The 50874-nt window shown below is 65.7% G+C and carries 53 protein-coding genes (1 of these 53 cut by a window edge); 19 read left to right on the top strand and 34 right to left on the bottom strand.

The window, feature by feature from the left end:
* The 3 genes from K225_RS0108810 to K225_RS0108800 form a co-directional block, all read left to right on the top strand.
* Nucleotides 1-431, top strand: a 431-nt coding sequence (locus tag K225_RS0108810; RefSeq protein ID WP_026436053.1) for an electron transfer flavoprotein subunit alpha/FixB family protein, incomplete at its 5' end; no start/stop codon positions are given.
* A 72-nt stretch (nt 432-503) separates the two neighbouring features.
* On the top strand, nt 504-2294 hold the full coding sequence (locus K225_RS0108805) for an acyl-CoA dehydrogenase (RefSeq protein ID WP_026436052.1): 1791 nt from the start codon (nt 504-506) through the stop codon (nt 2292-2294).
* A gap of 124 nt (nt 2295-2418) precedes the next feature.
* On the top strand, nt 2419-3372 hold the full coding sequence (locus tag K225_RS0108800) for a nitronate monooxygenase family protein (protein WP_026436051.1): 954 nt from the start codon (nt 2419-2421) through the stop codon (nt 3370-3372).
* A gap of 687 nt (nt 3373-4059) precedes the next feature.
* On the opposite strand, the gene K225_RS0108795 is transcribed toward K225_RS0108800, so the two are convergent.
* Genes K225_RS0108795 through K225_RS0108785 form a run of 3 tightly spaced genes read right to left on the bottom strand, consistent with a single transcriptional unit; the run spans nt 4060 to nt 7028 of the window.
* Nucleotides 4060-5070: a cytochrome d ubiquinol oxidase subunit II gene (locus tag K225_RS0108795; RefSeq protein ID WP_026436050.1), complete on the bottom strand. Its 1011-nt coding sequence runs from the start codon at nt 5068-5070 to the stop codon at nt 4060-4062.
* 9 nt (nt 5071-5079) lie between these two features.
* Complete coding sequence (locus K225_RS0108790) at nt 5080-6444, bottom strand: cytochrome ubiquinol oxidase subunit I (RefSeq protein ID WP_051248814.1); 1365 nt, start codon at nt 6442-6444, stop codon at nt 5080-5082.
* Nucleotides 6445-6446: 2 nt separating this feature from the next.
* Nucleotides 6447-7028, bottom strand: a complete 582-nt coding sequence (locus K225_RS0108785; protein ID WP_026436048.1) for a GbsR/MarR family transcriptional regulator — start codon at nt 7026-7028, stop codon at nt 6447-6449.
* A gap of 199 nt (nt 7029-7227) precedes the next feature.
* Between K225_RS0108785 and K225_RS0108780 the strand changes: the two genes are divergently transcribed.
* Nucleotides 7228-8349 carry an acyltransferase gene (locus tag K225_RS0108780; RefSeq protein WP_026436047.1) on the top strand — a complete coding sequence of 374 codons (1122 nt, stop codon included), beginning with the start codon at nt 7228-7230 and terminating at the stop codon, nt 8347-8349.
* Between the two features lie 21 nt (nt 8350-8370).
* Here the strand turns inward: K225_RS0108780 and rnk are convergent, their stop codons facing one another.
* Complete coding sequence (rnk, locus tag K225_RS0108775) at nt 8371-8784, bottom strand: nucleoside diphosphate kinase regulator (RefSeq protein WP_026436046.1); 414 nt, start codon at nt 8782-8784, stop codon at nt 8371-8373.
* Between the two features lie 193 nt (nt 8785-8977).
* On the opposite strand from rnk, the gene K225_RS0108770 reads away from it, so the two are divergent.
* A complete protein-coding gene (locus tag K225_RS0108770; RefSeq protein ID WP_034712185.1) occupies nt 8978-10066 on the top strand; it encodes a PA0069 family radical SAM protein in 1089 nt (362 codons plus the stop codon).
* A gap of 46 nt (nt 10067-10112) precedes the next feature.
* Here K225_RS0108770 and K225_RS0108765 read toward each other — a convergent pair whose 3' ends face one another.
* Nucleotides 10113-11192 (bottom strand): sodium-dependent bicarbonate transport family permease, encoded by a 1080-nt coding sequence (locus K225_RS0108765; RefSeq protein ID WP_026436044.1) that lies wholly within the window; start codon nt 11190-11192, stop codon nt 10113-10115.
* A gap of 86 nt (nt 11193-11278) precedes the next feature.
* On the opposite strand from K225_RS0108765, the gene K225_RS0108760 reads away from it, so the two are divergent.
* Complete coding sequence (locus tag K225_RS0108760; protein WP_026436043.1) at nt 11279-12178, top strand: LysR family transcriptional regulator; 900 nt, start codon at nt 11279-11281, stop codon at nt 12176-12178.
* Nucleotides 12179-12192: 14 nt separating this feature from the next.
* Here the strand turns inward: K225_RS0108760 and K225_RS0108755 are convergent, their stop codons facing one another.
* From K225_RS0108755 to K225_RS0108710, 10 genes are all read right to left on the bottom strand, one after another.
* Nucleotides 12193-13899 (bottom strand): phosphoethanolamine transferase, encoded by a 1707-nt coding sequence (locus K225_RS0108755; RefSeq protein WP_026436042.1) that lies wholly within the window; start codon nt 13897-13899, stop codon nt 12193-12195.
* A gap of 59 nt (nt 13900-13958) precedes the next feature.
* Nucleotides 13959-14819 (bottom strand): S-formylglutathione hydrolase, encoded by an 861-nt coding sequence (gene fghA / locus K225_RS0108750; RefSeq protein WP_026436041.1) that lies wholly within the window; start codon nt 14817-14819, stop codon nt 13959-13961.
* A gap of 58 nt (nt 14820-14877) precedes the next feature.
* On the bottom strand, nt 14878-15984 hold the full coding sequence (locus K225_RS0108745) for an S-(hydroxymethyl)glutathione dehydrogenase/class III alcohol dehydrogenase (RefSeq protein WP_026436040.1): 1107 nt from the start codon (nt 15982-15984) through the stop codon (nt 14878-14880).
* Between the two features lie 126 nt (nt 15985-16110).
* A complete protein-coding gene (gene gltA / locus K225_RS0108740) occupies nt 16111-17421 on the bottom strand; it encodes a citrate synthase (protein WP_026436039.1) in 1311 nt (436 codons plus the stop codon).
* 61 nt (nt 17422-17482) lie between these two features.
* A complete protein-coding gene (locus tag K225_RS0108735; RefSeq protein WP_051248812.1) occupies nt 17483-17797 on the bottom strand; it encodes a succinate dehydrogenase assembly factor 2 in 315 nt (104 codons plus the stop codon).
* Nucleotides 17798-17812: 15 nt separating this feature from the next.
* Nucleotides 17813-18517, bottom strand: coding sequence for a succinate dehydrogenase iron-sulfur subunit (locus K225_RS0108730; RefSeq protein WP_026436037.1), 705 nt, complete (start codon nt 18515-18517; stop codon nt 17813-17815).
* A gap of 20 nt (nt 18518-18537) precedes the next feature.
* Nucleotides 18538-20346: a succinate dehydrogenase flavoprotein subunit gene (sdhA, locus tag K225_RS0108725; protein WP_026436036.1), complete on the bottom strand. Its 1809-nt coding sequence runs from the start codon at nt 20344-20346 to the stop codon at nt 18538-18540.
* Between the two features lie 25 nt (nt 20347-20371).
* Entirely contained in the window at nt 20372-20737 is a 366-nt protein-coding gene (gene sdhD, locus K225_RS0108720; protein ID WP_026436035.1) for a succinate dehydrogenase, hydrophobic membrane anchor protein, read from the bottom strand.
* 59 nt (nt 20738-20796) lie between these two features.
* A complete protein-coding gene (sdhC, locus tag K225_RS0108715) occupies nt 20797-21231 on the bottom strand; it encodes a succinate dehydrogenase, cytochrome b556 subunit (RefSeq protein WP_026436034.1) in 435 nt (144 codons plus the stop codon).
* Nucleotides 21232-21366: 135 nt separating this feature from the next.
* Nucleotides 21367-22155, bottom strand: a complete 789-nt coding sequence (locus K225_RS0108710; RefSeq protein ID WP_026436033.1) for a GntR family transcriptional regulator — start codon at nt 22153-22155, stop codon at nt 21367-21369.
* Nucleotides 22156-22369: 214 nt separating this feature from the next.
* Here K225_RS0108710 and K225_RS0108705 point away from each other — a divergent pair, with 214 nt between their 5' ends.
* From K225_RS0108705 to acnB, 4 genes are all read left to right on the top strand, one after another.
* Entirely contained in the window at nt 22370-23356 is a 987-nt protein-coding gene (locus tag K225_RS0108705; RefSeq protein WP_026436032.1) for a malate dehydrogenase, read from the top strand.
* A gap of 4 nt (nt 23357-23360) precedes the next feature.
* A complete protein-coding gene (locus K225_RS0108700; RefSeq protein WP_051248810.1) occupies nt 23361-24401 on the top strand; it encodes a CoA ester lyase in 1041 nt (346 codons plus the stop codon).
* A gap of 22 nt (nt 24402-24423) precedes the next feature.
* The gene (locus K225_RS0108695) at nt 24424-24990 is read left to right on the top strand and encodes a hypothetical protein (protein ID WP_026436030.1); all 567 of its coding nucleotides are present in this window, start codon (nt 24424-24426) and stop codon (nt 24988-24990) included.
* Nucleotides 24991-25060: 70 nt separating this feature from the next.
* Entirely contained in the window at nt 25061-27646 is a 2586-nt protein-coding gene (gene acnB / locus K225_RS0108690; protein WP_026436029.1) for a bifunctional aconitate hydratase 2/2-methylisocitrate dehydratase, read from the top strand.
* A 201-nt stretch (nt 27647-27847) separates the two neighbouring features.
* Here acnB and K225_RS0108685 read toward each other — a convergent pair whose 3' ends face one another.
* Nucleotides 27848-28732, bottom strand: a complete 885-nt coding sequence (locus tag K225_RS0108685; protein WP_026436028.1) for a LysR family transcriptional regulator — start codon at nt 28730-28732, stop codon at nt 27848-27850.
* Nucleotides 28733-28838: 106 nt separating this feature from the next.
* On the opposite strand from K225_RS0108685, the gene K225_RS0108680 reads away from it, so the two are divergent.
* From K225_RS0108680 to K225_RS0108665, 4 genes are all read left to right on the top strand, one after another.
* Nucleotides 28839-30545, top strand: a complete 1707-nt coding sequence (locus K225_RS0108680) for an acyl-CoA dehydrogenase family protein (protein ID WP_051248809.1) — start codon at nt 28839-28841, stop codon at nt 30543-30545.
* Nucleotides 30546-30644: 99 nt separating this feature from the next.
* Nucleotides 30645-31637 (top strand): tripartite tricarboxylate transporter substrate binding protein, encoded by a 993-nt coding sequence (locus K225_RS0108675; RefSeq protein ID WP_026436026.1) that lies wholly within the window; start codon nt 30645-30647, stop codon nt 31635-31637.
* A 40-nt stretch (nt 31638-31677) separates the two neighbouring features.
* Complete coding sequence (locus K225_RS0108670) at nt 31678-32673, top strand: tripartite tricarboxylate transporter substrate binding protein (RefSeq protein ID WP_026436025.1); 996 nt, start codon at nt 31678-31680, stop codon at nt 32671-32673.
* Between the two features lie 32 nt (nt 32674-32705).
* The gene (locus tag K225_RS0108665) at nt 32706-33863 is read left to right on the top strand and encodes a CaiB/BaiF CoA-transferase family protein (RefSeq protein WP_026436024.1); all 1158 of its coding nucleotides are present in this window, start codon (nt 32706-32708) and stop codon (nt 33861-33863) included.
* A 9-nt stretch (nt 33864-33872) separates the two neighbouring features.
* Here the strand turns inward: K225_RS0108665 and yegQ are convergent, their stop codons facing one another.
* The 13 genes from yegQ to K225_RS0108600 form a co-directional block, all read right to left on the bottom strand.
* A complete protein-coding gene (gene yegQ / locus K225_RS0108660) occupies nt 33873-35267 on the bottom strand; it encodes a tRNA 5-hydroxyuridine modification protein YegQ (protein ID WP_026436023.1) in 1395 nt (464 codons plus the stop codon).
* 121 nt (nt 35268-35388) lie between these two features.
* A complete protein-coding gene (locus K225_RS0108655; protein WP_026436022.1) occupies nt 35389-36333 on the bottom strand; it encodes a cell envelope integrity protein TolA in 945 nt (314 codons plus the stop codon).
* A gap of 28 nt (nt 36334-36361) precedes the next feature.
* The gene (locus K225_RS0108650; protein WP_026436021.1) at nt 36362-36787 is read right to left on the bottom strand and encodes a biopolymer transporter ExbD; all 426 of its coding nucleotides are present in this window, start codon (nt 36785-36787) and stop codon (nt 36362-36364) included.
* Nucleotides 36788-36963: 176 nt separating this feature from the next.
* Nucleotides 36964-37665 carry a protein TolQ gene (gene tolQ / locus K225_RS0108645; protein ID WP_026436020.1) on the bottom strand — a complete coding sequence of 234 codons (702 nt, stop codon included), beginning with the start codon at nt 37663-37665 and terminating at the stop codon, nt 36964-36966.
* Nucleotides 37662-38078 carry a tol-pal system-associated acyl-CoA thioesterase gene (ybgC, locus tag K225_RS0108640; RefSeq protein ID WP_026436019.1) on the bottom strand — a complete coding sequence of 139 codons (417 nt, stop codon included), beginning with the start codon at nt 38076-38078 and terminating at the stop codon, nt 37662-37664. The genes tolQ and ybgC overlap by 4 nt, the downstream gene beginning before the upstream one ends.
* 96 nt (nt 38079-38174) lie before the next feature.
* Nucleotides 38175-39359: a pyridoxal phosphate-dependent aminotransferase gene (locus tag K225_RS0108635; protein ID WP_026436018.1), complete on the bottom strand. Its 1185-nt coding sequence runs from the start codon at nt 39357-39359 to the stop codon at nt 38175-38177.
* Nucleotides 39360-39432: 73 nt separating this feature from the next.
* Nucleotides 39433-39996: a transcription antitermination factor NusB gene (gene nusB, locus K225_RS0108630; RefSeq protein ID WP_026436017.1), complete on the bottom strand. Its 564-nt coding sequence runs from the start codon at nt 39994-39996 to the stop codon at nt 39433-39435.
* Complete coding sequence (gene ribH / locus K225_RS0108625; RefSeq protein WP_026436016.1) at nt 39993-40457, bottom strand: 6,7-dimethyl-8-ribityllumazine synthase; 465 nt, start codon at nt 40455-40457, stop codon at nt 39993-39995. Before ribH ends, nusB begins: the two co-directional genes overlap by 4 nt.
* Before the next feature lie 3 nt (nt 40458-40460).
* Nucleotides 40461-41582, bottom strand: coding sequence for a bifunctional 3,4-dihydroxy-2-butanone-4-phosphate synthase/GTP cyclohydrolase II (gene ribBA / locus K225_RS0108620; protein ID WP_026436015.1), 1122 nt, complete (start codon nt 41580-41582; stop codon nt 40461-40463).
* Nucleotides 41583-41755: 173 nt separating this feature from the next.
* The gene (locus K225_RS0108615; protein ID WP_026436014.1) at nt 41756-42064 is read right to left on the bottom strand and encodes a 2Fe-2S iron-sulfur cluster binding domain-containing protein; all 309 of its coding nucleotides are present in this window, start codon (nt 42062-42064) and stop codon (nt 41756-41758) included.
* A 14-nt stretch (nt 42065-42078) separates the two neighbouring features.
* Nucleotides 42079-42708, bottom strand: a complete 630-nt coding sequence (locus K225_RS0108610; protein WP_026436013.1) for a DUF938 domain-containing protein — start codon at nt 42706-42708, stop codon at nt 42079-42081.
* Nucleotides 42709-43060: 352 nt separating this feature from the next.
* Nucleotides 43061-43342, bottom strand: coding sequence for a DUF427 domain-containing protein (locus tag K225_RS0108605; RefSeq protein WP_026436012.1), 282 nt, complete (start codon nt 43340-43342; stop codon nt 43061-43063).
* A gap of 96 nt (nt 43343-43438) precedes the next feature.
* On the bottom strand, nt 43439-44323 hold the full coding sequence (locus K225_RS0108600) for an NUDIX hydrolase (protein ID WP_026436011.1): 885 nt from the start codon (nt 44321-44323) through the stop codon (nt 43439-43441).
* A gap of 110 nt (nt 44324-44433) precedes the next feature.
* Here K225_RS0108600 and K225_RS0108595 point away from each other — a divergent pair, with 110 nt between their 5' ends.
* From K225_RS0108595 to K225_RS22560, 4 genes are all read left to right on the top strand, one after another.
* Nucleotides 44434-45342: an SDR family NAD(P)-dependent oxidoreductase gene (locus K225_RS0108595; protein ID WP_026436010.1), complete on the top strand. Its 909-nt coding sequence runs from the start codon at nt 44434-44436 to the stop codon at nt 45340-45342.
* A 70-nt stretch (nt 45343-45412) separates the two neighbouring features.
* A complete protein-coding gene (gene gshA, locus K225_RS0108590; RefSeq protein WP_026436009.1) occupies nt 45413-46936 on the top strand; it encodes a glutamate--cysteine ligase in 1524 nt (507 codons plus the stop codon).
* 274 nt (nt 46937-47210) lie between these two features.
* Entirely contained in the window at nt 47211-47792 is a 582-nt protein-coding gene (locus tag K225_RS22150; protein ID WP_026436007.1) for a hypothetical protein, read from the top strand.
* The gene (locus K225_RS22560) at nt 47728-47862 is read left to right on the top strand and encodes a PEP-CTERM sorting domain-containing protein (RefSeq protein ID WP_238323210.1); all 135 of its coding nucleotides are present in this window, start codon (nt 47728-47730) and stop codon (nt 47860-47862) included. The genes K225_RS22150 and K225_RS22560 overlap by 65 nt, the downstream gene beginning before the upstream one ends.
* A 54-nt stretch (nt 47863-47916) precedes the next feature.
* Here the strand turns inward: K225_RS22560 and K225_RS0108575 are convergent, their stop codons facing one another.
* A complete protein-coding gene (locus K225_RS0108575) occupies nt 47917-48093 on the bottom strand; it encodes an oxidoreductase-like domain-containing protein (RefSeq protein ID WP_051248822.1) in 177 nt (58 codons plus the stop codon).
* Nucleotides 48094-48152: 59 nt separating this feature from the next.
* Nucleotides 48153-48407, bottom strand: coding sequence for a hypothetical protein (locus tag K225_RS0108570; RefSeq protein ID WP_026436005.1), 255 nt, complete (start codon nt 48405-48407; stop codon nt 48153-48155).
* A gap of 84 nt (nt 48408-48491) precedes the next feature.
* On the opposite strand from K225_RS0108570, the gene ylqF reads away from it, so the two are divergent.
* Nucleotides 48492-49442 (top strand): ribosome biogenesis GTPase YlqF, encoded by a 951-nt coding sequence (gene ylqF, locus K225_RS0108565; protein ID WP_026436004.1) that lies wholly within the window; start codon nt 48492-48494, stop codon nt 49440-49442.
* 23 nt (nt 49443-49465) lie between these two features.
* Here ylqF and K225_RS22445 read toward each other — a convergent pair whose 3' ends face one another.
* The 3 genes from K225_RS22445 to K225_RS0108550 all read right to left on the bottom strand — a co-directional run.
* Nucleotides 49466-49609 carry a hypothetical protein gene (locus K225_RS22445; protein WP_202900036.1) on the bottom strand — a complete coding sequence of 48 codons (144 nt, stop codon included), beginning with the start codon at nt 49607-49609 and terminating at the stop codon, nt 49466-49468.
* A gap of 140 nt (nt 49610-49749) precedes the next feature.
* The gene (locus K225_RS0108555) at nt 49750-50289 is read right to left on the bottom strand and encodes a DUF924 family protein (protein ID WP_026436003.1); all 540 of its coding nucleotides are present in this window, start codon (nt 50287-50289) and stop codon (nt 49750-49752) included.
* A 112-nt stretch (nt 50290-50401) separates the two neighbouring features.
* On the bottom strand, nt 50402-50874 hold the 3' portion of the coding sequence (locus K225_RS0108550; RefSeq protein ID WP_026436002.1) for a pseudouridine synthase. It continues 328 nt past the right edge of the window; 473 of the gene's 801 nt are visible here — the last part of the coding sequence; the start codon falls outside the window, past its right edge — the gene reads right to left on this strand; its stop codon occupies nt 50402-50404.

Here is a 50874-nt window from a genome sequence, read left to right as displayed (position 1 = left end):
CAGCCACCAACGATGCCGGCAAGAGCAAGTTCATGGGCAGCGAAATCGCCAAGAGCGACCGGCCCGAACTGACCGCCGCCAAGATCATCGTCTCCGGAGGCCGGGCGCTGGGCAGCAAGGAAAAGTTCGACGAAGTCATGACCCCGCTGGCCGACAAGCTGGGCGCGGCGCTGGGTGCCAGCCGCGCGGCGGTGGACGCGGGCTACGCGCCCAACGACTGGCAAGTGGGCCAGACGGGCAAGATCGTGGCGCCGCAGCTGTACGTGGCAGCAGGCATCTCGGGGGCGATCCAGCACCTGGCGGGCATGAAGGACTCCAAGGTGATCGTGGCGATCAACAAGGACCCGGAGGCGCCGATCTTCAGCGTGGCCGACTATGGGCTGGAGGCGGATTTGTTCCAGGCCGTGCCGGAAATGGTCAAGGCGCTGTAAAGCCTGTCCGCCCGCAAAAAGGCATCGCTTGCGATGCCTTTTTTTTGACATTGCATCCCCTCGGAGAACCCCATGAGCTACACCGCCCCCGTCAAGGACATGCTGTTCAACATGCAGCACCTGGCCCATATTGAACAGATCGCGCAGATCCCCGGTTTCGAGGACGCCGGCCTGGACACCGCCGCCGCCGTGCTGGAAGAATGTGCCAAGTTCACCGAGGGCGTGCTGGCCCCGCTCAACTTCGAGGGCGACAAGAATCCGTCGTCCTGGAAGGACGGCGTGGTCACCGCCACGCCCGGCTTCACGGACGCGTTTCGCCAGTTCACCGAAGGCGGCTGGCAGGGCCTGCAGCACCCGCAAGACTTCGGTGGCCAGGGCCTGCCCAAGACCATTGGCGCGGCCTGCACGGAAATGCTCAACAGCGCCAACATGAGCTTCGCGCTGTGCCCGCTGCTGACCGATGGCGCCATCGAGGCGCTGCTGACCGCCGGCAGCGACGAGCTCAAGGCCATCTACCTCGAAAAACTCATCTCGGGCCAGTGGACCGGCACCATGAACCTGACCGAGCCGCAGGCCGGCTCGGATCTGGCGCTGGTGCGTACCAAGGCCGAGCCGCAGCCCGACGGCACGTACAAGATTTTTGGCACCAAGATCTTCATCACCTGGGGCGAGCACGACATGGCCGAGAACATCGTCCACCTCGTGCTGGCCCGCGTGGCCGGTGCGCCCGAGGGCGTCAAGGGCATCAGCCTGTTCGTCGTGCCCAAGTACCTGGTGAACCGGGACGGCAGCCTGGGCGTACGCAACGATGCACATTGCGTGAGCATCGAGCACAAGCTGGGCATCAAGGCCAGTCCCACGGCCGTGCTGCAGTTTGGCGACCATGGGGGAGCCGTGGGTTATCTTGTCGGTGAAGAAAACCGCGGCCTCGAATACATGTTCATCATGATGAACGCCGCGCGCTATGGCGTGGGCATGCAGGGCATCGCGGTGGCCGAGCGCGCCTACCAGAAGGCCGTGCAATATGCCCGCGACCGCGTGCAGAGCCGCCCCGTGGACGGCAGCATCAACGCCAGCGCAGCCATCATCCACCACCCGGACGTGCGCCGCATGCTCATGACCATGCGCGCCACCATTGAAGGCTGCCGTGCCATGGCCACCGTGGCCGCTGCCGCCTACGATGCCGCCCACCACCACCCCGATGCCGAGGTGCGCAAAGAGAACGCCACGTTCTACGAATTCATGGTGCCGCTGGTCAAGGGCTACAGCACCGAGATGAGCCCGGAAGTCGCCAGCCTGGGCGTGCAGGTGCACGGTGGCATGGGCTTCATCGAGGAAACGGGCGCGGCGCAGTACTACCGCGACGCCAAGATCCTGACGATCTACGAAGGCACCACCGCCATCCAGGCCAACGACCTGGTGGGCCGCAAGACCGCGCGCGACGGCGGCCAGGCGGCCAGGGCGATTGCCGCGCAGATCGAAAAAACCGAAGCCGAACTGCTGGCCAGCGGCACGCACGCTGCCAAGACCGTGGCGCGCCGGCTCGCGGCGGCACGCCAGGCCTTTGTGGACGTGGTGGCTTTCGTCGCCGGGGGCGCCAAGGCCAGCCCCAATGCGGTGTTTGCCGGCAGCGTGCCCTACCTCCTGCTGGCAGGTAGCCTGGTGGCGGGCTGGCAACTGGCGCGCAGCCTGCTGGTGGCCGAGGACCTGTTGCCCAAGGGACAGGACGAAGCCTTCCTGCGCGCAAAAATCACCACTGCGCAGTTCTATGCCGAGCACATCCTGGTCAAGGCGCCGGGCCTGCGCGACAGCATTGTCGAAGGCGCCGCCAGCGTGACCGGTCTGGCGCTGGACGCCTTCTGAGACTGCCGGCCCGGTGAAAGCTCCCTGCGGTGCAGGGGCTGTCTGCTAAAAATGATAGCTGCTAGCGCTTGAGGAATAAGCGCTAAAGGCATGTTTCATTCATATTTTTCGGAAAGTTGTTGCCATGTCGAAACTGCCCCCCGTGTTGCAGAACCTGTCACTGCCCGTGATCGCATCGCCGCTGTTCATCATCAGCAACCCCAAGCTGGTGATAGAGCAGTGCAAGGCCGGCGTGGTGGGTGCCATGCCTGCGCTCAATGCCCGGCCCGCCGAGCTGCTGGACGAGTGGCTGGCCGAGATCACCGAAGCCCTGGCCGCCTACAACCAGGCCCACCCCGACAAGCCTGCGGCGCCCTTTGCCATCAACCAGATCGTGCACAAGAGCAACGACCGGCTGGAGCATGACATGCAGGTCTGCGCCAAGTACAAGGTGCCGATCATCATCACCAGCCTGGGTGCCCGCGAAGACGTGAACCAGGCCGTGCATGCCTGGGGCGGCATCGTGCTGCACGACATCATCAACAACAAGTTCGCGCACAAGGCGATTGAAAAGGGCGCCGACGGCCTGATCGCCGTCGCGGCCGGTGCGGGCGGCCATGCGGGGGTGAAGAGCCCGTTTGCACTGATCCAGGAGATCCGCCAGTGGTTCGACGGCCCTGTGGCGCTCAGTGGTTCCATCGCCAGCGGCGGCGCGGTGCTGGCGGCGCAGGCCATGGGTGCAGACTTTGGCTACATCGGCTCGGCCTTCATTGCCACGCACGAGGCGCGGGCCTCGGATGCCTACAAGCAGGCCATCGTGGAAGGCAGTTCGGACGACATCGTCTACAGCAACCTGTTCACCGGTGTGCACGGCAACTACCTGGCGCCGTCGATCCGCGCGGCGGGCATGGACCCGGACAACCTGCCCGAGTCCGACCCGAGCAAGATGAACTTTGGTGGTGACGCGAAGAAGGCGTGGAAGGATATCTGGGGTTGCGGGCAGGGCATCGGGGCGATCAATGCGGTGACCAGCACGGCGCAGCTGGTGGCCAAACTGCGTGATGAGTATGAGGCGGCGCGGGCGCGGTTGAAGTTGTAATTTTTGCTGTTATTTGGCTCTGGTGCCTATGGGTATTGCGCTGGTAGCTATTGTTTTTGTATTTTTTGGTGTGTTTTTTTGAGGGCGGGGGCCGGGTCTCGGCCCGGCGGCCGACTCACTTTCTTTTGCTTCGCCAAAATAAAGTAAGCAAAGAAAAGGCGACCCACAGTCTGCGACCCCTGCGGGGCAGACCTGCGTCTGGGCGGTTGCGGGGTGCGCCGTGGAACTCGCTTTGCGCTGCGCGCGCCGCTCGGACAGCCACGGCGAGTCAGTTGACGAGGCATGCGCGCACTGGCGCGCATGCTCACCCCGCAACCGCCCCGCCGCAGGCGCAGCCAGATGGGGTTGAAGCCAAATACGGGCCATCGCTGCGCTCGGCCTCCTCTCGCGGGCGCAAGCACCGCAGGTTGCCCGCAGCGCAGCGAAGGGACGCAGCCTGTAGGGTCGCCTTTCTTTTGGGTACGTTTGGTGCTGGAGTAGGTTGCGAAGCAACTTGCGAGAGCACCGTGCGCAAAGCGCACCTTTGGCGAGGCAAAGACAACCCGCAAAGCGGGTTGATTTAAAAGTACCTCGCCCGCCGGGGCGAGACCCGGCCTCCGCCCTCAACCAAGGCACAGTAAAAGCTATTAAAGCAATAGCTACCAGCGCAAGAAAAATAAGCGCAAAAAACCAATCCAACCCCAAAACTCACAACCCGTAAGTCAACTCCCGCGCCTTCCCCCAGAACACCCGGTACATGAAGATGGTGTACAGGATGATCGCCGGCAGCGTGATCGCCACCCCCACCCCGATCACCGCCAGTGATTCGGTGGCGCTGGCCGCCTCCCACACCGTCAGCCGGTCGATCACGATGTAGGGGTAGATGCTGTACGCCAGCCCGAAGAAGGCCAGCACGAAGATCAGCACCGTGGCCGCGAACACGATCCAGCCATAACCAGCCGCCACCACGCGCGGTGCGGCCAGCACATGGCGGATGGCGAAGAACGCCGCCACGCAGGCCAGCGGAATCGGCAGCAGGGCGAACAGCTCGGGCAGCACGAACCATTTGTCGAACACCGTGCGGCTGACCAGCGGCGTGGCCAGCGAGATTCCCATGAGCGCAAAGCCCATGGGCCACAGGGCGCCCTGGCCCCAGCGGGCGGCCTTGCGCTGCAGTTCGCCATCGGTCTTCATGATGAGCCAGCCCACGCCCAGCATGGCGTAGGCGGCGGGCAGGGTGAGCGCGATGCCGGTGGCAAACAGCATTCCCCACAGGTCACGCTGAAAGCCCGTGATGTAGGCGCCCAGCATCCAGCCCTGGGACAGCGTGGTGACCAGCGAGCCGGCGGCAAACACGCGGTTCCAGGTGGTCTTGTGGGCGTCGCGGGCCTTGACGCGAAAGTCGAACGCCACGCCACGCAGCACCAGGCCCAGCAGCATCACCGCCACGGGCAGGTACAGGGCCGACAGCACCATGCCGTGCGCCATCGGAAAGCAGATCAGCAGCACGCCAATGCCCAGCACCAGCCAGGTCTCGTTGGCGTCCCAGAAGGGGCCGATGCTGGACACCATCACGTCTTTTTCGGCATCGGTGGCGAAGGGCAGCAACATGCCCACGCCCAGGTCGTAGCCGTCCAGGATCACATAGGCCAGCAGTGCCAGGCCCATGATGGCCATGAAGATCAGGGGCAGGGCCGTGGCCCAGGGCAACGTTTCCATGGGGGTTCCTTAACTGGCTTGAGCGGGTGCCGGGGGTGCCACGGTGGACACGGGCAGGGTCGAGTGCTCGGCCATGTACTTGATCACGCCGACATAGGCCGTGAGCAGCAGCACATAGACCGTGAGGTAGGCCGCCAGCGTGCCGGCCACCATGGCGGGGGCGTGCGGTGCCACGGCGTCTGCCGTCCTGAACAGGCCATAGACCAGGTAGGGCTGGCGACCGATTTCGGTCACGTACCAGCCGGCCAGCGTGGCCATCCAGCCCGAGAACGCCATGCCCACCAGCGTGTACAGCAAGGGGCGGGGCAGGGTGGCCAGGTCGTGCGCGCGGCGCCGGTACAGCACCCAGGCGGCCACCCAGGCTACGGCCAGCATCAGCAGGCCCAGGCCCACCATCACGCGAAAGCCCCAGAACACGGGTGCCACCGGCGGGTGGGCGCCCGGAAATTCGTTCAGGCCCTTGAGTTCGGCATCGGCGTCGTGCGCCAGGATCAGGCTGGCCCCCTTGGGGATCTGCAGGGCGTAGTCGGTGCGGCCTTCCTTTTCGTTGGGCCAGCCGAACAGCGTGAGCGGAGCGCCCTTCTCGGTGTGCCAGATGCCTTCGATGGCGGCGATCTTGGCGGGCTGGTGCTGCAGCGTGTTCAGGCCATGCAGGTCGCCCATGAAGATCTGCAGCGGAATCACGAGGGCCACGGCCGTGATGGCGGTGCGCAGTGCCTTGCGCGTGCCCTCCGTGGCCGTGCCCTTGAGGAGCTGCCATGCGCTCACCCCGGCGATCAGAAAGCCCGCCGTGAGGGCCGAGGCCAGCAGCTTGTGGCCCAGTCGGTAGGGGAACGAGGGGTTGAACACGATGGCCAGCCAGTCCACCGCATGGAATTGGCCGTCGATGATTTCGTAGCCGGCGGGAGTCTGCATCCACGAGTTCAGGCTCAGGATCCAGAAGGCCGACAGCGTGGTGCCCAGGGCCACCATCAGCGTGGCCACCAGGTGCACACGGTTGGATACCCGGCCACGGCCGAACAGCATGATGCCCAGGAAGGTGGCTTCGAGAAAGAAGGCGGAGAGCACCTCATAGCCCAGCAGCGGCCCGGCGATGTTGCCCGCGTGTTCCATGAAGCCCGGCCAGTTGGTGCCGAACTGAAAACTCATGGTGATGCCCGAGACCACGCCCATGGCAAAGGTCAGCGCGAACACCTTGGTCCAGAAATAGTAGGCCTGCTCCCAGCCCGCCGCAGCCGGTGTGCCGCGCGTGGCGTCGTGGCGCAGGCGAAAGAACACCAGAAACCAGCACAGCGCGATCGTGATGGTGGGAAACAGGATGTGGAAACTGATGTTGGCGGCAAATTGCAGCCGCGACAGCACAAAGGCGTCCATGCTCAAACTCCCTTGTCCTTGGTGGCACTACCCTTGCCGGTGAGCCGGTCCTTGAATTCGAGCACGCGGGTGACGGCCGTGCCCATGCCCATCAGCTGCATCGCCGTTTCGGGGGCGAGGCGCTGCACGTCGTCAAACCAGGTCATGAGCCGGTCGATCAGCTCGTGCATGTCGCGCATGCGCTCCTGGGCATGGCGCTCTTCCTCCGAGGTGGGCGCTTCGAGCAGCGCCATGCGCAGCATCGACAACGTGGGCTCGATCTCGCGGCGGCGGCGTTCTTCGGCCAGCACGCGGAAGATCTCCCACACATCCCTGGGCGCCTCGAAATACTCGCGCCGGTCGCCGGGCTGGTGGCTGAGCTTGACCAGGCGCCACGACTGCAGCTCCTTGAGGCCCATGCTGACGTTGGAGCGCGAGAACTCCAGGGTTTCGGCAATCTCGTCCGCATTCAGCGGGCGAGGCGACAGGAAGATGAGCGCATACATCTGGCCCACGGTGCGGTTGATGCCCCAGCGGCTGCCCATTTCGCCGAAATGGGCCACGAACTGGCGATTCAAAGGGGGTAAATGGTTGACATAGGTCATGGACGCGCATTGTGCCCGTGATTTATCGAATTTTCAGTAATTACTGAAAATTCGATAGGTTCAAAGGGTGATGCCAAAAGACGATGGGCTGGGCCCCCGCCGGGTGCGCTCCAGCACGCGCTTGCCAGACGGTGGACAATAGAAGGCTTTTGAACCCGCGCGCCGTGGCCGGTGCCCTGCCGCTGCTTCGTTTTTCTGCATGACCTCTGCTCACTCCCGCACGCCGCTGATCGACATGGTCAAGGGCCTTGCCTGCGTTGCCATCGTGTGGCATCACCTCGCTTTTTATGGCCCCATGTCGGACATCGCGCAGCCGCTGGCGCCGGATTTGATGGCCTGGCTGTACGAGTACGGGCGCATGGCAGTCCAGGTGTTTCTGGTGCTGGGCGGTTACCTGGCCGCCAGCAGCCTGGCGCCCCGGGGGCTGGCACGGTTTGACAGCGCCAGCCAGCAGATCGCCCGGCGCTTCGTGCGCCTGGTAGTGCCCTACGCCGTGGCGCTGGTGCTGGCCGTGGTGGTGGCGGCGCTGGTGCGCAGCTGGGCCGATCACCCCTCGGTGCCCGGCGCACCCGAACTGGCCCAGCTGGTGGCCAATGCGCTGCTGCTGCAGGACATCGTGGGCGAAGAGGCGCTGTCGGCGGGCGTATGGTACGTTGCCATCGACTTCCAGCTTTTCGTGTGTTCCGTGCTGCTGTTCGCGCTGGTTCGGGCGGTGTGCACCGAAGGCCGTGCCCGCCACGCCGCCTGGGCGGGGCGTGCGCTGCTGGTGGCCGGCACGGCAGCCTCGTTGCTGGCGTTCAATCGCCAGCCGCAAATCGACATGTGGGCCTTGTATTTCCTGGGCGCCTACGGGCTGGGCATGATGGCCTACTGGGCTGTGCAGGCACCGCGCGCTGGCGGGTGGATGGCGGGCATTGCCGTGCTGGGCGCCGCCGCCTTGGCGCTGGATTTCCGGGAGCGCATTGCCGTGGCGCTGGTGACGGCGCTGGCGCTGGCATGGGCGCTGCGGTCACCCCACTGGCGGCAGTGGCCGGGGCTCGCACCAGTGGTGCGGCTCGGGCAGCGGTCGTACTCGGTGTTTCTGGTGCACTTTCCGGTGTGCTTGCTGGTCAATGCGGTGGTCAGCCACCTATGGCCGGAATCGCCCGCCTGGAATGCGCTGGGCATGCTGGCGGCCTTCGCCTTGTCGCTGATGGCGGGGTGGCAGCTGTATGAGCGGGTGGAGCGCCATGTGCCGTCCTGGAGCACGGCGCTGCGCTGGCAGGCCGGGCTGGTGGGTACCGGCATGCTGGTGGCGGTGACCACCAGCCATTGGGCCTGATGGCGTGATTGCGCGCGCCGTTCAGCGGTGCAGTTCGCCCGCGCTCTCGGGCTGGTAGACGATGCTTTTCACCCGCACGGTCATGGCCTTGCCGCCAGGGCCGGGCCAGACCAGTTCATCGCCCACCGACAGGCCCAGCAAGGCACTGCCCACGGGGGCAAAGATCGAGATGCGGTCGGCGCTGCCGTCCATGTCGCGCGGGTACACCAGCGTCAGGCAGAACTCCTTGCCGGTTTCCTGTATCGTGAACTGCACGGTGGAGTTCATGGTCACCACATTCGGCGGGATTTCTTCGGGCGCCACCACATCGGCGCGGTCCAGCTCTGCCTGCAGGTCGGCCTTGCCCGGGAAGGCGCTGGTCGGAATCGCCGCCAGCAATGCTTCAATGCGGTCCAGGTCCAGGGATGACAGGATGATCTGGGGTTTGCGCGCCATGCCGTACCTCGAAAGCTCGTTGGAAAGGCCGGGACTGTAGTGGATTGCGAATCTCGCACTGCGCCGCATGGTCAACACGGGCGGAGATTTTTGCGCGCATCGATTTGAATAACTGTATATTTGTACAGTTATGTCGCGTGAAACCCTCCCCGATGATCTGCCCGGCGGCTCGCCGCCCGAAGCGCGCATTTCCATGCACGCCATTCGCGGCCGGGGTGCCGCCACGTTCATGCCCCACCGGTTCATGCGCGATACCCGGACGGCAGTCGATGATGGCTGGGATTTGCCGCCGGAGGATGCGGACCAGGCCGCGCCGCCACCCACCCGCGTGCACCTGGAAACCGCACGCAGCGCCCTGTGCGCCAACGATTCTCCTGACATCTTTTTTGACCACTCGGTCAACCCCTACCGGGGCTGCGAGCATGGCTGCGTCTACTGCTATGCCCGGCCCACGCACAGTTATCTGAACCTGTCGCCAGGGCTCGATTTCGAGACGCAGATCATTGCCAAGCACAACATTGCCGCGGTGTTGCGCTCCGAGCTTTCACGCCCTGGCCATGTGCCGCGCCTGCTCAATATCGGCTCGGCCACCGATTGCTACCAACCGGTGGAGCGCGAGCTGCGGCTCACGCGCGGCGTGATCGAGGTGCTGCGCGATGCGCGGCATCCGTTTTCGCTCCTCACCAAGAGCAGCGGGGTAGAACGCGACCTCGACCTGCTGGTGCCGCTGGCGGCGCAGCGCCTGGCGGCGGTGTATGTGACCATCACCACGCTGGATGCGCAGCTGGCCCGGCGCATGGAGCCGCGCGCGGCCGCGCCCTACCGGCGCCTGCGCACCATCCAAGCCCTGGCCGAGGCCGGCGTGCCCGTGGGGGTGAGCGTGGCGCCGCAGATTCCCTTCATCACCGAAGACATGGAACAGGTGCTGGAGGCTGCGCGCGATGCGGGTGCGCGCAGCGCCTTCTATACCGTGCTGCGCCTGCCCTGGGAGCTCGATGCGCTGTTTCGCGAATGGCTGGCGCTGCATTACCCCCAGCGCGCCGCCCGCGTGATGGCCCGCGTGCAAGATCTGCACAACCTCGACAACGCCCAGCGCGGCGCAGGCAAAACCTACGACAGCGACTACACCACCCGCATGAAGGGCAGCGGCCTGTGGGCCGACCTGCTGCGCCAGCGCTTCACCGGCGCCTGCCGCAGGCTGGGGCTGAACCGCGAGCGCGTGGAACTGGACCTGGGCCAGTTCCGCCCGGGGCTGGCGCGGGGGCAGGGCAGCCTGTTCTGAGCCGGCTGCAGCGCTGTGGCGCCGAGAGGGGGAAGGCCGGTGCGAACTATCCTTGCCACAGCCGCTGCACCACCTGCGTGTACAGCGGGATGCCCAGCACGATATTGAGCGGAAACGTCACCCCCAGCGACAGGCTCACATACAGCGAGGGATCTGCCTCGGGGATGGCAAAGCGCACCACCGCGGGCACGGCGATGTACGACGCGCTGGCCGCCAGCACCATCAGCAGCACCGCATCACCCGCGGGCACCTGCACCAGCCACGCCAGCGCCACGGCAACACTGGCATGCACCAGCGGCCCCAGCACCGCATAGGCCAGCAGCCAGGGCGACTGCCGGCGCACGGCGGGCAGGTTGCGCGCGGTGGAGAGCCCCATGTCCAGCAAGAACAGGCACAGCATGCCCTTGAACAGGTCGCCCGAGAAGGGCTGCATGGCGGCCTTGCCGGCATCGCCCGTCACCAGGCCAATCACCATGGCGCCCAGCAGCAGCAATTGCGTGCCATCGGTAAACGATTCGTGCAGGATCTTGCCTATCGCCAGGCGCGGCCCGGTTGGGGCCGTTGCTGTGCCACCGCGGCCCATGGCCCCCGCGCCCAGGGTTGCTCCGCCCACCGATGCCATCGCCACCATGGGCTGCACGCGGGTGATGGGGACTGCGGCAGTTGCCGGCGCCGCCTGCCGCTGCCGCAGCGCATTGGCCAGCATCACTGCCAGGATGATGGCGGGTGATTCCATCAGCGCCATGGCGGCCGCCATGTAGCCGCCGTAGGGCACCGATTGCGACTCCAGGTACTGCGTGGCCGTCACAAACGTCACCGCGCTCACCGATCCATAGGTGGCCGCCACGGCCGCTGCGTTGAAACCCGACAGCACGCGCCGCAGCAGCACATAGCCCGCCAGCGGCACCACCACGGCCAGCAGCACCGCCAGCCCCAGGCTGCTGGCCACGCTGGGCGTAAAGCCCGATGCCGCCAGCGCAAAGCCGCCCTTCAGGCCCAGCGCCATCAGCAGGTAGATCGACAAGAATTTCGAGATGGCCGCAGGCATCTCCAGGTTGGAGCGGACCAGGCCCGCAAACACCCCCAGGGCAAAAAATAGGACCGCAGGGTCCAGCAAGCTTTGCATCGTTCAACTCCTTTGGCCGGAATGCTATGCAGTCCGGAGTGCAAAGTAAAATCGATTCGAATGCAGTAATCCATAGATAAAAATCGATGAATATCACGTTTCGCCAGTTGCGGCTCTTTCTGGCGCTGGCCGAAACCGGCAGTGTCAGCGCCGCCGCCAGGCGCATGCATGTCACCCAGCCCACGGCATCGATGCAGCTGCGCGAGGTGACGCAGGCCGTGGGCATGCCGCTGTACGAAGTGGTCTCGCGCCGGGTTCACCTTACCGAAGCCGGGCAGGCCTTGGCCCGCACGGCGCGGGCCATTGCCGGCGAGTGGGATGCGTTCGAGCAGCGCGTGGCGGGCGCCAAGGGGCTGACCAGCGGGCGCCTGAAGGTGGCCGTGGTGAGCACCGCCAAATACTTCATTCCCCGCCTGCTGGGCAGTTTCTGCAAGCTGCACCCGCAGATCGACATTTCGCTTGAAATCCTCAACCGCGACCACGTCATCACGCGCCTGCGCAGCAACCTGGACGATCTCTACGTCATGTCCATGCCGCCGGCCGACCTGCCGCTGGAGGACCAGATCCTGATGCCCAACCCGCTGGTGGTCATTGCCGCTGCAAGCCACCCGCTGGCGCGCAGAAAGCGCGTCACACTGGCACAGCTGCAGGGAGAGCGTTTCATCCTGCGCGAAAAAGGCTCGGGCACCCGCATGGCCACCGATGCGCACCTGCGCCAGCGGGGCTTTGCCCCGGCCGCCGTGCTGGAGCTGGGCAGCAACGAGGCCATCAAGGAGTCCGTCGAGGGGCAACTGGGCGTTTCCATCCTCTCCCGCCATGCGCTCGGTGCACACCACGAGGGTCTGGCGGTTCTCCCGGTGCAGGGCTTTCCCATCCGGTCGCAGTGGCACCTGGTCTGGCCCAGGGGCAAGCAGCTGTCACCGATTGCCCAGGTGTTTCAGGGGCACTTGCTGAGCGAGGCGATAGGGTGGCAGGGGGCGCGGTGAGGCCGCGCGCGTTGTCAGCCCCCCGGGCGGCAGCCTGCAAACATGTCCAGCGCGGGGTTGTAGGCGCTGGTCTTCACGTCCATCAGGCCCAGCACCGAATGGAAGTAGTGGTCGTGGCTGATGCGCCGTTCGGCCAGGTCCTTTTGCAGGCAGCCCGTGGTCAGATGGGTGCGCGACTGCATGGCGGGCGAGAGCCAGGTGATCCAGGGCACATGCTTTTGCACATCGGGTGCGATGGCGTAGGGCAGGCCATGCAGGTAGAGGTTGTTCTCGCCCAGCGATTCTCCATGGTCTGCTACGTACATCATCGCTGTTTGCGCTTGCTGGGATTGGGTTGAAAGCCAATGGAGCACGGAATCGAGGAACTGGTCGGTCTGCACGATGCTGTTGTCGTAGGCATTCACCACCTGCTCCTGCGTGCATTCCTGCAGGGCGGTGGCGGTGCATTCGGGCTGGAACTTCTTCAGGGCCTGGGCCGAGCGCTTGTAGTAGGCCGGGCCGTGGCTGCCCATCTGGTGCATCACCAGCACGGTGCCGCGGTTGCGCTGCTCGGCGGGCAGCTCGGCCAGGCGCTTGTCCAGGTCCTTGAGCATGATGGGGTCGAGGCACTCGCCGTCAGGGCACAGGGCCGGGTCTGGCAGGGCCGTGGTGTGCACCTGGCCGACGCGCTCGCACACGCCCTTGCAGCCGGCCTGGTTGTCCAGCCACAGCACGGCCAGACCCGCGTGGTGCAGCACATCGATCAGGCTTTCGTAATTGGCCTTGCGTGACTCGAAGCCGCTGCGCCCCAGGTGTGAAAACATGCAGGGCACCGAGGCCGCCGTACTGGTGCCGCACGACCATGCATTGCGCGCCGTGGCCAGGTCGGTGCGGGCCGACAGCAGTGGCGTGGTGGGGCGGTTGTAGCCGTTGAGCCCGAAGTTCACGCTGCGGCCGGTTTCTCCCAGCACCAGCACCAGCAGGGGCGGTTTTTGCTGGCCTGCATAGCTGGCGCCCAGCTGGGCGTCACGACCCAGCGGCATCAGCGTGCTGGTGTCCAGGCGCAGCGGCTTGGTGGCGATATCGCCCAGTGCATACACGCTGTTGAGCGGGTTGATCAGGTAGCGCAGCCTGGTGTGGTTGCGCATGGTGGAGGCGAAGTCCTGGAACACCAGCAACAGGCAGACCATGATGACCACGATGGCCCCCACCAGCAGCGCGCCGTTGTGTGCCAGGTGGCGAAAGGCATGCATGCGGCGCACCGGCCGGCGGTAGAGCCACAGCAGGGGCGGTGCCGTGAGGGCCAGCACGGTCGCCAGCATGCGCCAGTTGAGCAGGTCGCCGGCCTCTTTCACATCGGTCTGCATCACATTGACCAGCATGCTCGCATCGATGGCAATGCCGTAGGCCAGCATGAAATAGGCGCCGAAGGCGGCCATGAGCAGCATCACGGTGATGGCAGGCTTGAGCGTCCAGCGCCAGGCCAGCAGGCTGAGCAATGCAGCGTTGCCCGCCGCAACAATCACGGCAAAAGCCAGCGCAAAGCCCCAGCCGCGCAGCGTGCCCTGGCCCGGCAGTGCCGCCACTTCGCGCCACAGTGGCACATTGCAGGCGGTGGCCAGCCAGGCGCTGGCCAGCACCACGACCCAGGCGGGGTGGATCTCGCGGGATGCGCGGGGGGGATGGGCAACGGCGTGACGGCCGAAGGCGAAGCGCTGCATGCGCTGCAATAACAATGGCATGGCCCATTGTTGGCAGCGCGGCTTAAGTGAAAATTAATGCGCCACGAGTGCCGGCGTTTTCAGGCCAGCGCGGTGGCGTGGTGCCGCAGGTGGTCGGCCAGGAAGGTCTGGACGAAATAGTAGCCATGGTCGTAGCCCGCATGCCGGCGCAGCGTGAGCGGCTGGCCGACTTGTGCGCAGGCCTCCTCGAACATGTGCGGATGCAGCTGCGTGGCCAGAAACTGGTCGGCCAGGCCCTGGTCGATCAGGATGCCCTGGGGATAGGGCGGGCGGGTTTGCCGGCCCATCAGCACGCTCGCGTCGTGGGCGCCCCAGGTGCTTTCATCCTGGCCCAGATACCCGGTGAAGGCGTTGTGCCCCCAGGGGCACTGGGTGGGTGCGCAAATCGGCGCAAAGGCCGAGACGCTGCGGAACACGCCGGGGTGCCGCAAGGCGAGCGTGAGGGCGCCGTGGCCGCCCATCGAATGCCCGAACAGGCCCAGGCGCAGGTCGTCGAGGCCAAACTGCGCCGCCACATCGGGCAGCAATTCCTTGACGATGTAGCTTTCCATGCACCAGTGGCCGGCCCAGGGCATCTCGGTGGCGTCCAGGTAGAAGCCGGCGCCCACGCCGAACTCCCAGTGGTTGCTTTCTCCCAGGATGCCCGCACCGCGCGGGCTGGTGTCGGGGGTGAGGATGGCCAGCCCCAGTTCGGCCGCCAGGCGCTGTGCGCCGGCCTTGATCGCAAAGGTTTCCTCGTTGCAGGTCAGGCCGGCCAGGTAGGTCAGCAGGGGTACTTTTTGCCCGGCCAGCGCCTGCGGGGGCAGGTACAGGCCAAAGCGCATCGGCAAGCCGATTTCGGAGGAGTTGTGCTTGTAATAGCGCTGCACGCCGCCAAAGCAGGCGTGTTCGCTGGTCAGTTCAAGGGCAGTGAAGGTCATGGATATCAAATTTGGTAGCTGCAAGCGCCTGTCAATAAAGCGCTGGCGGCTGATTCCATCAATAAATGACCACGCCGCGGATGGATTCGCCGCGCTTCATCAGGTCGAACCCCTTGTTGATGTCTTCCAGTGGCATGGTGTGGGTGATCAGGTCGTCGATGTTGATCTTGCCCTCCATGTACCAGTCCACGATCCTGGGCACATCGGTGCGGCCGCGTGCGCCGCCGAAGGCCGAGCCTTCCCATTTGCGGCCGGTGACCAGCTGGAAGGGGCGGGTGCTGATCTCGGCACCGGCCTCGGCCACGCCGATGATGATGCTGCGGCCCCAGCCCTTGTGCGTGCATTCGAGCGCCTGGCGCATCACGGTGGTGTTGCCAATGCATTCGAAGCTGTAGTCGGCGCCGCCGTCGGTGAGCTGCACGATGGCATCCACCACGTTCTCCACCTCCTTGGGGTTGATGAAGTGCGTCATGCCGAACTTGCGCGCCATCTCCTGGCGGGCCGGGTTGATGTCCACGCCGATGATCTTGTCGGCACCCACCATCTTCGCGCCCTGGATCACGTTCAGGCCGATGCCGCCGAGGCCGAACACCACCACGTTGGCGCCGGCCTCGACCTTGGCGGTGAAGATCACCGCACCGATGCCGGTGGTGACGCCGCAGCCGATGTAGCAGACCTTGTCGAAAGGTGCGTCTTCACGGATCTTGGCCAGCGAGATCTCGGGCGCCACCGTGTAGTTGCTGAAGGTGCTGGTGCCCATGTAGTGGAAGAGGGGCTTGCCGTCCATGCTGAAGCGGCTGGTGGCGTCGGGCATCAGGCCCTTGCCCTGCGTGCCGCGGATCAGCTGGCACAGGTTGGTCTTGCGCGACAGGCAGAACTTGCACTGGCGGCATTCGGGGGTGTAGAGCGGTATGACATGGTCGCCCTTCTTGAGCGTGGTCACGCCCGGCCCCACGTCCACCACGATGCCCGCACCTTCGTGGCCCAGGATGGCCGGGAAGATGCCTTCGGGGTCGGCGCCCGAGAGCGTGTAGTAGTCGGTGTGGCAGATGCCGGTGGCCTTGATCTCCACCAGCACTTCGCCGAATTTCGGCCCTTCGAGGTCCACGGTTTCAATGGTCAGGGGCTGGCCTGCTTGCCAGGCGACGGCGGCTTTGGTTTTCATGGAGGTTCCTCAGGTGACAGTGTCGCAGCACTATAAGGGCCACCGGCGGCGGTGACCACGGGCACAAAAAAGCCCGCCGGAGTGCGGCGGGCTTTGGGGTTGCCGGGGCGCGCGGGGCGCCGCCGATCAACGGGCCGTCAGGGGCGGCACGTCACGGCGCATCGAGCCGGTGAACAGCTGGCGTGGGCGGCCAATCTTGTACTCGGGGTCGCCGATCATTTCGTTGAGCTGGGCAATCCAGCCAACGGTGCGGGCCAGCGCGAAGATGCCGGTGAACAGGTTCACCGGAATGCCCATGGCGCGCTGCACGATGCCCGAGTAGAAGTCCACGTTGGGGTACAGCTTGCGCGAGACGAAGTAGTCGTCTTCGAGGGCGATCTTTTCCAGTTCCTTGGCCAGCTTGAACAGCGGATCGTTTTCGAGGCCCAGCTCTTTGAGCACTTCGTTGCAGGTTTCCTGCATGAGCTTGGCGCGGGGGTCATAGTTCTTGTAGACGCGGTGGCCAAAACCCATCAGCTTCACGCCGGAGTTCTTGTCCTTGACCTTCTCCATGAACTCGCCCACCTTGGACACGCCGCCCTGGCGCTGGATGTCTTCCAGCATGTTCAGGCAGGCTTCGTTGGCGCCACCGTGGGCAGGGCCCCACAGGCAGGCCACACCGGCCGAGATGGCCGCAAACGGGTTGGTACCCGACGAGCCGCACAGGCGCACCGTGGAGGTGGAGGCGTTCTGTTCGTGGTCCGCGTGCAGGATGAAGATGCGGTCCAGGGCGCGCTCGAGCACCGGGTTGACCTTGTAGTCCTCGCAGGGCGTGCCGAACATCATGCGCAGGAAGTTGCCGGAGTACGACAGGTCATTGCGCGGGTACATGTAGGGCTGGCCGACGCCGTACTTGTAGGCCATGGCAACCAGCGTGGGCATCTTGGCGATCAGGCGGATCGCGGCGATGTCGCGGTGTTGCGGGTTGTTGATGTCGGTACTGTCATGGTAGAAGGCCGACATGGCGCCCACCAGGCCCGTGAGCACCGCCATGGGGTGCGCGTCGCGGCGGAAACCGCGCAGGAAGAACTGCAGCTGCTCGTTGACCATGGTGTGGTTGATCACGAGCTTGTGGAAGTCGGCGCGCTGGGTGGCGTTGGGCAGATCACCCTTGAGCAGCAGGTAGCAGGTGTCCAGGTAGTCGCACTGCGTGGCCAGCTGTTCGATGGGGTAGCCGCGGTACAGCAGTTCGCCCTTGTCGCCGTCGATGTAGGTGATGGCAGACTGGCACGATGCCGTGGACAGGAAGCCGGGATCGTAGGTGAACATGCCGGTCTGTGCGTACAGCTTGCGGATGTCGATCACGTCCGGGCCGATGCTGCCCTGGTAGACCGGCATTTCCACGCTGGGGCTGCCGTTACTGAACGACAGGGTGGCTTTGTTGTCTGCTAGCTTCATTGTTACTTTCCTTTGGGTTTCCGATGATCCGGTCTGGGGCTGTCTATTCAGTGCCAGGGCGCTATTGCACTGCTGCGCTGCCGCCTTGCCGCAGCATGCCCAGCACTTCATGCACTTCTGGGGTGTCCAGCGGGGCCTGGGGCTCGCGTCGGCGCAGCAGCAGGTCCAGCAGGTCGTTGTCCGCCAGGTCCATCAGGGCCATCAGGCCGTCGGCGTGGCGTTGGGTGAGCTGGGGCTCGAAGCGGGTGAAAAACTGCTCGATGAACAGGTCGTTCTCGAGCAAGCCCCGCCTGCAGCGCCAGTGCAGCCTGCTCAGTGCGCGTTCATCAAGCAGCGGCGACGCTGCTGCGCAGGCGGTGGTGGAAGTTTCACCCATGGCTTGGCGCTCGCTTCAGATGGCGCGACGCACCATCAGTTCCTTGATCTTGCCGATGGCCCGCGTGGGGTTCAGGCCCTTGGGGCACACGTCCACGCAGTTCATGATGGTGTGGCAGCGGAACAGGCGGTAGGGGTCTTCGAGGTTATCGAGGCGCGCGCCCGTGGCGTCGTCGCGGCTGTCGGCGATGAAGCGGTAGGCCTGCAGCAGGCCGGCGGGGCCGACGAATTTGTCGGGGTTCCACCAGAAGCTGGGGCAGGACGTGGAGCAGCTCGCGCACAGGATGCACTCGTACAGGCCGTTGAGCTCTTCGCGCTCTTCGGGCGACTGCAGGCGTTCGCGGTCGGGTGTCAGCTGTTCGTTGATCAGGTAGGGTTTGATCGAGTTGTACTGCTTGAAGAACTGCGTCATGTCCACGATCAGGTCGCGGATCACGGGCAGGCCCGGCAGCGGCTTGAGCACGATGGTGCCCGTCAGGGTGTTCATGTTGGTCAGGCAGGCCAGGCCGTTCTTGCCATTGATGTTCATGGCATCCGACCCGCAGACACCTTCGCGGCAGGAGCGGCGGAACGACAGGGTGGGGTCCTGTTCCTTGAGCTTGATCAGCGCGTCCAGCAACATGCGCTCATGGCCGTCGAGTTCGATCTCGATGGTCTGCATGTAGGGCTTGGCATCCTTGTCCGGATCGTAGCGGTAGATTTGGAATGTGCGTTTTTGCATGTTTCTTCTCTCGTGACGATTTAGAACGTACGGACCTTGGGAGGAACGCTGTCCACCGTCAAAGGCTTGAGGTTGACGGGCTTGTAGTCGAGGCGGCTGCCTTCGCTGTACCACAGCGTGTGCTTGAGCCATTCCTTGTCGTTGCGGCCCAGCGGGAAGTCGGCGTGGTCGGCGGGGTGCTCATAGTCGTACACGGTGTGGGCGCCACGGCATTCCTTGCGGGCGGCGGCCGACACCATGGTGGCCTGGGCCACTTCGATCAGGTTGTCCACTTCCAGCGCCTCGATGCGTGCGGTGTTGAACACCTTGGACTTGTCCTTGAGCGTGACGCCAGCGACCTGCTTGCGGATCTCGGCGATCTTCTTGACGCCTTCGTCCATGCTGGCCTGGGTGCGGAACACGCCGGCATGCTGCTGCATGGTGGTGCGGATGTCGCCGGCCAGGGCCTGGGCGTAGATGCCGTCGCTGGACTTGTCGAGCTGGTTCAGGCGTTCCAGGGTGCGGTCGACCGCATCCTTGGGCAGGGGCTTGTGCTCCTTGTTCTTGTTGTTGAACTCGACGATGTGGCGGCCGGCGGCCTTGCCGAACACCAGCAGGTCCAGCAGCGAGTTGGTGCCCAGGCGATTGGCGCCATGCACGCTCACGCAGGCGCATTCGCCCACGGCATACAGGCCGTTCACCACGGCGTTGTGGATGCCGTTGGCCTGGGTGATGACCTGGCCGTTGATGTTGGTGGGCACGCCGCCCATCTGGTAGTGGATGGTCGGCACCACGGGAATGTCTTCCTTGGTGATGTCGACGTTGGCGAAGTTGACGCCGATCTCGTACACCGACGGCAGGCGCTTGTGGATGGTGTCCGCGCCCAGGTGGCTGAGCTTGAGCATCACATAGTCCTTGTTCGGACCACAGCCCCGGCCTTCCTTGATTTCCTGGTCCATCGAGCGCGAGACGAAGTCGCGGGGCGCCAGGTCCTTCAGTGTGGGCGCATAGCGCTCCATGAAGCGCTCGCCGTTGCTGTTGAGCAAGATGGCGCCTTCGCCGCGGCAGCCTTCGGTCAGCAGCACGCCGGCGCCGGCCACGCCGGTGGGGTGGAACTGCCAGAACTCCATGTCCTGCAGCGCAATGCCGGCGCGTGCCGCCATGCCCAGGCCGTCGCCGGTATTGATGAAGGCGTTGGTGGATGCGGCAAAGATGCGGCCGGCGCCACCGGTGGCCAGCAGCACGGTCTTGGCTTCCAGGATGTACAGGTCGCCGGTTTCCATTTCGAGGGCGGTGACACCCACCACGTCGCCGTCGGCGTCGCGGATCAGGTCCAGGGCCATCCATTCGACGAAGAAGTTCGTCTTGGCCTTGACGTTCTGCTGGTACAGCGTGTGCAGCATGGCGTGGCCGGTGCGGTCAGCGGCGGCACAGGCGCGCTGCACGGGTTTTTCGCCGTAGTTGGCCGTGTGGCCGCCAAAGGGGCGCTGGTAGATGGTGCCGTCGGGGTTGCGGTCGAACGGCATGCCGAAGTGTTCCAGCTCGTACACCACCTTGGGGGCTTCGCGGCACATGAACTCGATGGCGTCCTGGTCGCCCAGCCAGTCGGAGCCCTTGATGGTGTCGTAGAAGTGGTAGTGCCAGTTGTCCTCGGACATGTTGCCCAGCGAGGCACTCACGCCGCCCTGAGCGGCCACGGTGTGCGAACGGGTGGGGAACACCTTGGACAGCGAGGCCACATTCAGGCCTGCGCGGGAGAGTTCAAGCGCGGCACGCATGCCGGAGCCGCCGGCGCCGACGATGACGACGTCGAACTTGCGCTTGGTGATGTTAGCGTTGGTGTAGCTCATTGTTTTTTGCCTTCAGTCGCGGGAATCAAAGACGCCACAGAACCTGGATGCCCCAGCCGGCGCAGCCGACCAGCCAGACGATGGTGAAAATCTGCAGCACCAGGCGCAGGCCCAGCGGCTTGATGTAGTCCATCCAGATGTTGCGCATGCCGACCCAGACGTGCCAGATGAGCGCGATGATCACGGAGAACGTGAGCACCTTCATCCACTGGCTGGAAAAGATGGAGGCCCAGCGGTCATAGCCGATGGGGCCCTTGGTCAGGACCAGCTGTGCCAGCACGATCAGTGTGAACAGTGCCATCAGGACGGCGGTGACGCGCTGGCTCAGCCAGTCGCGCAGGCCATAGTGGGCACCTACGACGGTGCGTTTGTAACCGTAGTTTTCAGACATGGTGGGTTTCCTCTCAGTCGTGGCGCGGCACGCCGGAACCGGCGCTGCCGCGGGGTGAATCAATACAGGCCGAACAGCTTGGCTGCCAGCACCAGCGTCAGGGCAATGCTGATGACCAGCGTCGTCAGTGCCGAGGTCTTGCCGAACTGCTTGTTGACGGCCTCGTGGCTCACATCCATCCACAGGTGGCGCATGCCGGCAATCAGGTGGTGCAGGTAGCCCCAGATCAGCACCAGCGCGACGAGCTTGATGAACCAGCCCGGAGCGAAACCCAGGCCTGTGTTGAACGCGGCCTTGAAGGTGCCAAAGGAGATTTCGGACGACACCGAGGTGTCGAACATCCACAGGACGAACGGCAGCAGCAGGAACATGACCGCACCGCTGGCACGGTGCAGGATCGAAACCCATGCAGCCGGCGTCATGCGGTAAGTGGTGAGGTCCTTGAAGGCGTTGATGTTGCGGAATTCAGGCCGTTTTTTGGCAAGCTCTGTCATGGCGGGGTGCTTTCGTGGATGTAACGACTTTGTAATTGGGAGATGCAAAGAACGCAAAATTCTATTGCAACGCAACAAGTGGGGGTTTCCATGGGTGCAATATTTTGACGTTTCTGCTCAAGTGCCAGCGTGCTGTCAGCTCAATTCGTTGTGGTAATGGTGGGTGTCGGTGCGGTAAAGGCCCCGCCGTAACTCCATGGGAACATCGTTGTAGGTATAGGCGATGCGCTCCACGCTCAAAAGGGGCGTGCCTGTGGTGGTTTGCAAGAGTTGCGCTTGCTCGCCATCGGGCAGCACGGCCCGGATTTTTTCTTCGGCCCGTACCATGCGAACGCCATAGTCGAGTTCAAACATGGCGTAGGTCGGGCCCTGGTAGCCGGCCATCTGTTCCGCCGTCAGGCCTTTGAAGGCCTGGCCGGGCAGCCAGATGTCTTCCAGGATGGTGGGTTCGCCGGCAAACGACAGGATGCGCCGCGCCTGCACCACCGGGTCGCCGCTGCGCAGCGCCAGGGCGCGTGCCACATCGGCACTGGCGCGCACGCGCCGGCATTCCAGTATGGTGCGCTGCGCCGGGCCCTCCACCCGGGCGTCGCCGCTGTCGGGCAACAGCTTCAAAAAGCGGTATTGCACATGCTGCTCGGCATGGGTGGCCACGAAGGTGCCCTTGCCCTGGCGCCGCACCACGAGGTTTTCGGCCGCCAGCTCGTCGATGGCCTTGCGCACCGTGCCCTGGCTGACGCGAAACCGTGCCGCCATGTCCATTTCACTGGGAATGGCTTCGCCGGGCTTCCATTCGCCCTGTTGCAGGCTCTGCAGGATCAATCCCTTGATCTGCTGGTACAGCGGGCTGAATGCCGGCGTCACTGTGCCTGCACCGCCGAGGTGGGGCGCTGGCGCATCAACATGGAAGGGGGGCGAGGACATGGCTGGGGCAGGGTGGATCAGCTTTGCGAGGCGGCCTCGCGGTTGGATAGCCGGGGTCGATCATATCTTATATAAGACATAAGACAAATTGACCTATCGCAGCAATCGGCGGTACACTCCAAGGCTGTTTTGCGGGGCACGGGCTGCTGGTAACAGGCGCTGGTGCTTGCGTTGCACCTTTACCTGTTTTTTCCCACTTCCTGGAGTTTTCCCCATGAGCAAGAAGCCCGTCCGTGTTGCCGTTACTGGCGCTGCTGGTCAAATCGGTTACGCCCTGCTGTTCCGCATCGCCTCCGGCGAAATGCTGGGCAAGGACCAGCCCGTCATCCTGCAGTTGCTCGAAGTGCCCGTGGAAGGCCCGCAGAAAGCCCTCAAGGGCGTGATGATGGAACTCGATGACTGCGCGTTCCCGCTGCTGGTCGGCATGGAAGCCCACAGCGATCCCATGACCGCCTTCAAGGATGCCGACTACGCCCTGCTGGTCGGTTCGCGCCCCCGTGGTCCCGGCATGGAGCGCGCCGAGCTGCTGGCTGTCAATGGCGCCATCTTCACCGCGCAGGGCAAGGCCCTGAATGCCGTGGCCAGCCGCAACGTGAAGGTGCTGGTGGTGGGCAACCCCGCCAACACCAACGCCTACATCGCCATGAAGTCGGCCCCTGACCTGCCCCGCAAGAACTTCACCGCCATGCTGCGCCTGGACCACAACCGCGCTGCCAGCCAGATCGCTGCCAAGACCGGCAAGGCCGTGGCCGACATCGAAAAACTCACCGTGTGGGGCAACCACTCGCCCACGATGTACGCCGATTACCGTTTCGCCACCATCAACGGCGAAAGCGTCGCCAAGATGATCAACGACCAGGAATGGAACGCCAATGTGTTCCTGCCCACGGTGGGCAAGCGCGGCGCCGCCATCATCGAAGCCCGCGGCCTGTCGTCGGCCGCCTCGGCAGCCAACGCGGCCATCGACCACATGCGCGACTGGGCCCTGGGCACCAATGGCAAATGGGTCACCATGGGCATTCCTTCGGATGGCCAGTACGGCATTCCCAAGGACACCATGTTCGGCTTCCCCGTCACCTGCGAAAACGGCGAGTACAAGATCGTTGAAGGCCTGGAGATCGACGCGTTCTCCCAAGAGCGCATCAACAAGACGCTGGAAGAACTGCAAGGCGAGCAAGACGGCGTCAAGCACCTGCTGTGATCCCATGAGTGTTGTGCGCCACCCAGACCCACTCACTGCCGCTCAAGGGGGCGGGTCTGCCCATCCCCGTGATGTGCTGCTTGGCGCCCAGGCGGCTTCGGCCGCCTTGCCGGTGTGCGATCACTACAGTGGTGCGCCGGCGCGCATGCTCAAGAGCCTGCAGTTGCAGGCCCAGATGACCGAAGAGTTCGGCGCCTGCGTCTTCGACGTGACGCTCGATTGCGAAGACGGTGCCCCGGTCGGCGACGAAGCGGCGCACGCGGCCCTGGTGGCCCAGCTGGCGCGCGATGCCGCCCCGGCAGCCCGGGTGGGCGCGCGTGTGCACCCCGTGGACCACCCGGCATTTGCCAATGACGTGGCCACCATCGCCGGTGAAGCCGGCCACCGGCTCACCCACATCATGCTGCCCAAGGTGGAGTCGGTGGATGACGTTGTGCAGGCTGAAAAGGCCTTGCAGCGTGCATCGGCCGGACACCTGCCCCTGCAGGTGCTGATTGAATCCCCGGCTGCAGTGCACCGTGCGTTCGAGATTGCCGCGCACCCGCTGGTGCAAAGCCTGAGCTTCGGGCTGATGGATTTTGTGTCGGCCCATGGCGGCGCCATTCCCGCATCGGCCATGACCTCCTCGGGCCAGTTCACGCACCCGCTGGTGGTGCGTGCCAAGCTGGAAATCGCCTCTGCCTGCCATGCCCACGGCAAGGTGCCCTCGCATTGCGTGGTGACCGAATTCAGCGACATGGCGACCATGCAGGCCGCAGCCAGCCGCGCAGCCCGCGAGTTTGGCTACACGCGCATGTGGAGCATCCACCCGGCGCAGATCCGACCCATCCTGGCGGCCTTTGCGCCCACGCAGGATGATATTGAAGTTGCATCAAAAATAATAGCTGCTGCCATAGACGCTGATTGGGCTCCTATCAGTTTTGATGGCACATTGCACGACCGTGCCAGTTTCCGTTACTACTGGCAGGTCCTGGAACGTGCACACAGCACCGGGCGCAGTTTGCCCCCGGCCGTTTGCGCGTGGTTTGTCCCGTCCCTCCCCTGAACCCCTATTCGCAGGATCTCTGATGAAAACCCTTATCGCTTCTGCCCTGATGCTGCTGGCGCCTGCTTTCGTGCTGGCCCAGACTCCCTCCCAGCCCGCAGCCAAGCAGGCCACCAAGGCCCCTGCCAAAACCAAGACGGTCAAGGCGGAGCCTCCCAGCAGCCGTACCCAGCTCCGGTCCGCCACCGGGCAGGTGGCGGCGGGCATCATGGCCGCCGAGGCGGCCCTGTCGCCCGCCGAGCTGGCCATCGCCGAGCGCGTGCATGTCGGCCGCATCGCCTGCGAGCTGGGTGCCCACGTCACGCTCAAGGCCGACCCTGCCTCGCCCGGCCATTTCGATGTCGAAGGCAAGGGCTTCAAGTACCGCATGGCCCCGGTCGCAACCACCACCGGCACCGTGCGCCTGGAAGACCAGAAGGGCGGCGCTGTCTGGCTGCAGATCGCCAACAAGTCCATGCTGATGGACCAGAAGCGCGGGCAGCGCTTGGCCGATGAGTGCATGAGTCCCGAGCAGAGCCTGGTGGCCGAGGCCATCAAGAAGAACCCGCCCCCCAGCGTTCTGGAATCCCTGCCCATCGCCAAGCAATAACGATTGCGGTGCGTCCGGTGCCCGGCACGCACCCGCCCCACTTTGAATAGAACGCAACCGGAGAAAATTGATGTTGAAAGCCTACCGTGACCATGTGGCAGAACGCGCTGCATTGGGCATTCCACCACTGCCCCTGAGCGCCAAGCAGACCAGCGAACTGATCGAGCTGCTGAAGAACCCGCCCGCTGGTGAGGAAGCCACCCTGGTCGATCTGATCACGCACCGCGTTCCCGCCGGTGTGGACGACGCCGCCAAGGTCAAGGCCAGCTACCTGGCCGCCGTGGCCCATGGCACGGAGGTGTGCAGCCTGATCGGCCGCGAGAAGGCCACGCAACTGCTGGGCACCATGCTGGGTGGCTACAACCTCACGCCGCTGATCGACCTGCTGGACGACGCTGCCGTGGCCGCGGTGGCCGCCGAAGCGCTCAAGAAGACGCTGCTGATGTTCGACCAGTTCCATGATGTCAAGGAAAAGGCCGACAAGGGCAACGCCTTCGCCAAGTCTGTGCTGCAGAGCTGGGCCGATGCCGAGTGGTTCACGAGCCGCCCCGAAGTGCCGCAAAGCATCAAGCTCACGGTGCTCAAGGTCACGGGCGAGACCAACACCGATGACCTGTCGCCCGCGCCCGACGCCTGGAGCCGCCCCGACATTCCGCTGCACGCGCTGGCCATGCTCAAGAACAAGCGCGACGGCATCACGCCCGAAGAAGACGGCAAGCGCGGCCCGGTGAAGTTCATCGAAGACCTGCGCGCCAAGGGCAACCTCGTGGCCTATGTGGGTGACGTGGTGGGCACGGGTTCCAGCCGCAAGTCGGCTACCAACAGCGTGCTGTGGTTCACGGGCGAAGACATTCCTTTCGTGCCGAACAAGCGTTTTGGCGGTGTGTGTCTGGGCAGCAAGATTGCTCCCATCTTCTACAACACCATGGAAGACGCCGGCGCGCTGCCCATTGAGCTCGACGTGAGTCAGATGAACATGGGCGACGAGATCGAGTTGCTGCCCTATGCCGGCAAGGCGCTCAAGGACGGCCAGGTCATTGCTGAATTCGAAGTCAAGAGTGAAGTGCTGTTCGACGAAGTGCGCGCCGGTGGCCGCATTCCGCTGATCATCGGCCGTGGCCTGACCACCAAGGCACGCGAGGCCCTGGGCCTGGCGCCCTCCACGATGTTCCGCCTGCCGCAGGTGCCCGCCGCCACCGGCAAGGGCTTCACGCTGGCGCAGAAGATGGTCGGGCGCGCTTGCGGCCTGCCTGAAGGCCAGGGCGTGCTGCCGGGCACCTACTGCGAACCCCGCATGACCTCGGTCGGCTCGCAGGACACCACCGGCCCCATGACGCGCGACGAACTCAAGGACCTGGCCTGCCTGGGCTTCAGCTCCGACCTGGTGATGCAATCGTTCTGCCACACGGCTGCGTACCCCAAGCCCGTGGACGTGAAAATGCACCACGAGCTGCCTGATTTCATCAGCACGCGCGGCGGCATCTCGCTCAAGCCCGGCGACGGCATCATCCACAGCTGGCTCAACCGCATGCTGCTGCCCGATACCGTGGGCACGGGCGGCGACTCGCACACGCGTTTCCCCATCGGCATCAGCTTCCCGGCCGGCTCCGGCCTGGTGGCCTTTGCTGCGGCCACAGGCGTCATGCCGCTCGATATGCCTGAATCGGTGCTGGTGCGCTTCAAGGGCCAGATGCAGCCCGGCGTTACGCTGCGCGACCTGGTGCACGCGATTCCGCTGTACGCCATCAAGGCAGGTCTCCTGACGGTGGCCAAGCAAGGCAAGAAGAACATCTTCTCGGGCCGTATCCTTGAAATCGAAGGCTTGCCCGACATGAAGGTGGAGCAGGCGTTCGAGCTGTCCGATGCCTCGGCCGAGCGCTCTGCCGCCGGCTGCACCGTGCGCCTGAACAAGGAACCGATCATCGAGTACATCAACAGCAACATCGTGCTGCTCAAGAACATGATCGCCCAGGGCTATGCCGACGCGCGCACCATCGGCCGCCGTATCCAGGCCATGGAAGCCTGGCTGGCCAAGCCCGAGCTGCTGGCTCCCGATGCCGATGCCGAATACGCCGCCGTGATCGAAATCGACCTGGCCGACATCACCGAACCCATCGTCTGCTGCCCGAACGACCCCGATGACGCCAAGACGCTGTCGGACGTGGCCGGCGCCAAGATCGACGAAGTGTTCATCGGCTCGTGCATGACCAACATCGGCCATTTCCGCGCGGCTTCCAAGCTGCTCGAAGGCAAGAAGGACATCCCGGTCAAGCTGTGGATGGCGCCTCCGACCAAGATGGACGCGCACCAGCTCACCGAAGAAGGCCACTATGGCGTGTTCGGCGCGGCCGGTGCCCGCATGGAAATGCCGGGTTGCTCGCTGTGCATGGGCAACCAGGCACAGGTCAAGGAAGGCGCTACCGTGATGTCCACCAGCACGCGCAACTTCCCCAACCGCCTGGGCAAGAACACCAATGTGTACCTGGGTTCCGCCGAGCTGTCGGCCATCGCCTCCAAGCTGGGCCGCATTCCGACCAAGGCCGAATACCTGGCTGACATCGGTGTGATCAACGCCAACGGCGACAAGATCTACAAGTACATGAACTTCGACCAGATCGCCGAGTACAAGGACGTGGCCGACGGCGTAGCCGCCTGAGCGGTTCCCGCCCTCCGCGGCTGAGAAAAAAGCCCGGTGCTCGCAAGAGCACCGGGCTTTTTGCTGTTGTATTGATTGGCGTTGATCGAAGGACGGTGTCCTCTTGCCAAAAGATAAACATGCGCCACTTGAGCGTCGCATGGGTTTTCGTGGCGGGGGATGTGCTCGGGCGCGTAGTCCTGGCCTATCGGGAAGGGGGGACTATGTTTTTGCGGTGGAGCGCAGATGGCTCAGTAGTGCCTGCACCAGCGGATTAGCGGGCGCGCTGCGCCACATCGCCAGCATTTCGGACGATGGATGTGTGCCCTGCAGTGGCCGGAATACCAGGCGCGGCAGGCCCACGCGTTCCAGCGCGGCAGGTACCAGGGCCACGCCTTGGCCCAGCGAGACCAGCGAGATCACCGACAGCCAGTGGCGCACCTCGTGGCGCACCTCGGGCGCGAAGCCGTGGGCCAGGCACATCTCGTAGATGCGCTGGTGGTAGGTGGGCGAGACCAGGTTGGAGAACAGGATGAGCCGGTCATTGTGCAGCTCTGCGAGGTCAACGTCGGCGCCGGCACACAGTGGGTGCTGCTCGGGCAGGCAGACCACGAAAGGCTCTTCCACGATCAACTGGCTGGCAATGCCCTCGGGTGGCTGGATGGAATGCACCAGCGCCATGTCCAGCCGCATCTGCAGCAAGCCCTGGATCTGCTCGGCGCTGTTGGCCTCCAGCATGTCCACGCGCACCTGGGGGTGGGAGCGCTGCAACAGCTCCAGCGCCTGGGGCAGGCCGCGGTACAGGCTGGAGCCCACGAAGCCCAGGCGCAGGTGGCCGCGCGTGCCCTGGGCCACGTCACGCGTTTCCTGGGCCGCCTGGTGGCTCAAGTCCAGCAGCTGGCGCGCCTTGCCCAGCAGATGCTCACCCGCGGCCGTGAGCCGTACGCCCTTGCTGCTGCGCTCGAACAGCTGGGCCTGCAGCTCTTCCTCCAGCTGCTTGATGGCCACGCTCAGCGGCGGCTGCGAAATGCACAGCCGCTGGGCCGCACGGCTGAAGTGCAGCTCCTCGGCCAGGGTCACGAAGTAGTGCAGCAGCCGCAGTTCCATGGCCATAACAATTCAAGATAAATATTGAAGAAGTGTTTAATGATATTGGACTTGAATGCTTAAGGCGGGTGCAATGGCGGTCACGACGATGCCCAGGAGACTTGCCATGTCCGCCAATGACCCGACCCAGATGACCGCACTGGCCCAGGCCAGCGCCGCCGCCCACCCCGTGCCCGACCGCGGCCACGTGAACAGCTACACCGAGGACAAGGAGCTGCAGCAGCTGCTGGCGCTGTACCTGCCGGCCGACCTGTATGCCCATCTGCAGCCTTACTTCGAGCGCATGGGCGAGCTGGCCGGCGGCGCCGTGGACGACTGGGCGCTGGAGGCCGACCGCAACCCGCCGACGCTGGAGATGCGTTCGCGCGCCGGCAAGGAGGTGCAGCGCATCGTCAAGCACCCGGCCTATATCGAGATGGAAAAGGTCGCCTACCAGCAGTTCGGCCTGGCCGCGATCTCGCACCGCGAGGACATGCTGGGCTGGAAGGGCAAGATGCCGCCCATCGTCAAGTACGCGCTGACCTATCTGTTCGTGCAGTCGGAGTTCGGCCTGTGTTGCCCGCTGTCGATGACGGACTCGCTCACGCGCACGCTCAAAAAATACGGCGAGCAGAAGCTGGTGGAAAAATACCTGCCCACGCTGCTGGCCATGGATTTCGACGCGAGCGTGCAGGGCTCGATGTTCATGACCGAGCAGGCCGCAGGCTCGGACATCGCCAATACGCTGACCATGGCCTACCCGCAGGAGGACGGCAGCTGGCGCCTGTATGGTGAGAAGTGGTTCTGCTCCAACCCCGACGCGGGCTTCGGCATGGTGCTGGCGCGCGTCGATGGCGGGCCGCCCGGCATGAAGGGCATCTCGCTGTTCCTGCTGCCGCGCTATCTGGACGACGGCCGCACCAACCACTACCACATCGTGCGCCTGAAGGACAAGATGGGCACGCGCTCCATGGCCAGCGGCGAGATCCGCATGGACGGCGCAGTGGCCTACCTGGTGGGCGAGCAGGGCCGGGGCTTCGTGCAGATGGCCGACATGGTGAACAACTCGCGCCTCTCGAACGGCATGCGCTCGGCCGGCATGATGCGCCGCGCCGTGGCCGAGGCCGAGTTCATCGCCCGCGAGCGCTGGGCCTTCGGCAAGCAGCTGCAGGACCTGCCGCTGATGCGTGTGCAGCTCGACAAGCTGCGCGTGCCCGCCGAGCAGGCGCGCACCATGGTGTTCCAGACGGCGCAGACGCTGGCGCGCTCGGACGCGGGTGACAAGACGGCCTACGCGCTCCTGCGCATCCTCACGCCCCTGATCAAGTTCCGCGCCTGCCGCGACGCGCGCAAGGTCACGGGCGACGCCATGGAAGTGCGTGGCGGCTGCGGCTACATCGAGGAATGGGCCGACCCGCGCCTGGTGCGCGACGCCCACCTGGGCTCGATCTGGGAAGGCACGAGCAACATCGTGGCGCTGGACGTGGTGCGCGCCATCAAGCGCGAGGGCTCGCTGCCGGTGCTCAACGACTACCTGCTGGGCCTGCTGGCCGAGACCGGCGCCATCGCCCCGGCCTACCGCCAGGCCCTGGAGCAGGCATTGGCGCGAGCCATCCAGCTGGGCGCGCGCGCCGCGGCCGAGGGCGGGGAGCGGCTGGCGCGGCAGGCCGCCTCGGGCCTGTACCACTGCACCACGGCCATCGCCATGGCCTGGGAAGCGGGCAAGACGGGGTCGGCCGAGCGCCTGCGCCTGTCGCAACGGGTGCTGGCGCACCGCGTGCTGCCGCGCGATCCGCTGGCCGATAGCGGCGTGCCGACCGACTGGCAGGCCTGAATGGGGGCCGGAACCCAGGCCCCCTCCGTGGGGAAATGCGATGGAAGCGCTGATCCATCCAGCGCAAGCAGCCAATAAAACCATAGAAGGAGACAAACCATGCAGATTGCCAAACGAGCCGTGTTCGGCCTGATCGCGGGTGCTGCCCTGGCGGCGGCCCTGCCCGCCGTGGCGCAGGACAAATTTCCAGAGCGCCCTGTCACATTCGTCGTACCCTTCCCGCCCGGCGGGCCCACCGACGCCATGGCGCGCATTCTGGCCACCGAGCTGACGCGCGAATTGGGCCAGAGCGTGGTGGTGGACAACCGTGCCGGCGCGGGCGGCAACATCGGCGCCGATGCCGTGGCGCGTGCCACCCCCGACGGCTACACCATCATGTTCGGCACCTCGGGGCCGCTGGCCATCAACCACAGCCTGTACAAGGGGCTCAAATACGATCCGCGCACCAGCTTCGAGCCCATCATCTACGTGGGCTACCTGCCCAACGTCCTGGTGGTGCGCCCCAATCTCGGCGTGAACAGCGTGCAGGAGCTGATCGTCAAGGAGAAGGCCAAGCCCGGCACGCTCAATTTCGCCTCCTCGGGCAATGGCGCTTCCTCGCACCTGGCCGGCGTGCTGTTCAACGGCATGGCGGGAACGCAGCTGGTGCATGTGCCCTACAAGGGCACGGGGCCGGCACTCAACGATCTGCTGGCGGGGCAGGTGGACATGACCTTTACCGACATCCTCACCGCCATGCCCTACATCAAGAGCGACAAGGTGAAGGCCCTGGGCGTGGCCACGGCCAGGCGCTCCAGCGCCATGCCGGGCATACCCACCATTGCCGAGCAGGGCGGCAACGACCTCAAGGGCTATGACGTGAGCGTGTTCTTCGGCGTGGTGGCCCCCAAGGGCACGCCCGCCGAGCGCGTCAAGCTGCTCAACCAGGCGTTCACGCGCGTGTTGGCGACAGACAAGGTCAAGCAGACCTTTGCGGCGCAGGGGCTGGAGGCATCGCCGGACCAAACGCCAGCCCACCTGGGGAATTTCATCAAGACCGAAGTTGGCAAATGGGCCAAGGTGGTTGAGCAGTCAGGCGTGCGGCTTGATTGACCCGCGCCTTGCCGGCCCACTGACGACACAGGAGACAAATATGCACAACGACAAGTTTTCGCGCCGCCAAATGCTGGTGGCAGCTATGGCGGGCTCGATGGCAACAGCGCTGCATCCGGTGGCAGCAGCCCAGTCTGACGGATTTCCTGCCAGGCCGGTTCGGTTGGTGGTTCCTTACGGAGCTGGCGGTCCGACCGACGCGCACCTGCGCGTGGTCGCACAGCAGGCTGGTGCGCTGCTCAAGCAGCCCGTCATCATTGACAACAAGCCAGGCGCCAACGGCACCTTTGGCGCAGCTGAACTTGCGCGTGCGCAGCCCGATGGTTACACCATCGCGGTGCTGCCTGCCAGCGTGTACCGCGAGCCCTACCTCAACCGCGTGAACTTCGAACCGATGAAGCTCACCTACCTCATGGGCATGACGGATTACACCTTCGGGCTGGCCGTGCGGCAGGATGCGCCCTGGAAAAACTGGAGCGATTTTCTGGCCGACGCACGCAAGCGCCCAGGCAAGGTCTCCGTCGGCGCGGCCGGGCCGGTGCAGACACCCAGCATTGTGCTCAGCGAGTTGGTGCAGACTGTGAACGTTGACCTCAACCGCGTGCCCTACAAGGGTGATGCGGAACAGGCGACCGATTTGCTGGGGGGACACATCGATGCGGGTGTGCTCTCCGGTATGGCGTCATCGCACATCCAGTCCGGCCGGATGCGCTACCTGGTGATGTTCACGCCCAAGCGGGTGCCGCAGTTCCCGGATGTGCCCACGCTGCGCGAGGAGGGTGTCGATGTCGTGATCGAGTCCCCGTATGGAATTGCGGGACCGGAAGGTTTGTCGCCCGAGCGGGCCCGGACTCTGCACGACGCATTCAAGGCAGCGCTGGAGTCGGCAGAGGGGCGCAAGATCCTCGACCAGCTCAACCAGCCGCTCAATTACCGCAGTCCGGAGGAGTTTGCGCAGTACGCAAAGAACACTTTTGCCCGCGAGAAGGGCCGGATGGAGCGTTTCAAATCCACTTTCAGCACGCAATCCAAGTGAGTGGCGGTGCGTTTGACGATGAATCCACCACCATGAATCCCAGTGCTACACCTTCTTGTGCGGGCGCGCTGGCAGGCATCAAAGTGCTTGATCTTTCGCGCATCCTGGGTGGGCCGCTGTGTGGCCAGATCCTGGGCGACCATGGGGCCGATGTGCTCAAGGTGGAGCCACCGCAGGGCGACGACACGCGCGCCTGGGGGCCTCCCTTCCGCGACGGCGTGGCCTCGTACTACCTCGGCCTGAACCGCAACAAGCGCATCCAGTTCCTCGATCTCTCGGCCGCAGAAGGCCAGCAGCGCGTGCGCGAGCTCATGGCCCAGGCCGACGTGGTGGTGGAGAACTTCAAGGTCGGCACCATGGAGAAGTGGGGCGTGGGCTACGAGCAGATGCGGCATGAATTTCCGCACCTGGTCTGGTGCCGGGTGACGGGTTTTGGGGCCGACGGCCCGCTGGGCAGCCTGCCGGGCTACGACGCCGCCATCCAGGCCATGGCCGGGCTCATGAGCATCAACGGCGAGGCCGACGGCGACCCGCTGCGCGTGGGCCTGCCGGTGGTGGACATGGTCACGGGCCTGAACGCCGTGATCGGCGTGCTGCTGGCGCTGCATGAGCGCGCCAGGAGCGGCCTGGGGCAGCTGGTGGATGCCGCGCTGTACGACTCGGGCTTGTCACTTTTGCACCCGCACGCGGCCAACTGGTTCATGAGCGGCAAGATCCCGCAGCGCACGGGCAATGCCCATCCCAATATCTACCCCTACGACGTGATCCGCACGGGCGGAGCGCCTATCTTTTTGGCGGTGGGCAACGACCGGCAGTTCAGGCTGCTGTGCGGGCACATTGGCCAGCAAGCGCTGGCCGACGACGAGCGTTTCGCCACGGCGGGCCAGCGCTCGGTGCATCGTGCCGTGCTCAAGCCCCTGCTGGAGCAGGCGTTCGCAGCCTATGACGGTGTGCCGCTGGCCGATGCGCTGATGGCTATCGGCGTGCCCGCCGCCCCGGTGCTGGACGTGGAACAGGCCCTGCAGCATCCACACACCCTGCACCGCGACATGGTGGTGCGCATGGAAGGCTACCAGGGCCTGGGAGCCCCCGTGAAGCTGGGCCGCACGCCGGCCAGCTACCGGTTCGCACCCCTGAGCGAGGGACAGGATTTCCTGCCCATGCCGGAGGATGGCCGGACGCGGGAATGATGGTGCGGATCAGCCCTGCCCGGCGTTGAGCTCGGCAGGCTGCAGCAGGCGCGCGATCAAGGTCCCCACCTCAGAGGCATCCAACGGAATGCGCACGCGCAGCGGGCTGCCCGAAGCCACTTGCATCGGCTCCCCATCCAGGCTCCGCATCTGCGTGAGCCGCAGCGTGCGGTTGCCGCTGGGCTGGATGATCTCCAGCATGTCGCCCACGGCAAAGCGGTTCTTGGTCTCCACTTCGGCCCAGCCATCCTGCACCGCCTTGACCTCGCCGACGAACTGGCTGCGCTGGTTTTCGGAGCTGCCGGTTTCATAGTTCTGGTAGTCGTTGGCGGGGCGGCGCTCCAGGAAACCCGCGGTGTAGCCGCGGTTGGACAGGCCTTCGAGTTCGGTGATGAGCCCAGGGTTGAACGGGCGGCCGGCCACGGCGTCGTCGATGGCGCGGCGGTAGATCTGGGCCGTGCGCGAAACGTAGTACTGGCTCTTGGTGCGCCCCTCGATCTTGAGCGAATCGACACCGATCTCCACCAGGCGCTGCACATGCTCGACGGCGCGCAGGTCCTTGCTGTTCATGATGTAGGTGCCGTGCTCGTCTTCCATGATCGGCATGAGCTGGCCGGGCCGCTCCTTTTCTTCGAGCAGATAGACCTGGTCGGCCAGCGGGTGGCGCGCGCCGCCACCGCAGGCGGCAAAGGCTGCGTTGTCGTCCTCCTGGGCCTGCTGAAAGTGGAAGTCGCCTTCCATGCATTGGGCCATGGCTTCGCCCGTGTTGGGGTCCACGGCGGCGGGCTGCGTGGCGTAGTTCCAGCGGCAGGCGTTGGTGCAGGTGCCCTGGTTGCTGTCGCGGCGGTTGAAGTAGCCCGAGAGCAGGCAGCGGCCCGAGTAGGCGATGCACAGCGCGCCGTGCACGAACACTTCGAGCTCCATGTCGGGGCATTCCTGGCGGATCCTGGCGATCTCGTCGAGCGAGAGTTCGCGTGACAGGATGATGCGCTTGACGCCCACCTGCTGCCAGAACTTCACCGCCGCGTAGTTGGTGGTGTTGGCCTGCACCGAGAGGTGGATCTCCGCCTCGGGCCAGCGCTCGCGCACCATCATGATCAGGCCGGGGTCGGCCATGATGAGGGCATCGGGTCGCATCGCGATGATGGGCTCGATGTCGCGCAGGTAGGTGCGCACCTTGTCGTTGTGCGGCAGCAGGTTGCTGGTGAGAAAGAACTTCTTGCCGCGCGCATGGGCTTCCTCGATGCCCTGCTGGATCTGTTCCAGGCGGAACTCGTTGTTGCGCGCGCGCAGGGAATAGCGCGGCTGGCCGGCATAGACGGCGTCGGCGCCGAAGTCGTAGGCGGCGCGCATCTTGGCGAGCGAGCCGGCGGGCAGCAGCAGTTCGGGGCTTTTCAGGGTCATGTTTCGATTGTGGCCGAGGCCATGAAAGCGGCTCTGCGCTGGCGCAGTAAAACGTCAGGCTGTGGCCGGGGGCGCCGAGGCAGCGCGTTCGAGGGGCGCCACAGCCCATGCGCCGGGTTGTTCAGTCCTGTGGGCGAAACCCGATTTCCAGCGTGGACGGGACGCGCCCGTCCACATCGCGGGGCAGCGACCCGGTCTTGTCGAGTGCGCGCAGCACGGCGTCGTCCCAGGCCTTGTTGCCGCTGGACTGGATCAGTTTCGTACCCACGATGGTGCCATCGGGGGCGGCGCGCACCTGCACCACGGCGCGCGGGTTGCCTGCCACCGCATCGGGGTACACGATGTTGGGCCGGACCTTGGCCGCCACCTTGCCGCCATAGCTGCCCGAAGGGCCAGAGCTTTGCTTGGCGTTGCCGGTGGCGGTTTCGCCACCCGTGGCGCCGGCCAGCCCTTGCATGCGGCGGATATTTTCCTGCCGGCGGGCTTCGGCAGCCTTGGCGCTGGCCTTCTCGGCGGCTTCCTGCTTGCGCTGGTCTTCCTGGGCCTGGCGCTTCTTGTCCTCGGCCAGCTGCTTTTGCTTTTCCAGCCGCTCTTTCTCGCGCTCGGCCTTCTCCTTTTGCAGGCGGTCCTTTTTCTCTTGCTCCAGGCGCTCGCGGCGTTCCTCTTCCTTGCGTTCGCGCTCACGCTTCTCGCGGTCGAGCTGCTGCTGGCGCTCTTTCTTTTCCTGTTCCAGGCGCTTTTTCTCGCGTTCAAGGGCGATGTCGGCTTCGCGGGTGTCCGGTGCTGCCTGCCGTGGGGGCGGCGGTGGCGGGGCAGGGGTGGGTTGGGGCGGCGCGGGTGCTGGCTCGGGCGCCGGGGGCTCCACCGCGCGGGGGGCCGCCTGCTGCGGGACGGCCGACCACAGTTCGGCCTCCACGGCCGGCATGTCGGCGCTGGTTTTCCAGTTCACGCCCCAGGTCAGGGCGCCAATCAGGATGGCATGCGCCAGCACGGCCAGCGCAATGGCACGCAGGCGGGCCGGCGGGCGGGGCGGGGCAAACTGGTCGCGGTCGTCGTGGGCGTGCATGCGATTTCGATGGGGGGCGGGTCGGCGCTCAGCCGCCGCTCTTGACGGCCAGTGCGACGCGGGGCACACCGGCCTGTTGCAGGGCCGACATGGCCTTCATGACCGATTCGTAGGAAACGTTCTTGTCGGCGCTGATGAGCACGGGCGTGTCCTCGGGCTGGTCCTTGAGCCAGTTCTTGGCCGTGGCGCCCAGGCTTTGCAGCGGCACCGGGCGCTCGTTGCCGTCGGCCTTGAAGCGCACGCTGCCGTCCTTTTCCACGATCACGTCGGCGCGCGTCTTGGGCACCTTGGCACCTTTGCCGACGGAGGGCACATTGACCGAACTGGGCGTGAGCATGGGCGCCGTCACCATGAAGATGATGAGCAGCACCAGCATCACGTCGATGAAGGGCACCATGTTGATTTCGTTCATGGAGCGGCGGCGGCTGCCGGTGCGCGAGGCCATTGCGGGCATTTCAGCTCTCCGTTGCGCTGCGCAGTGTGCGCAGCGGATAAAACTGGCGCGCCCGAGGCCGGCAGACGCCGCGCGAGGGCCGCCCCGCCGCGCGGGCGTCGCCCCCCTGCCCGCAGTGCATAGCGCTGCGAGAGAAGGGGTACGCCGCAACGCGGCTCAGGGGGATGTACTTCATCTCAGTGGCCCGAGGGCGAGCCGGGGTGGGCGCCCAGGTTGCGCTGCAGGATGTTGGAGAACTCCTCGATGAAAGTCTCCTGGTGGGTGGCCACGCGGTCGATGTCGCGCGCGAAGCGGTTGTAGGCAATCACGGCGGGAATGGCGGCAAACAGGCCCAGGGCGGTGGCCACCAGCGCTTCGGCGATGCCGGGCGCCACGGTGGCCAGCGTGACCTGCTCCATGCCGGCAAAGCCCGTGAAGGCGTGCATGATGCCCCACACCGTGCCGAACAGGCCCACATAGGGGCTGACCGAGGCCACCGAGCCCAGGAAGGACAGGCTGGATTCGACCACGTCCATCTCGCGCTGGAAGCTGGCGCGCATGGCGCGGCGGGCACCGTCGAGCAGCGTGCCGGGGTCGGTGATGCGGCGTTCGCGCAGCTTCTGGTGTTCGCGCATGCCGCTGGCGAAGATGCGTTCCATCGGCCCGGCGCTCTTGGCGTTCTGCGCGGCGCTGGCGTACAGGTCGTTGAGGCTGGTGCCCGACCAGAAGTCGCGCTCGAAATCCTCGTTGAGCGCCTTCACGCGCTTGAGGGCGAACAGCTTGCGAAAGATGGCGGCCCAGCTGGCGACGGAGACGCCCAGCAGCAGCAGCATGACGAGTTGTACCACCCAGCTGGCGTGCAGCACCAGGGAGACGATGGACATGTCTTGGGAATTCATGAAAGTTGTTCCAGAAGGGTGTTCGGGATTCTTGCGGGGCGCATGCTCGCGGCGTCCACCCAGCCGATACGGATGGTGCCTTCGCTCAGCAGAATGGGTGGTCGGTCGGGCATTTGCTCATTATTCAATAGCGCCTGCTGCACTATTGTCAAGGATGCACGGCCTGTTTCCTGCAAATGGGCGGTAACAATGAGTGCATCGTCAAGGCGGGCCGGGCGCAGATAGCGCAGGCGGGCATCGGTTACGACGAACATCCCGCCTGTTTGTTCCCGCAATCGCTGCTGGCCCAGGCCCAGCGAGCGCAGCCACTCGGTGCGGGCACGCTCGAAGAACTTGAGGTAGTTGGCATAGAACACAATGCCGCCGGCATCGGTGTCTTCCCAGTAGATGCGGATGGGGAATTCGAAGGGCATGGTTCAGCGTCCGCACGGCCGCCCGAAGGGCGCTGAGCGCCCCCTTGGGGGGCAGCGATACATGAAATGATGAGCGTGGGGGGCGTTCATTTCGCTTCAGCCCAGCAGCGAGCGCAGGCGCGCCACCGATTCCTGCAACTGCGCCATCGAATTGGCGGTGGAAAAACGCACGAAACGCTGGGGGTCAAAGGTGCCGAAGTCGCGCCCCGGCGTCACGGCCACATGGGCCCGGCGCATGACTTCATACGCAAAATCCCAGCTGCCCTGCACGCCGAGTTTTTCACAGGCGCGGGTGCAATCGGCCCAGGCATAAAAGGCGCCGTCGGGCATCACGGGAACGGCCAGGCCCAGGGCCTGCAGTTCGGGGATGAAGTAGTCGCGGCGGGCCTTGAACTCGGCTCGGCGGCGTTCGTATTCGGCGATGCTCTCGGCCTCGAAGCAGGCCATGGCCGCCAGCTGCGACACGGTGCTGGCGCAGATGAACAGGTTCTGCGCCAGGCGCTCGACCACGGACACCATGGCATCGGGCACCACCATCCACCCCAGGCGCCAGCCCGTCATGTTGAAGTACTTGCTGAAGCTGTTGATGCTGATGACGTTGTCGTCGATGGCCAGCGCCGTCTGGCCGAAGGCGTCGTCGTACGACAGGCCCAAATAGATCTCGTCGATCATCGTCACGCCACCGCGCTCCTGCACCACGCCATGGATGCGGCGCAGCTCGTCGGGTGCAATGGATGTGCCCGTGGGGTTGGAGGGCGAGGCCAGCAGGACACCGCGCGTCTTGCTGTTCCAGGCCGCTTGCACCTTCTCGGCGCTCAGCTGGTAGCGTTCGGCGGCGGTGGTGGGGACCAGCACGGCATTGCCTTCGGCGGCGCTCACGAAATGCCGGTTGCAGGGGTAGCTGGGGTCTGGCATCAGCACCTCGTCGCCGGCCTCGATCAGTGCCAGGCAGGCCAGGTGCAGCGCCGCCGAAGCGCCCGCCGTGACCACGATGCGGCGGGCCGGCACGTTGACGCCAAAGCGCTGCTGGTACCAGCCGCTGATGCGCTCGCGCAGAGGCTCGTAGCCCAGCGACTGTGTGTACTGCGTGGCGCCGTCGTGCACGGCGCGCACGGCCGCTTCCTGCACCAGCGGGGGCGCCGTGAAATCGGGCTCGCCAATGTTCAGGAAGATCATGGGCTGGCTGCTGCCGGCCACTTCGCGGGCCATGGCCTGCGCGGCCTTGGCCACTTCCATCACATAAAACGGATCAATGCGCTCGGCGCGCCGGGAAAACTTCATGGGGCGAGGTCCTGCCCGCGCGGGGCGGGGTGGCGAAAAAAGGCGGGCCGCAGGCGGCCCCGGGGCTGCCGGTTCAGGCGCTGGCGCTGGTGCCGGCGGCTGCGGGCGCTGCGCCCTTGTCGGCCGCCACCTCGGCGGCGCGCAGGCGGGGGGCCAGGCTGTTGAGCACAGCATTCACATACTTGTGGCCATCGGTGCCGCCAAATTCCTTGGCCAGCTCGATGCACTCGTTGAGCACCACGCGCCATGGCACATCCAGGCAGTGCTGGAACTCGTACACGCCGATCCACATGGCGGCGTGCTCGATGGGCGAGATCTCGGCCATCTTGCGGTCGAGCAGCGGCGTGATCAGGGCATCGAGTTCAGCGGCGCCGTGGATGCAGCCGTGCAGCACCGCGTTGTAGTGCGCGGCATCGGCCTTGTGAAAGCCGGCCAGGTCGCGCGTGAACGAATCAATGGCCGCGGCCTCGTTGCGCCCCACGAGGTGCTGGTACAGCGCCTGCAGCACGAACTCGCGGGCGCGGCTGCGGTTGGATTTGGAGGCCGCCTTGCGCACGCCATTGCTTTTCAGCCCGGTGCGGGCCTGCCTGGGGGGGCGTGCAGACGGGGGCGCGGCGGGGGTGGTGGGATCGCTCATGACAGTTCTTCCAGCAGGTTGGCCATTTCCACCGCCACGCGGGCGGCATCGCGGCCCTTGTCGGTCTGGCGGGCAATCGCCTGCTCCAGGTTCTCGGTGGTGATGATGGCGTTGGCAATGGGCAGCTGGTAGTCGAGTGACAGCCGGGTCACGCCCGCGCCGGACTCGTTGGCCACCAGCTCGAAGTGGTAGGTTTCGCCGCGGATGATGCAGCCCAGGGCGATCAGTGCATCGAAGCGGTCGCTTTCGGCCATGGCCTGCAGGGCCACAGGCACTTCCAGGGCGCCCGGCACCAGCACATGCTGGATGTGCTTTTCGGGCACGCCCAGGGCCAGCAGCTCGTCGAGGCAGGCCTTGGCCAGCGCGTTGGTGATGCCTTCGTTGAAGCGGGCCTGGACGATGCCGATGTGCAGTTTCTTGCCGTCGAGCTTGTCCGCTGTTCCTTTGTCTGCGCCAAACATGGTTTATTCCTTCGGGATGTAGCCGGTGATTTCGAGTCCGTAGCCCGCCATGCTGGGCATGCGCCGCGGCTGGCCCATGAGCTGCATCTTGTGCACGCCCACTTCGCGCAGGATCTGCGCGCCCACGCCGTAGGTGCGCAGGTCCATGCGGCCGCGCTCGGGGGCTTGCGAGGCACGCGCCGTGCCTTCGAACTGCTCGAGCAACTGCGCGGCGCTTTCGCCGCAATTGAGCAGCACGGCCACGCCCTGGCCCTTGCCGGCGATGAACTGCAGGCTGGTGTCCAGGCCCCACGAGTGCATGGAGCGGTTCACCTCGAGCGCGTCGAGCACCGACAGCGGCTCGTGCACGCGCACGGGCACCACGTCGTCGGCGCTCCACTCGCCCTTGACCAGGGCCAGGTGCACGGCCCGGCTGGGCTTGTCGCGGAAGGCGTGGGCGGTGAACTCGCCATAGGCCGTCTGCAGGGTGCGCCGGCCCATCGGCTCTATCAGCGATTCATTGCGGCTGCGGTGCTCGATCAGGTCGGCGATGGTGCCGATCTTGATGCCGTGCTCGGCGGCAAAGACCTGCAGGTCGGGCAGGCGCGCCATGGTGCCGTCGTCCTTCATGATCTCGCAGATCACGGCGGCGGGGCTGCAGCCGGCCATGGCGGCGAGGTCGCAGCCGGCCTCGGTGTGGCCCGCGCGCATGAGCACGCCGCCGTCCACCGCCTGCAGCGGGAAGACATGGCCGGGCTGCACCAGGTCGGCGGCCTGGCTGCCCTTGGCCACCGCCACTTGCACGGTGCGCGCGCGGTCGGCGGCCGAGATGCCGGTGGTCACGCCCTCGGCGGCCTCGATCGAGACCGTGAAGGCCGTGCTGTACACGGTGCCATTGCGCGTGGCCATGGGCGGCAGCTTGAGGTGCTCGCAGCGTTCGCGGGTGAGCGTCAGGCAGATCAGGCCACGGCCGAAGCGCGCCATGAAGTTGATGGCTTCGGGCGTGACATGGTCGGCGGCCAGTACCAGGTCGCCTTCGTTTTCACGGTCTTCTTCGTCCACCAGGATGACCATGCGCCCGGCGCGCATCTCGGCCACGATGTCTTGCACCGGCGAGATGTGCGCGGGGGTGAGGGGGGTGTTCATTGGGAGGGCTTTCGTTGGGGGCCGCAGTGAGCGGTCGGGCGGCAACGCAGGTTCCCGAGGCCAGACGGCTGTGCGGGCCTGCAAGGCCCGCCCCAAAGAACATGCGATGCGGCGCGGCCGCACGGTGCAGAGGTCGGCGCGGTGCGCAGAACTCCAAAGCCGATGATTTTAGTTCAGACCGGGCCGGCCTGCAGCTCGACATCGCTCACGGGGTAGGCCACACAGGGCAGCACGCAGCCCTCGGCCATTTCTTCGGACGAGAGCCCCGGCCACTCGATCTCGTAGCGCACGCTGCCCTGGCGCAGTTGCGCGAGGCAGGTACGGCAGGTGCCGTTGCGGCACGAGCTGGGCCAGTCGATGCCGCCCTGTTCGAGCGAGACCAGCAGCGGCTGGTCGGGCCAGGCATCGCACTGCTGGTCGCCGGGTGCGACGCGGGCCGTGAAAAAGGGGGCGGTCATGGGGGAAGGAGAAGAATCGCTCATGGTTCCAGGGCAGGTCAGTGCTTGGGGGCAATGCGTTGCCACACCAGCAGCAGGTTGTTGGCGGGCAGCGCGTGGCGTGCGGCCAGGTGCAGGCCGGCGCGCTGCGCTTCGCGGGCCACATCGCCGAGGGCCCGGATGCCCCAGGCCGGGTTCTGTGCACGCAGGCTGGCATTGAACGCCAGGTTGCCGGGGGCGGTGGGCACGCCGTCTTCGAGGTAGGGGCCGTAGGTGACGAGCTGCCCGGCGGGCGCCAGGTGCCGTGCCGCGCCCTGCATCAGGCCGGCGCAGCACGCCCAGGGCGCGATGTGCAGCATGTTGGCGCAATAGACCAGGTCGAACGGCGCGGCAAAGGCGGGGCCGGTTTCGGGCCAGCGGCCCGACAGCACATTGAGCAGCAGCGGCGCGCGCACGTTGGGAGGGCCGGCGCTCCAGGCGGCTATCGAGGCAAAACCCTGGGGTGTGGCATCCGTGGGCTGCCAGGTCCAGCCGGGCAAGGCTGCGCCAAAACAGGCCGCGTGCTGGCCGGTGCCGCTGGCAATCTCCAGCGCGGCACCCTGCGGGGGCAGCAGGCCCTGCAGCACCGCCAGGATGGGGCCGCTGTTGCGCTCGGCGGCAGGGCTGTGTGCACGGGCATCGGTGGGCATGGTTGGGTTGGAAAAAGGCTTTGGCGCTTATGTAGCAAGCGGTAGAAGCTATTGGAAAAGGCGCATCAAATGCGATGGAGAGGGCGCGCGGCGGTTGCTCAAAAATCGGGCAATGCGATGGGTTTCTTTACGAATCAAGGACTTGGCGCCGCCATACAAGACTTGTCAAAACTTATCCACACCATTGTCCAGTGCAGGCTGGGATAAACCGGTATTTTCTGCGGCCGACGTTGCCTAAAAAACAGGCGGTGCAGGGGATTTCCTTACAAATCAAGGGCTTGGCATTGCCATACAGGGCTTGTCCAAACTTATCCACATGATTGTCCAGTGCGGGCAGGGATAACCGCGCGGCTCATGCTGTGATCTGCACGCCTTTCCAGAACGCCACGCGGCCACGGACTTCTTCGGCCTCGGGCTTGGGGTCGGCATAGAACCAGGCCGCGTCGGTGTTCATCTCGCCATCGACCAGCAGCGACAGGTAGCTGGCCTGCCCTTTCCAGGCGCAGGTGGTCTTGTGGTTGCTGAAGGTGAAGTACTCGCGCTTGAGCGCGCTTTCGGGAAAATAGTGGTTGCCTTCCACCACCACGGTGTCATCGCTCTCGGCAACGATCACGCCGTTCCAGCTGGCTTTCATGGGGAATCCTTCTTTCCGTAAAAATGGGCTACTGCGCCTATGGAATCAGCTATGAATTCAATGGCTTGACCTGCGCCACTGGCGCATTTTCGCGCGTCAGTCAAACAGTGCTTCAAAGCCCGCTTCGGGGGTGAAGCGGCGCTCGCGGTAGTGCAGCCGCGTGGGGCCGGGCAGGGCGCGCTCGCGCACCGGGTGCATGGCATCGCCGGGGTAGCAGAGCACGCGCACACCGTCGTGGTCAAACGGCTCGGGCAGGATGAGCGGCGGGCGCTGGCTGCGTGCGGCGCTCAGCACGCTGGCCACGCTGGCGTGGCGCGCCAGATGGGCCAGGCTCATGATCTGCGGCGGGGCCAGGTCGATGGCGCCGTCGCGGTATTGCTCCAGCGCCTTGCGCGGTGCCAGCCACACGCTGTCGGTGGTTTCCTCGTCATCGTGCCGTGCGGTCTGGCCGGCGGGCGCCTGGGCGACAAAAAAGCGGGTGTCAAAACGCCGCGTGCCCATGCTGGGCGCCAGTGGCGTGATCCAGCGCGACCAGGGTGCGAGCTGGCGGGTCTGCAGGCGCAGCTGCAGTGCGGCCAGCACCTGCGCAAAGGGCTGGCCTTCGCGCAGCATGGCGCGTGCGCGGGCGGCATCCAGCGGGGGCGCGCCTGCCCACGGCTCGGCCAGCAGCAGGCCGCATTCCTCCAGGGCTTCGCGCAGTGCGGCCACATACAGGCCGGCGGCGGTGGCGCTGTCGGTGCCGGGTTCGTTCAGGCCCTCGTGCAGGGCGGCATGGGGCTGGTCGAGGTGGGTGTCGGGGTTCAGGGTGGCGTCTTCGGCATCGAGCTTGCCGCCGGGAAACACATACACCCCCGCCATGTTCGATGCCTTGGCGTGGCGGCGCAGCAGCAGCACCTCGGGGCCGGTGGTGGCCTCGCGCAGCAGCACCAGGGTGGCGGCGGCGCGGGGAGTTTCGAAATCAACGGATGCGGCAGGCTGCATGGGGGGCTTTCAGTGGGCCTGGCAGTCACGGGCCGGACTGGCGGGCGGGGCGTTGTGGCGTAGAGTGCAACCCTATTTTGCACATTCACAACACAGGGAGTCATTGCAGCATGGTGATCGAATTCAAGGGCCGCGTGGCCATCGTGACGGGAGCAGGCGGTGGCCTGGGCCGCCAGCATGCGCTGGCACTGGCGGCGCGCGGCGCCAAGGTGCTGGTCAACGACCTGGGCAGCGGCGTGCACGGCGAGGGCGGCTCGGTCAGTCCGGCCCAGGCGGTGGTCGATGAAATCCGTGCGGCCGGCGGCGAGGCGCTGGCCAATGGCGCCTCGGTGACCGACTTTGCCGCCGTGCAGGCCATGGTGCAGCAGGCCATCGACGCCTGGGGCCGGGTGGACATTCTGGTGAACAACGCCGGCATCCTGCGCGACAAGAGCTTTGCCAAGATGGACATGGCCGACTTCCGCCTCGTGGTGGATGTGCACCTGATGGGCGCCGCCCATTGCTGCAAGGCCGTGTGGCCGCACATGGTGGCGCAGGACTATGGCCGCATCGTCATGACCACCTCGTCCACGGGCCTGTATGGCAACTTCGGCCAGGCCAACTACGGCGCGGCCAAGCTGGCGCAGGTGGGCCTGATGCAGACGCTGGCCATCGAGGGGGCCAAGCACCACATCCATGTCAACGCCCTGGCACCCACCGCCGCCACCCGCATGACCGAGGGCCTGATGCCCGACGAGGTGCTGGCCATGCTCAAGCCCGAGGCCGTGGTGCCCGCCATGCTGGTGCTGGCGCACGAGAGCGCGCCGACGCGCACCATCCTGTGCGCGGGCGCGGGCACCTTCGAGGCGGCGCACATCACGCTCACGCAGGGCGTTCATCTGGGTCTGGGCGCCGATGTTCCCGAGCAGCTGGCCGCGCGCCTGGCCCAGGTGGCCGACCGCAACGGCGAGCAGATACCACAAAGCGGTGCCACCCAGGGCAGCAACGAAGTGGGCAAGGCCCTGGCCGCAAGGGTTTGATCGGGCAGCAGGCGGGCGGCGCGGCGCCGTGCTAAGTTCCGGACCGACCCCGAAAATCGGTAACCAAGATATGAGCACCTTGCAGCAACACATCGCCGCCTGCCCCCCCGAGGCCCTGGCCGGCATCCGCCGTGGCATCGAAAAAGAGGGTCTGCGCGTGCTGCCCACGGGTGAGCTGGCCCTCACGCCGCACCCGGCGGCGCTGGGCTCGGCGCTCACCCACCCCCACATCACCACCGACTACAGCGAGTCGCAGATCGAGCTGGTCACGGGCGCCCACCGGGGCGTGCAGCAGTGCCTGGATGAGCTTACCGAGATCCACCAGTTCGCCCTGCGCGTGCTGCACGAGCAGGGCGACGAGATGCTGTGGGCGTCGAGCATGCCGTGCCGCCTGCCCACCGACGAGACCATTCCGCTGGCGCGCTATGGCAGCTCCAACGTGGGGCGCGCCAAAAGCGTGTACCGCATGGGCCTGGGCCACCGCTACGGCCGGCGCATGCAGACCATTTGCGGCATCCACTACAACTGGTCGATGCCCGGTGTGACGAGCGAACAGTATTTCGCGCTGATCCGCAATTTCCGCCGCCATGCCTTCGTGCTGCTGTACCTGTTTGGCGCCTCGCCCGCGCTGTGCCCCTGCTTTGCGCAGGGGCGCCCGCACGCCATGCAGCGCCTGAGCGAGCAGGCGCTGTACCTGCCGCACGCCACCTCGCTGCGCATGGGCCGCCTGGGCTACCAGAGCGACGCGCAGGCCACGCTGGCCGTGAGCTACAACGGCCTCCGTGGCTATGCCGACTCGCTGCACGAGGCGCTGACCAAGCCTTACCCCGCCTACGAGGCCGTGGGCATCGTCAACCCGGGTGGCGACTACAACCAGCTGGGCACCAGCCTGCTGCAGATCGAAAACGAGTTCTACGGCACCATCCGCCCCAAGCGCGTGATCCAGCCCGGCGAGCGCCCGCTGCATGCGTTGCGCGAGCGCGGCGTCGAATATGTCGAGGTGCGCCTGATGGACCTGGACCCGTTCGTGCCGGTGGGCATCACGGCCGAGACCATGCGGCTGCTCGATGTGTTCCTGCTGCACTGCCTGCTCTCCGACAGCCCGCCCGACACGCCGCAAGAGATCACCGAGCTCAAGCACAACCAGCACCTCACGGCCGCGCGCGGCCGCGAACCGGGCCTGTGCCTGGTGCGCAACGGGCGCAGCGTGCCGCTGGTGGACTGGGCCGCCCAGGTGCTGCAAGAGTGCGTGCCGCTGGCCACCGCGCTGGATGCCACGCACCATAGCAGCGACTACAGCGCCGCCCTGGCCGCCGCACGCGCCACCCTGGCCGACCCGGCGCAAACGCCCTCGGCCCGCGTGCTCGAAAGCATGGCGCAAGCGCACAGCAACAGCTTCACCGGCTTCAGCACCCACCAGTCAGCCCTGGCGCGCGATGCGCTGCTGGCCCTGCCCTGGAGCGCTGCCCAGCAGGCACGCTTTGCCGCACTGGCCGACGAATCCGTGGTGGCGCAAAAGGCCATCGAGGCAGCCGACACGCTGCCCTTTGAAGAATGGCGCCAGCACTACATGGCGGCGCAGGGGCTGGGCTGAATTGATGCGAATCTCCAGGAGGTACTCAGAGCTTCCGTGTCTCCGAGCTTGGCGATGACCTCCTCAGGGCTGTCGATTTTCTTTACATCACTCCCGCATTTCGTTTGCACAAGTCCGGTGAGTGGCTTGATTCCCATGGCAATTCTTGGCAGGTGCATCTTCATGGCCCAGAAATTGCCTGGGTTCGGTTCCCAGTAGTCGTTTCGATCAAGTTCAGCAGTCCTTTCTGCTGGTGCAAATTCGATCGGCGCAATCTTTGTATGGGAGACCTGTGATGAAAGTGACATTGCTACTCGCGGCGGCATCGCTTGCCGCATCGTTCGCAGCCAACGCGGCAACGGTCACGGCCAAGGTGGTCGCGGATGACTATTTCAGCGTCTTCGTCGGCAGCGAGAATGGCACCGGCCTGACCCTGGTCGGTGGTTCGAATGGTGCTCTTTGGTATCAGCAAGGCAGCGCATTCACCTTTAATGTTGGGGCCGGCGATTACATCTACGTTGCCGCGTGGGATTCGGCCTCCTATGGTGCACCCCACATGTGGATCGGCGAGTTCGATATCGGCGGGACGAAGCTGGTATCCAACACCACCGATTGGCTCAGTAAGTACGACGCCTCGATCAAGGACCCGAGTCTATCGAACGTTCAGGCGCTGATTCAGTCAGGGTCGTGGGGAGGAATCGGCGTCAGCGCTTCAGACGGTTCGAGTCCTTGGGGGGATCTGTCCCCGGCATTTGGCGCCCGTCAAATCTGGCATGACTCTTTTGGGGCCGACAGCGCCAGTTTCCAGGGATATGCCCTGTTCAAGACAGCCCAATCCGTCGTGCCCAACGGTGCGGGCGGGGGGGGCGGTCCCTGAACCGGCCACGCTTGCGCTTCTCGGCTTGGGACTTGCTGGTCTCGTGGCATCGCGCAGGCGCATACGCTAGGCCGCGACGCTTGCAGCAAGCCCTGCTTTGGCGGCGCTTTCTTCAACTTGTGGCTTAACTGACAGGATCGATCTGCAGCAGGGCCTCTTGCCGCCAGTATTCGGCCGCATCGAGGTAGCCCTCCCACACGCAGCCATTGCAGCCGCGTCCGCAGCAGGTGGTGGGCTCGGGCGGTGGCGTGCGCAGTGCCAGGCCCTGGGCGCGGGCCTGCTGCCGCAGCACTTCGAACATGGCGCGGACCGAGGGGCCGTCGGTGGCGCGGGCGGGCGCCAGCACCCGAAGTTCTGTCGTCACGGCCGCCTGCGTGCCTTGCTTGCCGCTGCCCGGCGCATGGCATAGCGCACCAGGAACGCGCCGCCCAGCACCAGCGCAAACCAGCCCACCAGTGCCGACTGCGCCATGATGTCCTGCACGCCAGGTGAGCGCGCCACATAGGGCGCGATCAGCACCACCAGGCCGATCAGTGCGCAGGTGACGCCCTTGAACAAAAGCTCTTTGTCGGCCTTGTCGGCGGGGCTGGCGGGGCGGCGGGATGGTGCGGGCATGGCAGGCGTGGAACGGTGGGGACGGGACGCGATTATCCTTGCCTCCCTCAGCCCGCACCGAAACTACAAGAAAGTACCCCTCGCATGGCCATCCAGTGGTTCCCCGGTCACATGCACCTGACCCGAAAAGCCATCACCGAACGCATCAAGGACATCGATGTGGTGATCGAGGTGCTGGACGCGCGCCTGCCCGGCTCCAGCGCCAACCCGCTGCTGGCCGAACTCACGGGCCACAAACCCACGCTCAAGGTGCTCAACAAGCAGGACGTGGCCGACCCCGAGCGCACCGCGCTGTGGCTGGACTGGTACAACGCCCAGAGCGACACGCGCGCCGTGCCGCTCGATGCATCCGACCCGGCGCCCGCGCGCAAGCTCATCGACGCCTGCCACCTGCTGGCCCCCGGCCGCGGCGGCATGGCCAAGCCCATGCGGGTGCTGATCTGCGGCGTGCCCAATGTGGGCAAGTCCACGCTCATCAACACCCTCACCAACAAGCGCCAGGCCAAGACCGGCGACGAGGCCGGCATCACCAAGCTGGAACAGCGCATCACGCTGGCCGACGACTTCTATCTGTGGGACACGCCCGGCATGCTCTGGCCGCGCATCAGCGTGGTGGAAAGCGGCTACAACCTGGCCGCCAGCGGCGCCATTGGCCGCAATGCCTACGACGAGGAACTGGTGGCGCTGGAGCTGCTGCGCCGCCTGCAGAAAAACTATGCCCCGCTGCTGGAGGCACGCTACAAGCTGGGCCTGCCTGCGGGCTTGGTGGCCGGGATGCACGACGAGGAACTGCTCGAAGCCATTGGCAGAAAACGCGGCGCCATGCTGGGCGGCGGGCGGGTGAATCTGCAAAAAACCGCCGAGATCGTGATGACGGACTTTCGCACCGCCATTCTGGGGCGCATCACGCTGGAAACACCGGCCGACTTCGAGGCCTGGCGGGCCGCCGCCGCGCTGCGGGAGGCCGAGCGCGAGGCCAAAAAGCAGGCGCGGGAAAACCGCAAGAAAAAGGGCAGCGGCACCCGCGAGCCCTGATCAGCCGCCCGCTGGCTGTTCGCCTATTTGTTCTTGTCCTTGCCGCGGGGAATGACCGCCGTGACGGGCGGCACGGGGCGATCGGAACCGTGGCCTTCCTTGGGGGGCGATGTGTCCTTCTTCGGCTTTTTCGCCATCTTGTTGTTGTGCATTTGTCCTTTGGCCATGGGTCCTCCTGGGCGGGTCTCGGGATGGGACCCCTCGCAGGGATGGTACGTCACAAAACGCGAAGACCGGGCTGCGCCTGGGCGTTTGCGCCAGAGGAGGCCGGCCGGGCAAGCGCAGGACGCCACCATGCCGCGCCCGCTCAGAACGATGAGCCCGGCTGGGCCAGAAACGCCAGCTCGCCCGGCGTGGACACGCGCCCCAGCGCGGCGTTGCGGTGCGGGTAGCGGCCAAAGCGCGCAATGATGTCGCGGTGCGCCACTTCGAAGCGCAGGTTGGACTCCAGCCCCGGCTGGTCGAACAGCACCATGGCCTGGGCGTGGATGGCACTGGATTCGCTGTGCATATAGGGCAGGTAGGCAAAGGCGCGCTGCGCCGGCGGCAGGGCCGCATCGTGGCCGCCGGCCACCAGTTCCTGGGCCAGCACCAGGGCCTGGGCATCCTGTGCAAACGCCAGCGGCGTGCCGCGATGGATGTTGCGCGAGAACTGGTCGAGCACCACGATCTCGGCCAGGCGGCCTTGCGGCGTGGCGCGCCACTTCCACAGCTCGCAGCGTGCCGCCGCTTCCCAGGTGGGGCCGAAGCGCACGCGGATCATGGCGTCGATCGCGTCTTCCTGGGCAAAGTGCTGCGCCGGCGAGAGTTCTTCGAACCAGAAATGGAGGATGTCTTCGGCTTGCATGGGGCGGTCTTTTGGATCTGATGGGCTGGTAACGCAGGATGATAAAGCGCTACGTGCTCTTAAAGATGTAGCGATAGGTTGGGGGCTCTCCAGGCAGGCCTGCGCGGCCCGGCTAGCGTGCGCCGCTTGGCGGCTCCCACGGCAGGCGTGCCAGCAGGCGCTGCCAGTCGGCGGTGGGGGCGTCATCGCAGTGCGCTGGCTCCGCTTGGAGGGCATGCCAGGCTGCGCCGGGGCGGCTTCCTGCGGGCCATTGCAGGCCACTGTCCAACACCAGGGCCACGCCCGTCACCGGGTGGGGCACCGTGAGCTGCCAGGCATGCAGCCACAGCCTTTGCTGGCCCAGCCGCTCGGCCCACCAGCGGTTGAGCGGGCCCTTGCCGTGGGTGGCATCGCCAATGATGGGGTGTGCCAGGTGCTTGAGGTGGCGGCGGATCTGGTGGCGCCTGCCGGTGGTGGGCACCGCCTCCACCAGCGAGGCGCGGGTGCTGGCAAAGCGTGCGTCGCTGGCCTCGGGCAGCGTGAGCTGCGCCAGGCGGCGAAAACGGGTGTGGGCGTCCTGCACGGCGGCATCCGAAGGGGCATCGT

The organism is Acidovorax sp. JHL-9, from assembly GCF_000426205.1.
Lineage (GTDB): Bacteria > Pseudomonadota > Gammaproteobacteria > Burkholderiales > Burkholderiaceae_C > Acidovorax > Acidovorax soli.
This window is presented reverse-complemented; position numbering and strand designations above follow the sequence as displayed.

Coding starts and splice junctions, on each gene's coding strand:
- K225_RS0108805 (WP_026436052.1), top strand. CDS start 504: ATGAGCTACACCGCCCCCGTCAAGGACATGCTGTTCAACATGCAGCAC.
- K225_RS0108800 (WP_026436051.1), top strand. CDS start 2,419: ATGTCGAAACTGCCCCCCGTGTTGCAGAACCTGTCACTGCCCGTGATC.
- K225_RS0108795 (WP_026436050.1), bottom strand. CDS start 5,070: ATGGAAACGTTGCCCTGGGCCACGGCCCTGCCCCTGATCTTCATGGCC.
- K225_RS0108790 (WP_051248814.1), bottom strand. CDS start 6,444: ATGGACGCCTTTGTGCTGTCGCGGCTGCAATTTGCCGCCAACATCAGT.
- K225_RS0108785 (WP_026436048.1), bottom strand. CDS start 7,028: ATGACCTATGTCAACCATTTACCCCCTTTGAATCGCCAGTTCGTGGCC.
- K225_RS0108780 (WP_026436047.1), top strand. CDS start 7,228: ATGACCTCTGCTCACTCCCGCACGCCGCTGATCGACATGGTCAAGGGC.
- rnk (WP_026436046.1), bottom strand. CDS start 8,784: ATGGCGCGCAAACCCCAGATCATCCTGTCATCCCTGGACCTGGACCGC.
- K225_RS0108770 (WP_034712185.1), top strand. CDS start 8,978: ATGCACGCCATTCGCGGCCGGGGTGCCGCCACGTTCATGCCCCACCGG.
- K225_RS0108765 (WP_026436044.1), bottom strand. CDS start 11,192: ATGCAAAGCTTGCTGGACCCTGCGGTCCTATTTTTTGCCCTGGGGGTG.
- K225_RS0108760 (WP_026436043.1), top strand. CDS start 11,279: ATGAATATCACGTTTCGCCAGTTGCGGCTCTTTCTGGCGCTGGCCGAA.
- K225_RS0108755 (WP_026436042.1), bottom strand. CDS start 13,899: ATGCCATTGTTATTGCAGCGCATGCAGCGCTTCGCCTTCGGCCGTCAC.
- fghA (WP_026436041.1), bottom strand. CDS start 14,819: ATGACCTTCACTGCCCTTGAACTGACCAGCGAACACGCCTGCTTTGGC.
- K225_RS0108745 (WP_026436040.1), bottom strand. CDS start 15,984: ATGAAAACCAAAGCCGCCGTCGCCTGGCAAGCAGGCCAGCCCCTGACC.
- gltA (WP_026436039.1), bottom strand. CDS start 17,421: ATGAAGCTAGCAGACAACAAAGCCACCCTGTCGTTCAGTAACGGCAGC.
- K225_RS0108735 (WP_051248812.1), bottom strand. CDS start 17,797: ATGGGTGAAACTTCCACCACCGCCTGCGCAGCAGCGTCGCCGCTGCTT.
- K225_RS0108730 (WP_026436037.1), bottom strand. CDS start 18,517: ATGCAAAAACGCACATTCCAAATCTACCGCTACGATCCGGACAAGGAT.
- sdhA (WP_026436036.1), bottom strand. CDS start 20,346: ATGAGCTACACCAACGCTAACATCACCAAGCGCAAGTTCGACGTCGTC.
- sdhD (WP_026436035.1), bottom strand. CDS start 20,737: ATGTCTGAAAACTACGGTTACAAACGCACCGTCGTAGGTGCCCACTAT.
- sdhC (WP_026436034.1), bottom strand. CDS start 21,231: ATGACAGAGCTTGCCAAAAAACGGCCTGAATTCCGCAACATCAACGCC.
- K225_RS0108710 (WP_026436033.1), bottom strand. CDS start 22,155: ATGTCCTCGCCCCCCTTCCATGTTGATGCGCCAGCGCCCCACCTCGGC.
- K225_RS0108705 (WP_026436032.1), top strand. CDS start 22,370: ATGAGCAAGAAGCCCGTCCGTGTTGCCGTTACTGGCGCTGCTGGTCAA.
- K225_RS0108700 (WP_051248810.1), top strand. CDS start 23,361: ATGAGTGTTGTGCGCCACCCAGACCCACTCACTGCCGCTCAAGGGGGC.
- K225_RS0108695 (WP_026436030.1), top strand. CDS start 24,424: ATGAAAACCCTTATCGCTTCTGCCCTGATGCTGCTGGCGCCTGCTTTC.
- acnB (WP_026436029.1), top strand. CDS start 25,061: ATGTTGAAAGCCTACCGTGACCATGTGGCAGAACGCGCTGCATTGGGC.
- K225_RS0108685 (WP_026436028.1), bottom strand. CDS start 28,732: ATGGAACTGCGGCTGCTGCACTACTTCGTGACCCTGGCCGAGGAGCTG.
- K225_RS0108680 (WP_051248809.1), top strand. CDS start 28,839: ATGTCCGCCAATGACCCGACCCAGATGACCGCACTGGCCCAGGCCAGC.
- K225_RS0108675 (WP_026436026.1), top strand. CDS start 30,645: ATGCAGATTGCCAAACGAGCCGTGTTCGGCCTGATCGCGGGTGCTGCC.
- K225_RS0108670 (WP_026436025.1), top strand. CDS start 31,678: ATGCACAACGACAAGTTTTCGCGCCGCCAAATGCTGGTGGCAGCTATG.
- K225_RS0108665 (WP_026436024.1), top strand. CDS start 32,706: ATGAATCCCAGTGCTACACCTTCTTGTGCGGGCGCGCTGGCAGGCATC.
- yegQ (WP_026436023.1), bottom strand. CDS start 35,267: ATGACCCTGAAAAGCCCCGAACTGCTGCTGCCCGCCGGCTCGCTCGCC.
- K225_RS0108655 (WP_026436022.1), bottom strand. CDS start 36,333: ATGCACGCCCACGACGACCGCGACCAGTTTGCCCCGCCCCGCCCGCCG.
- K225_RS0108650 (WP_026436021.1), bottom strand. CDS start 36,787: ATGCCCGCAATGGCCTCGCGCACCGGCAGCCGCCGCCGCTCCATGAAC.
- tolQ (WP_026436020.1), bottom strand. CDS start 37,665: ATGAATTCCCAAGACATGTCCATCGTCTCCCTGGTGCTGCACGCCAGC.
- ybgC (WP_026436019.1), bottom strand. CDS start 38,078: ATGCCCTTCGAATTCCCCATCCGCATCTACTGGGAAGACACCGATGCC.
- K225_RS0108635 (WP_026436018.1), bottom strand. CDS start 39,359: ATGAAGTTTTCCCGGCGCGCCGAGCGCATTGATCCGTTTTATGTGATG.
- nusB (WP_026436017.1), bottom strand. CDS start 39,996: ATGAGCGATCCCACCACCCCCGCCGCGCCCCCGTCTGCACGCCCCCCC.
- ribH (WP_026436016.1), bottom strand. CDS start 40,457: ATGTTTGGCGCAGACAAAGGAACAGCGGACAAGCTCGACGGCAAGAAA.
- ribBA (WP_026436015.1), bottom strand. CDS start 41,582: ATGAACACCCCCCTCACCCCCGCGCACATCTCGCCGGTGCAAGACATC.
- K225_RS0108615 (WP_026436014.1), bottom strand. CDS start 42,064: ATGAGCGATTCTTCTCCTTCCCCCATGACCGCCCCCTTTTTCACGGCC.
- K225_RS0108610 (WP_026436013.1), bottom strand. CDS start 42,708: ATGCCCACCGATGCCCGTGCACACAGCCCTGCCGCCGAGCGCAACAGC.
- K225_RS0108605 (WP_026436012.1), bottom strand. CDS start 43,342: ATGAAAGCCAGCTGGAACGGCGTGATCGTTGCCGAGAGCGATGACACC.
- K225_RS0108600 (WP_026436011.1), bottom strand. CDS start 44,323: ATGCAGCCTGCCGCATCCGTTGATTTCGAAACTCCCCGCGCCGCCGCC.
- K225_RS0108595 (WP_026436010.1), top strand. CDS start 44,434: ATGGTGATCGAATTCAAGGGCCGCGTGGCCATCGTGACGGGAGCAGGC.
- gshA (WP_026436009.1), top strand. CDS start 45,413: ATGAGCACCTTGCAGCAACACATCGCCGCCTGCCCCCCCGAGGCCCTG.
- K225_RS22150 (WP_026436007.1), top strand. CDS start 47,211: ATGAAAGTGACATTGCTACTCGCGGCGGCATCGCTTGCCGCATCGTTC.
- K225_RS22560 (WP_238323210.1), top strand. CDS start 47,728: ATGCCCTGTTCAAGACAGCCCAATCCGTCGTGCCCAACGGTGCGGGCG.
- K225_RS0108575 (WP_051248822.1), bottom strand. CDS start 48,093: ATGTTCGAAGTGCTGCGGCAGCAGGCCCGCGCCCAGGGCCTGGCACTG.
- K225_RS0108570 (WP_026436005.1), bottom strand. CDS start 48,407: ATGCCCGCACCATCCCGCCGCCCCGCCAGCCCCGCCGACAAGGCCGAC.
- ylqF (WP_026436004.1), top strand. CDS start 48,492: ATGGCCATCCAGTGGTTCCCCGGTCACATGCACCTGACCCGAAAAGCC.
- K225_RS22445 (WP_202900036.1), bottom strand. CDS start 49,609: ATGGCCAAAGGACAAATGCACAACAACAAGATGGCGAAAAAGCCGAAG.
- K225_RS0108555 (WP_026436003.1), bottom strand. CDS start 50,289: ATGCAAGCCGAAGACATCCTCCATTTCTGGTTCGAAGAACTCTCGCCG.